The following is a 55,980-nucleotide window of genomic DNA, read 5'->3' on the forward strand; positions in this document are numbered from 1 at the left end:
GACAGGCACATGCGAACGGGCACCTGGCATAATCGTGGCCGTTTGGTGATGGACGGGTGCGGCGCCGTCCTCGAGCAGCCGCAGAGCCGTGCGATAGCCATTGAACGTGCCGACATCGACATAGGCGGACCCAGCCTTGACGCCGGAGGCTTGACCTCCGGCCGCAAGGTAGGCGTTGACCAACGTGCCGATATATTCGTCACGGCATTCCCGCTCGCGCCAGAGTGCCGCAAGCTGATGCAGGATCTGGCCCGGCATCTTGAACGCACCCCAAACCCAGTTCGTGCCGGCATCCTGTTGCTTGACCTGGATTTCGATCACGCGTTCGTGGTCATCGACAATGACGGCGTCGAAGAATTCCGGACGATCCACCGGGAAGAGCAGAAATGAAAGCTGATCGTCAGGCAAATGACAGAAGCCGTCCTCGGGAAACCAGATCGTGTCGGGAAGGCCGACCAGGACGACCTCATCGGGCGCGACGAGAGGAGCTGCCCGAAAAATCGCATCGCAAAGCCCAACCGGATTGGGCTGCACCACGAAGAGAGCCGCGGCGTCACCATAGCCGGCGGCGTAATATTCGAGGATGTCGGATTTGCCCGATCCAATGATGAAGCAGATCTTGTCGACGCCGGCGCGCACCATCCGCCGCACCAGATACTCGCTGACCGCGCAGGGACGCTCGGTCTGCCCATCGATCCGACTGCCGACCGGCAGCAGCTCTTTGGAGAAGCCGAGCGGCTGAATGCGGCTGCCGCGCCCGGCAGCGGGCACGATGCCCAACATCAGACTGCTTCCATCATCGGTTCGCCGGGAGATCTTTGAAAGGCGTCGTTTAGAATGTGGTCCAGCTCCGCCGCGCGCCGGGCAGAGGTGTGTTCGTCGAGAACCCGTTCGCGCGCTCGGGTTTTGATGGCATCGAGTTCTCCTGCGGGTAAGGCGAGCGCCGCGACGACGTCATCGGTGTCGTGGGCCAGCAGGATCTCGCTGCCGGGTTCGAAGAAGCTGCTTAGGCCCGGCCATGTGTCGGTTACGATAGGCACTCCACATGCCGCTGCTTCGAACAACCGGCCCGAAGGGCACCAGCCCTTTTGCGCCATCGCCTCGCGGGTCACATTCAGTGTCAGACGAGAGGATGAGAAAAACGCCGGGTGATCGGCCGGCGGAAGGTGCCTGACGAAGAAGATGTTGTCGCTCCACGGGAATTCCTGCGGATATTGTGCGCCGCCGATGATGAAGCGCTGGTCCGGCAAGCGCGCAGCTGGGCGAACCAGCAGATTCTCGACGGCCGCCTGGCGATCGGGCGCGTAGGTTCCGAGATAAGAGAGATCGGCCTTGAACTCGGCCCGCGGCGTAGCCGGCCGGTGTTGATCCGGATCGACATGCCCATAGAGCGGCACCACGTGACGCGCGCCCAGAACCGCCTTCAGCGCGTCGATCGCCGGGCCGCCTGTGTAGCTCAGGACGAGGTCGAAATCGGCAAGACCCTCGGGGCCGAAATAGGGTGGACGCTCACCTTGTTCGATGCGGGCAAGCGTGACCGGAGTGTCCAGATCGTAGAAGACCCGCAGTCCGGGCCCTGCCTGCTGCGCCAGCCGCGAGGCGTCCACGGCATCTGGACAATAAGAGGTGACGATAACGACATCCGATCGTTTGATCGTTTGCTCCGCGACCCGGCGGATATCCTCCCAGTCCGGGTAGAGCACGATGTTGCCGCCGTCCAGATGATCAAGATCGCGCGTTCCGGCATAGTAGGGTGTGTCGCGTTCGAAGAAGGTGATGGACCAGCCGCGCCGGGCGAGGGCTCTGATCAGTCCCCTCCATAAGGTGGCATGGCCGTTACCCCATGAAGACGTGACGGTAAGACCGAAAATGACCATCTGCATCCGGCAAATCCTCGTCAGGCAACTTCGTTCAATCGGATCAGCTTCGCCCCCCAGTCGCCCGACACGATCGTGGTGATCGAGGCGGGATCGATGTCGAAGCGAAAGCAGTCGCCGGCCGGCAAGCCAAGGACTTTGCAGACAGCGGCCTTGATTACATCGGCGTGGCTGACCAGGGCGACACACTGATTCTGATGCTGCTCGTGGGCAGCGTTCATCACCGCGACGACGCGCTGTTGGACATCCAGCATGGTTTCGCCGTTTGGTGTCCTGGCCTCCTGCCGCTGGTCGTTCCAGGCTCGCCAGCCGGCGTTGCCGCTCAACTCATCGAAGGTCTTTCCCGACCAGTCGCCGAAGTCGATCTCGTCGAGTTCGGCACAGATCGCGATTTCCCCGACGCCGCAGGCGAGCGCGATTGGCAGGGCCGTCTCCCGGGTCCGCTCGCGCGGGCTGCACAAGATCGCTGCAATCGGCTCCCGGGCCATGCGGCAGCCAAGCTGCGTTGCCTGCGCCTTACCAGCATCCCCGAGGCAAACGCCGTCCATACGGCCTGCCAGATAGGAGCCGACATTGTCGTGTGCCGCATGGCGGATCAGAAAGAAGGTCGTCGTCATTCCGCGGCATCGAGCAAAGGCTCGTCCTTGCCTGCGATAAAAGCGAGCGTGCGCTGCCGCGCTTCGGCGTCGGTGAACTGTTCGGGAGGCGACTTCATGAAATAACTGCAGGGACCGGTCAGGGCACCGGCTATGCCGCGATCGAGCGCCAGCTTGGCGCAGCGTACCGCATCGATCACCACGCCGGCCGAGTTTGGAGAATCCCAGACTTCCAGCTTGAGCTCGGCGTTGAGGGGCACGCCGCCGAAAGTCGTGCCTTCCACCCTTATATAGGCCCATTTGCGATCGGTCAGCCACGGTACGTGGTCGCTGGGCCCAACGTGGATATTGCCTGGCTCCAGCGGAACGTCGAACTGGCTGGCCACGGACTGCGTCTTGGAGATTTTCTTCGATTCCAGCCGCTCGCGTTCCAGCATGTTGAGAAAATCGGTGTTGCCGCCGAAATTCAGCTGATAGGTGCGGTCGATGCGTACGCCGCGTTCGCGAAAGAGGTTGGCCAGCAGCCGGTGCACGATGGTCGCGCCGACCTGGCTCTTGATATCGTCGCCGACCAGCGGCAGTCCTCGCTGCTCAAAGCGCCGGCGCCATTCCGGGCGTGAGGCGATGAAAACTGGTATGCAATTGACGAAGGCGCAGCCGGCCTCGAGTGCGCATTCGGCATAGAAGCAAGTTGCCTCCTCAGAACCCACCGGCAGGTAGGAAACCAGCACGTCAGCGTTGCTGTCGCGCAGGATCTCGCTGACATTGGCAACCGGCTCCGGAGCTTCTTCAATCTCGTCGCGCAGATATTTGCCGATCCCGTCCAACGTCGGCCCGCGCTCGACGCGAACGCCGGTTGTCAGCGCGTCGGCGAAGCGGAACGTGTTGTTCGGGGCGGCGTAGATCGCTTCCGCGACGTCGCGGCCAACCTTGCTCCTGGCGACATCGAATGCGCAGACAATCTCGATGTCGTCGACATGGTAGCCGCCAAGGTCGGCATGCATCAGCCCAGGGATTGGTTCGTTGCTTTTCGCGTTACGATAAAACGAGAGGCCCTGCACCAGGGAGGATGCGCAGTTGCCGACCCCAACGATACCAACACGAACCTTTTTCGATCCCACGAAACCGCCACCCTATGTTGTTCAAAGGTAAGTTCCTGGCGCCGAACCATCAGCGTGCCGGAATGTTCCTCCGCCCATCGAAAAATTGCGCGAGACTGCATGGATCGAAGCTGCATTCGATGCGTTGCCGCACGGCAACATTGGAAAACCGATCGATGATCGTCTACGGCGACCACAGGCAGACCGAGAGCGCAGAGCAGCTTCGGGAAGCAGCAAACGAAATGGCCGAAAGCCTGGATCGGATGTCTCATGGCGTCCAACGCCATGCTGCATTGGTCGGACTATTCATCAGCGTGTCGGAGCTGGTTCAGGCGCTTGCCGATGTCGATTTCCAAACCAGCGGCATCGACATCTTTTCGCCGCGACAACAGCAAGGCGCCAAGTTGTTGGTCGGACTTGCGGCAGAGGTGGCGAAGTCGTGGCAAAGCGGTTTCGGCGTCGGCGGTGGCATCGATCCGGGACTTCTCAAACAGCTGGCCGGGCTCGACTGCAAGGCCGAGGTTGTGACCGGCTCTGCCGAGGGTTATGCGCACTATGCGCTTTATCCCGAAAGCTATTTGGACGCGGCGCAGAAGTCGGGTCTCGATGCGAACACATGTGTGATCGGCGTCCGCAGCATCGGCCTCGGGCTGGCAGCTATGGTGGCGGCCTCGATTGGTGCGCCGGCACCATTCAGCGTTCGCCCGATCGGCCATCCCTTCCGCAGGTATATCAACGCCGATCCGCAGTCGATCGCCACCTGGATGAACAATCCATCGGCGCGTTTCGCCGTTGTCGACGAGGGTCCTGGCCTGTCCGGCAGTTCGATGCATGCCGTTATCGTGTGGCTGCGTGAACTGGGTATCGATACGGACCGCATTCACCTGTTTCCCAGCCATTCAGGCGGCCCGGGCATCGAAGCGTCGCGGGAGGCTCGGGAGACATGGTCGCGCTGTCCGAAGCATGTGGCGACGGCGTTTGAATGCACCTTCTCCGAAAGCTCGAAAATTCCCACGTTGCGCGATTGGGTGGCCGAGGCGGTCGGCAGGCCGGAATTAGGCCTGACCGAGCTATCTGGCGGCGAGTGGCGGGCCGCCCACTACGCCGACGAAGGGCGCTGGCCGCCGAGCCCTCGCGGTACCGAGCGGCGTAAATTCCTGGCGTCCGCCGGGCGTGACCGCTGGCTCGTCAAATTCGCGGGCCTCGGCGAAACCGGACGGCGCAAGAAACGAACCGCGACGATGTTGCATGAAGCCGAGTTCGGATCGCAAGTTGTCGCGCTTTGCCATGGCTTTCTGGTTGAACGGTGGATTGACGGCACCACGATGGATCAGGCGCCGCTACCCAGGGAAAGACTGATCGCGGAGTTCACAAATTACCTGGCCTGGCGTGCGCTCAATCTTCGAACTTGCGAACCGGGTGCATCATTGCTTGCACTCGCGGAGATGGCTGTTTCCAATACGTCGGAAGCCCTGGGCGAAAAACGCGCGGCAGCCTTGCGCGGTTGGCTCTCGAAACAGGCCCCCGCGAGCGGGCTGCAGCGCGTTGAAATCGATGGAAAGCTCCAACCATGGGAGTTTCTCGTTCGTGCCGACGGCAGGGTGCTCAAGACAGATGCCGTCGACCATTGCCGGGCACACGATTTGATCGGCTGCCAGCCAATAGAGTGGGACATTGCCGGCGCCCGTGTCGAGTACGGGCTATCCGACAGCTATGTGAGGACCCTGGTCCAAGGAATGAAGCTTGCCATCGACACCGGCCACATCGGCTTTTTCGAACCGTGCTATTTGGCATTCCAGCTCGGGCTCTGGAGCACGGCTGCGCAATCCGAAAATGGTCGGGAAGAAGCAAGGCTGGCCGCGACGGCAGACCGATATAGGATGCGACTGATACGGTTCCTGGACGAATGCCTGATATGATCGTTCCGATCAATCCAGTCTTCGCAGCATGTCTGCTTCCTGCTCGAGAATAGTGGCCACTTCCTCGCGCTGCAGATGCGTCATCATCAAGCTGACGCAGCACTCGAGATAGGTGATCGAGGCGCGCCGCAGATAGGCAGCCGTCTCGCGTTCGGCCATCTGGTCGATATCCCTCGCAGGTCGCTTGGGTTGCATGAGGATGATCCTCCGTATCCGGTCCTCCCGCCAAACCACAAGCTTGGGCGGATGTTCCGCGCGATCTCGGGAAAGATTCGGCGGCCGTCTCGCATCACGCCGGAAGGTTCTGCAGCCCGCCGGATGCCGGCCTCGCTCTTTTAGCAAAGCCTGTCATCTGATCGCCGATGCGACTGCCTTCGAGCGCCGCGAAATAATCGATCGTCAGCTTGAGCCCTTCATTGAGGGGCACCTTCGGCGTCCAGCCGAGCAGCGCTTTTGCACGCGAAATATCGGGCTGCCTGCGCCGAGGATCGTCTTGCGGCAGCGGCAGAAATCTCAAATCCGATTTGGTGCCGGTCATCGCCTTCACCAGTGCCGCCAGTCGCACGATGGTGAATTCTCCGGGATTGCCCAGATTGACCGGCTTGCCCGGATTGGGATCGATATCCATCAGTCGCCTCAATCCATCGATCTGATCGGAGACATAGCAGAAGGACCGCGTTTGCAAGCCGTCGCCGAAGATCGTCAGAGGACGTTTTTCTAACGCCTGCATGATCAGGTTTGAGACGATGCGGCCGTCCGCCGGATCCATTCTCGGACCGTAGGTGTTGAAGATGCGCGCGACGCGCACGTCGGCTTTGCCGGCTCTAAGATAGTCGAAGCAAAGCGTTTCGGCGGTGCGCTTGCCCTCGTCGTAGCAGGCGCGTGGGCCGGTGCAGTTCACATGGCCAACATAGTCCTCCCTCTGGGGATGTTGCTCCGGATCGCCATACACTTCGCTCGTCGAGGCCTGTAGCAGCCGCGCGCCATATCGGACAGCGAGTTCGAGCAGGTTGAGCGTGCCGATCACGCAGGTTCGCGTGGTGTGTATCGGGTCGGCCTGGTAACGCGGCGGCGAGGCAGCGCATGCCAGGTTGTAGATGCGATCCACGGGCTCGCCGAGATCCAATGGCCGGCAGATGTCCTGCTCGATCAATCGGAAACCCGGCTGATCCATGATCGAGATGATGTTTTCCATGCGCCCTGTCAGGAAATTGTCGGCGCAGATCACGCGCCAGCCGTCGCGGAGCAATGCTTCGCAAAGATGCGAACCGAGGAATCCCGCACCGCCGGCAACAAGCACTGCCTTTGCCCTTTGCGCGTTTCTTTTTTGTCGCATCGTCGTTTTCTCCTGTATGCCGGTCATGCTGCGCTTCCGATGTCGAAATCGAGGGCCGCCGCCCTTGGCTGTGTCAACGCCGTCACGAATTCGCGGGCCCTGGCCGCACCGGTGTGGGATGCGAGGACGCGTTCGCGGGCCCGGCCGGCCATGGCGAGGCGTGTGCGCTCGGACTCGCCGAAGAGGATCTCGATGACATCGTCCGTTTCCCCGGCGGTGTGGATCGCCGATGCGGGAAAGAAGCTGTCGAGCCCTGGCCAGCGATCGCTGATGATGGGCGTGCCGCAAGCAGCCGCTTCGAACAGGCGCACACTGGGCGACCATCCGGCAGCGATCATGGAACTGCGTGTGACGTTCAGCGTGTAACGCTGACGGCTGTAGAACGCGGCATGATCGGCCGGCGGCAAATGTTCGATGCGTTCGACATTGTCCGGCCAGATGATGTCGGATGGGTATTGCGAGCCGGCTACGACGAAACGGCGGTCCGGCATATGCCGTGCTGGTTCGAGCAGCAGCGCGTTCAGCGTTGCCTGCCGGTCGGCACTGTAGGTGCCGAGATAGCCGAGATCCCAGCGGATCGGATCGCCGGTCCGGTAGTGCCGTTCCGGGTCGACCGAGCAGTAGAGCGGTTCGGCGCGGCGCGCGCCGAACTCCTCCACCAGACGGCCAAGCATCGGCCCACCGGTGAACGAGAAGTAGACGTCGAAATACGGAATCTGCCGCCAGCTCAGATAATCGCAATCATCGGCTGAAAGCTGCGCCACGGTTACCGGCGTGTCGATGTCGTAGAAGCAGAAGCGCCCCTTGCAAAATGAAGCGACGATGTCGATGACCACGCGCCCTTCCGGCACGAAGGAGCCGATGACGACGATGTCGGCCTGCTCCAGGCACCGGGCGTAGTCGCGTTGCAATTCCGCTGTGGTTTCGTAGTAGCGCAAGGCGCAGAAATCCGGATCGCGCAGATCGCGGTGGTTGGCGTACCACGGCACGTCGCGCTCCAGAAAGGTCACGCGGTGGCCGAGTTCGTGCAGACCTTTCAGCAGGCCTCGAAACGTCGTGGCGTGGCCGTTTCCCCAGGACGAGGACAGCGACAGGCCGAGAAAGACGATGTCCAATTGCTTGGTCATTCCGCTGCCTCCACGGTCCCCTGCTCGAAATGACGTTTGAAGACGGCATCGGCCACGTCCGCCCGCAGCGCGTAGGTATGGTCGGCCAGCACGCGGCAAAGTGCGGCCTGGCCGATTGCTTTTGCGCGACTGGAGGTCAGCGAGCGCATGATCTCAGCGACATCGCCGCCGTCCCGTGCCACCAGGATCTCCTCGTCTGGTTTCAGGAACAGTTCCACGCCCAGCCATGCGTCGGTGATGAGGCAGGCACCGGCGCCGGCCGCCTCGAAGACACGCGTGGCCGGTGAAAAACCGTTTACGGCCATGCTGTCGCGACTGATGTTCAGCACGGCCTTGGGAGTGACGTTGAAGGCATTATGATCGCGGGTGCCAACGTGACCGAGCCAGCCGACATTGGCGGGAAGCGGCTTGTCCCCCCAGCCCGATCCGCCGAGCAGAAAGCGCTGTTTCGGCAGCTGGCTTGCGGGATCGAGGAAGAATGCTTCGACACGCGCCTCACGATCCGGCAGCCGGTTGCCGAGGAACGCCAGATCGCAAGCGAAACGCGCATTGCTGGCGACCGGGTGATGCGTTTGGGGATCGAGCGCATTGTAAATCGGCACGCATTCGTTCGCCCCCATGGCACGGTAGGCCCAGACGACGGGGTCGCCGCCGCCATAGGTCAGCACAAGGTCGATTTCTTGCAGGGCGCCATGGAGCGGATGGTCCGGTTCGTCGCGCAGTTGGGCAAGGGTTGCCGGAGCGTCCACGTCCCAGAATACCACCAGCGCGTCGCTGCGGGCATGGTCGAGAACGGCGCGCAGCAGCGCCTCGTCCTCGAAACCGACGCCACTCGCCTTGACGACGATGTCGGCGCTGGCGGCGCGTGCCGCGACCTGCATCAACGCGTGCTGGGTCGCTTCATAAACGACCACAGTGCACCAGTCAGGGGCCTCGATGTCGCGGTTCTTCTGCCGGTCGTAGACGTCGGGCTCATAGAAGGTGATTTCGTAGCCCAATTGGGCAAGCGCCTTCAGCAAGCCGCGATAGTAGGTCGCGGCACCGTTCCAGTAGGACGACAAGAGGCTCGATCCATAGAATGCCATCTTCATGCGGCGGCTTCCTTTGCGGTGGTCTTGTTGATGGTATGTTCGGTTGTGCATTCCATGAGCACGCCGAACAACTCGTCGACGCGGTGCTGGCAGGTGTGCCGCGAGCGGATGGTCTCGAGCCCCGAAGTCACCAGGGAAGCCGCGAAATCCGCATCGGCCAACAACGCCCGCAGGTGTTGCCGCATTTGCGAGCCATTGTGGGCGAACAGGAAGTCGACGCCGGGCCTGAACAGCTGCTCGACATCGGACCATGGTGCTGAAATCAGCGGAATGCCGCAGGCGAGTGCCTCGAACATGCGGATCGTCGGAATTCCAGGCAAACCCTCACGATAGGGGCGCCGCGGGATGTGGATGGTGACACGATGCGCGGCGAACGCCTTCGGCACGTCGGCATTGGCGATCCATCCGTCATAGCGCAGTCCGGCGGTGGCCAGATCCGCAAGTGCGGGCTTGGGGTAGCGTACGCCGTGCACGGTGGCATCGAGACCGAGATCGCGCACCGGCTTGATCAGAAACTCCTTGAGTTCGGCGGTTCGCTCATCGTCGCCCCAGTTTCCAATCCAGACCAGATCGGACGTGGGGTGGATCTCCGGGTGTGGCTTGAACAGGCGATCGTCCGCGGCTTCATGCCAAGTGAAGACGCGCTTGCCCCAGCCGGCGCGCAGATAGCTTTCGCGCAAGGCCTCGCCAAAGGCGAGAACGCCGTCATAGTGCTCCAACCGCAGCGCCGAGATTGCCTCGGTCGCCGATACCGCCCGGTGGTGGGTGTCATGAAACAGAAGGATGAAGTTGCCGCCAGCGGCCCTGGCACGGCCGATGCGTGCGACAAGCTCCGGATCCGTCCACTCATGAACGATCACAACGTCGGCCTCAGCGATCCAGGCCTCGTGATCGAACCCGGCATCGTAGGTCACCGGCATCAGTTCTGGGAAATCCTTGCGGAAGCGTTCGATGGCGAAGGATCCCTTCTCAGCCAGCAGGTTCGAACGGCTCCAGCCGTCGGACGGCTCCAGCGCGACCGCCTGGTGCCGGCGCGCGACCAGTTCCCGCATGATACCGCGCAGGAAATGGGCATTGCCGTGGTTCCAGTCGGAAACGACCGAGTGGGTGTAGAACAGAAAGCGCATGGTCAGCGCCCCACCATGGCCAGGGCCGCCTTGTCGTAGACGCCTCGCATGGCCGCCGCTTGCCTGGCCAGTGTAAACCGGCGGCTTCGTCGCAGGGCTGCCTGACCGAGCTCTCGCCTGAGCTCGGCATCGCTGGAGAGACGATTGAGGCAGGCAGCGAGGTCGTGGGAATTGCGCGCGTCAAAGAACATCGCGGCCCCGTCCCATAGTTCGCGATAGGTTGCGATGTCGGAAAGCACCAGGGGCGTCGCCGACATGGCAGCTTCCAGCGCGGCCAGACCGAATGGCTCATAGATTGATGGCGACACGAAAATGCCGGCGCGCGCCATCAAGGAGCGCACCTCGTGAGACGGCAGTGCTCCCAGAGGAACAGCATAACTGAAGCTGGTACGCCCGCCGTTGGGACCGTGCATCGAACCGGCGGCAAAAACGGGCCATTGCGTCAGCGACGCGGCCTGGTCGATCACCGCCGCATTTTTGCCCTCGTCCCACCAGCGGGCAGCGGCGAAGACGAGCGGTTGGCGCTTTTCGGTCTTCGGCACCGGACTGGCACTATTTCCGACCACACTGAGACGCGCGATCGGGCCATAGCAGGTCTCAAGCATGTCGGCATGGCTGCGGCTCGGCACGATGACTGCGTCGGCCCGATCCAAGCCGCGCCTGTTGCGCTCCTTCTGCCAGGCCCATGCGCCATCCACTGCCTGTTTCCTGACGGCGTGGAACCATGTCGTCACGCAGGAATGCGAGACCACCACGGCTGGGCACGGCGCATCGAATCCCGCCGCCTGCGTTGGCGCGTTGAAATGAACAAGGTCGATGGCGTGGTCGCGCATGGGCGCAAGCAATTCCCGCGGCAGCGCGTCGAGGTCGCCGCCGTTGCGGGTCATCCAATCCGGCGGCGTACTCAACCAGATCAGCGTCGTGAAAGCCTCCGCCTCCGCAGCTTGCTGCCTCGACGGTTGTGGACCGAGGCCGGCAAGCACCACGCTGTCGCCGCCGTTCACAAGTTCCCGTGCCAGATCAAGGGCATAGCGCCATACGCCGCCCACGGCATCGACGGTCATCAGGATGCGCCGCGAGCGCGGCGTCAGTGTCCGCAACATGTCGCCTCCAGTTCCGCCAGCGGTCGCGGCCGCCTCTCCTGGATGTCACTGAATTTCTGGAAAGATGCGAGGTAGTGGTCATGGGCGCGTTCCCAGGCAAGGTCGTCGGGTTCGCCCCAAAGCTCGCGGTAGCTGGGCGAACTCGGATACGGGTAAAGCGGCACAGGTTCGTTGGCCCATACGCCGTGGTCGATCAGGTGGGTTCGCCAGTGCTCGACCAGGGCGGGATCATCCTCGACCACGCCGATCAGATTGGCCTGAACGAATGGAACGTGACGTCTGGCATCGACGAGCAGCGCGGCGAGTTCCTCGGTACCCAGCCGGCAGCGCTTGGCCAGCATTGCCCGACCTTCGACGGTCAGGCTTTCGAGACCGGCCTCGATGGAGACGCAGCCCGCGGCGCCCAGCAATTCCAGCAGCTCGGGCTTCCACAGATCGATGCGGGTCTGTACGCCGAATTTCACGTCGCGATCGACCAAGGCTTCCAGCAACGCTTTTTGCGGCAGGAAGATCTCGTCGATGAAGTAGATGTAGCCGACACCTTGGGCAATCAGCCGATCGATCTCCGCTACCACCGCTTCGTGGTTTCGACGGCGATAGGCATCACGGAAATCGATCTTGGCGCAGAAACTGCAGTTATAGGGACAGCCGCGCGATGCCTCGACTTCCGCACCGAACCCCACCTGATTGTCATCGAACCTGTGATGGTGATGCGAATGGGCTGCGATCCAGTCCACTGGCCATTCGAGTGGCGGATGATCGGCAAACGAGCTGGCGTGGACGCCGCCGTTCGAAACCACCCTGGCATCCCGCAGATAAGCGGTTGAGGGCACCGCGCTCCAATCGTCGCACCGGGCAAGTTGCTCGACGACTTCTTCGCATTCGCCGCGCACGACGATGTCGACGCCGAGCTTGCGCAAGGTTGGCGCCGGCGTCGCAGAGCCATGCGGCCCGACCGCGACCGTGCGTCCACCGCGCCCGGCGAGACGGTTGAGGAAATCGGCCGGCACACGCAATTCCGGCGGTGCGCAGCGCCAGAACAGATAGGTCGGGGCGGTACTGACGACGGTCATCGCCGGGGCGAAATCAGCCACCCGCTCGCAGAGACCGGAATTGTCGAGCTTCTGCAACTGCCCATCCAGCATCAGCACCTCATGTCCGGCGACTTCGAGCAGGGCCTTCGAATAGCCGAGTTCCAGCGGCAGATGTGGTTGGCGGCAGCCGAAATAGATGCTGTCGTCGTAGGTCCAAAATGGGTTTACCAAAGCGATTTTCATGCGACGTACCTCACGGCTTCAGGGCGAGGCTCGAGCCGATGGCGCTGCAGCCAGTCGGCGAGGTCGCGGACGCCTTCGCGCCATGAAACATGGGCCATCCAGCCAAGCGCGGTTTTGATCTTGCGGGTGTCGGCGACGAAGAAGGGCTGGTCGCCGGTGCGTTCCCCATCATGGCGGATTGAAAGCTCATGGCCGGTCAGGCTATGAATCTCGCTCAACAGCCTGCGCAGGCTGACCGCATTTTCCGGGCCGCCGCCAAGATTGAATGCTTGGCCTTTGATGGTCTCGATGCGATCGAGCACGGCCCTGTAGGCGGCAACGGCATCGGAGACATGCAGGATATCGCGCACTTGCCTGCCGTCGCCGTAAATGGTGATTGGGCGTCCCGTCAGCGCGCTGAGCAGGAAGTGTGCGACCCAGCCCTGGTCCTCGGTTCCGAACTGGCGCGGTCCATAGATGCAGCTCATCCGCAGCACCGCCGTCGGCATGCCGTAGGATTTGGCATAGTCGAGCACATACTGATCCGCCGCGCCTTTGGAGCAACCGTAGGGCGTGCAGAAGTCCAGGCCCCGAGCCTCATCGATGCCGTTCGCCTGGATGACGCTGTCGCAAGGCACATAGCGATCGCCGTCCTCGCGGACCGCGACGTCGGGCAGGCTGCCATAGACCTTGTTGGTGCTGGCGAAGATCACCGGGATACGCTCACCGCTCAGTCGCGCCGCCTCCAGAACGTTGAACGTTCCCCGAAGGTTGATGTCGAAATCCTCGCCCGGCTGGACCAGGCTTGTGGTGACGGCGGTTTGCGCGGCTAGATGGAAAATTGCCTTTGAACTCATCAGAGCCGTCGCCAGGGCGTTGGCGTCCCGCACGTCGATGGTTTCAATCGTGAGGCGACCGCCGTGTTTTTGCGCCAGCCATTCAAGGTTCTGCTGGACGCCCGGACGGCTGAGATTGTCGATCACCAGTACCGGCTCGCCATCCGACAACAGGCTGTCGGCGAGGTTCGATCCTATGAAGCCGCTGCCGCCGATGATGGCGACCGGCGCGTCGCGTCGATTGCGTGTGTTCATGAGACCAACCCGCGTTCTTCGAGCTCGCGCTTCATGTCGGCGCCGCGGTCGACGGCGGACGTGTTACGCACCCAGGAAACGAACTCGCCGAGCGAATTCTCCAATTGCCGCACCGGCTCGAAACCGAGCAGCTCACGGGCCTTGGAAATATCGGCGAAGCAGTTGCGGATATCGCCGGAGCGGGCTTTGCCGAGCAGTTCCGGCGAGCGATTCGGTGTCCCCATGGCCTCGGCCAGCAATCGCGCGACTTCGCTGATCGCGTAGGCGCGGCCGCTGCCGATGTTGATGACATGACCCTTTGCCTGGCGTTGCTGCAGAGCAAGGCGAAAGGCGCGGGCGACGTCCTGCACATGGACGAAATCGCGCTTCTGTTCGCCATCCTCGAAGATCATTGGCCGTTGGCCGTTGGCGAGACGCGAAGCGAAGTTGGCCAGCACGCCGGTATAGGGATTCGACAACGCCTGGCCGGCGCCGAAGACATTGAACAGGCGCAGCGCGACCGCATCGATGCCATAGGCCTCGCCGAAGATCAGCACGGCGCGTTCCTGGGCGTATTTTGTCAGCGCATAGATGGAGGCGAGATCGACCGGCTTTTCTTCGTCCGTCGGCAGCGGCGAGAGGGCGTCTCCACCTGGCGACAGCGGGTTCCATTGCCCGCTCCTGATGTCGCTCGCCTTGCGCCGAGCATTGTCGATACGCCGGCCGTCTGGCGTTGCATACAGCCCTTCGCCATAGACGCTCATCGACGAGGCGACGACGATCCGTTCGACCGGGTGTTTGATCAGCGCATCGAGCAGCGTTGCGGTGCCGAGATCGTTGGCGCCGACATAGCGCGCGATCTCATACATCGATTGCCCGACGCCGACTTCCGCCGCCAGATGAATGACCGCGTCAACGCCTTCCAGCGCATTGGCGACCGCCTCCCGGTCCCGGACATCGCCCTTGATCAGCTCGGTCCCGGCGGGAAGCGCGACGGCTTCGCCCGCATGCACCTGCTCCAGCAAGGCATCGAGGATGCGAACCGAATAATCCTGCTCGACGAGTTCCTGTGCGACATGCCGGCCGATGAAGCCGCAGCCTCCTGTAACCAATATGCGTTTCACGACGACTCCTCAGACAAGTAACCTCGGCGCCCCGAACTTTTCGGCAAAAGGTTTGTTCCCTTTGCTTCAACAAAGTTCCTTTGGCCGGCTTCGTTGGGAGCCGGCGCCGCGATCACCGCGCTGTGCTGGAACATTGACGCCCTTGTGCTGTTAGGACGCCCGACAGCCCGCGCGTCCCATGTGGCAACGCCGATCAAAGGAGATTTCAATGTCTCAGTCGCAAACGACCACCAACCATGACGAAATTCGCAAATGGGCCGAGGAGCGGGACGGCCGGCCGGCGGTGGTGCGCACCAAAGGCGAGGGCGGTATACTGCGGATCGACTTCGGCGAGCCCGAGGAAGCATTCGAGCCCATCGAATGGGACGAGTTCTTCCGGATATTCGACGAGAATGATCTGGCCTTTCTGTATCAGGCCAAGACCGGTGAGGGGAAAGCCAGCCGGTTCAACAAATTCGTCGAGCGCAATCAGAAGGGCTGATGACGCCGGTCAAGCGGCCTATCTGTACGGCCAAGTTTTCGAGATGTGGTGAACAATGACGGCCCCGCGGCTTGGAACTTCAGCCTGAGAGGCCTTGGAAGGTAAAATTAATGCATCAGTTTTGCGCCGCGGGTTTTCGCCATCTCTCGCATGATGCCGTTGAGCCAGTTTTCAGTGGATTGACCAAGCTGTCTGCGGTCGACATCCAGGATCGCTTGCTCGAGCGTCCTCTCGACGAGCCGATCCGATGCGTCGACGTCTCCCAGCAAAAGGCGCGCCGCAAGTCGCAGTTTGGGCAAAAGCGCGAAGACGTCGTCGGACGGGTCCGGTCCGGGGGTCGCCCGTCCCGATGCCGGCGGGGGAAAGAGTGCGTTGAACACCGCCTGGCTGCCCGAGGATTTCCGCAAATTGCTGGCGTAGCGGAGATGATCGGGAATGGCGATGTCGTCATCGCCACTGAAGAACACGAAGGGGACACCGCGGCGCATCAACTCATCGGCGATTGGAAACACGCGTCGGCCATTGAGATTGACGTCGAGGATTGCAGCTTCGGCCGTCCCGGTGTGTTTGGAAGCCTGTTCGACGGTTGCAGCGGGACCAAGGATTATGGCGCCCATATTGCTGAAAAACCGCGCAAGATCTCCCGCCATCGTCCATTCGTCTTCGACTATCAGAATATGCAGCCCCCGCAGGTCGCGCACGTCGTCATCCTTTCTTGGAACGGAGGTTAGAATGCAGCGGATTTGCTTTCCGAATTCTGTCATCCAAGGCCGCCTGCAACCGTTTCGCAAGCGTCAGCATGCGATCCGGGACGGGCCCCGCATGGGAACCTTCGAGCGATCCAGGCGCTCCTGATACCACCGGCGTCGGGAGTTTTATGTCAGCAGATCGTTTTGCCATTGAACCACCATTGATATCGGGTTCAACGTCATCCCTGACGTCTTGTTCCATCCGTCTTGCGCGCTATATGGTTGTGTCCTGTTCGATCCGGCCTTGAGGAGACTTCATGTCGGGTCGGCGAAAGGGGGACATGCCGTGACTGCCCGATCGACTAGATTTCCCATCGTGGGCATAGGCGCGTCCGCGGGCGGCATTCCCGCGATGGAGGGCCTTTTCAAGGGCGTGACCGGCCAGCCCGGCATGGCGTTCGTCATCATCACGCATCTCAGCCCCAACAGGGAGAGTCTGTTGCATGAGGTTGTCAGCCGCTACACCGAGATGCCTGTTTCGGTGGTCGAGGATGGCACGGTGGTTCAACCTGACCACGTCTATGTGATGCCGCAAAACGTGACATTGGCCATTGAATCGGGGGTGCTGCACCTGCGTCGGCCCAATGGGCTTACCCAGGAGCGCAAGCCCATCGATATCTTCTTCAGCGCACTGGGTGAAGACCAGGGCGAATATGCCGTCGGCGTTATCCTGTCGGGCGGTGATTCCGATGGAACCCTGGGCGCCAAGGCCATCAAGGAGCGGGGCGGGTTTATCGTCGCGCAAGCGCCGGACGGCTACGGGCCGCGCAATCCCGACATGCCGCAGAGCGCTATTGCCAGTGGGCTCGTCGATGTCGCAGTGACTGCCGAGGAGATCGGGGCGAAGCTGGAGGCTTTCGCCCGCGGCTTCGACACGCTGGACGGGTTGGCGGAAGACGATGGCGATGAAACGCCCGACATCGACAAGGTGCGAGAACAAATCTACGCCATTCTGCGCAGCCACTCCGGCCATGACTTCTCGGGCTATAAGACCAAGACGTTCCTGCGCCGCGTGAAGCGACGCATGCAGATCGCCCAGGTCCATTCCATCAGCGGCTATATAGACTGGCTGAAGAAGGATGCTCGCGAGGTGATGAACCTTTTTCGCGATCTGCTGATCAACGTCACCAACTTCTTTCGCGACCCCGATGCCTTCGAGTTGCTCGGGCGAAAGATCATACCGCAGCTGTTCGAGGGCAAGACCGCCAGCGACACCGTCAGGGTCTGGGTTCCGGGATGCGCCACGGGCGAGGAGGTGTTCTCCATCGGCATCCTGCTGCGCGAACACATGGAGACGCTTACGGTCGTTCCGCGCGTCCAGATATTCGCCACCGACATAGACGAGCCGGCGCTGGCGGTGGCGCGGGCGGCACGCTATCCGGAAGCCTTGCTGCAAGGTCTTTCTCCTAAACGCAAGCAGCGATTTTTCAACGGTGATGGCGAGAGCTATGTCCTCAGCAATGAGGTGCGCGAACTGTGCATCTTCTCGCCGCACAGTGTCATTCGCGATCCACCCTTCTCGCGCATGGATCTGGTCTCCTGCCGCAATCTGCTGATCTATTTCGGCCCGACCATCCAAAATCGCGTCATCCCTGTCTTCCATTATGCGCTGAAGCCCGGCGGATACCTTTTCCTCGGCACCTCCGAAAGCGTCGGGCAGCACGACGATCTGTTCGCCACCGTCGACAAGAAGCATCGCATCTTCCAGGCGCGGGAGCATGCCTCACCGCACATCAGACTGCCGGCCCTGATCGGAGAAAGCCATTCCAGCGTCTTCCCATCCGAAAGTGCCGGCTCGAAGAAGGGACTTGTCGGCTATCCCCTGCGGCAGGCGGTCGAGGCGCAGGTGCTGGAACGGTTCGCGCCGCCGCATGTCCTGGTCAACGCCGAGGGCGATGTCGTCTATTATTCGGCCAGGACCGGCAGATATCTCGAAGCGCCACAAGGGATTCCCAGCCGGCAGTTGCTGACGATGGCAAGGCGTGGGTTGCGGCTGGACCTCCGCGCCGCACTGCGCGAAGCGACGACCACGCGCCGCACAGTGGTGCGGGAAAACCTCACCGTGGAGGAAGACGACGAGCGGGTCCAGCCGATCAGGCTGACGATCGAGCCGCTCGCCGAACGCGGCAATGGCGAGCCGCTCTACCTTGTCCTTTTCGAGCCGTCGGGGCCGACCCAGGCCCGGTCCAACGAAGATGGCGGCAGTCGTGACAGTGACAGCACCGCCGATCTCGAGCGGGAACTGCGCGATACCAGAGAGCGCCTGCAATCGACGATCGAGGAGTACGAGACCGCGCTGGAGGAGGTGAAATCGTCGAACGAGGAACTCGTCTCCGTCAATGAGGAGGCGCAATCCACCAACGAGGAACTCGAAGCCTCGAAGGAAGAGATGCAGTCGCTCAACGAGGAGCTCAACACGATCAATGCCGAGTTGACGGCCAAGATAGAAGAGCTCGACCACGCCAACGGCGATCTGCGCAACCTGTTCGAAAGCACCGACATCGCGACTATTTTCCTCGACCGCAGCCTTGTGGTCCGCACTTTCACGCCGGCGGCGTCATCCTTCTTCAGCCTGCGCCCCTCCGATGTCGGCCGGCCGCTGACGGATCTGTCGAGCCAACTCGACTATCCCGAGTTGAAGCAGCACATCGACAAGGTGTTCGAGACGGGCGAGATCCTGAATCACCATCTGGCACGCGATGCCAGGGGCCTGTTCCACATGGTCCGCATCAATCCCTATCGCGACAAGGGCAACAGGATCCAGGGCGTGGTGGTGACACTTGTCGATGTCACCACGCTGGCACAGGCGGAAGAGCATCAACAGGTGCTCATCTCGGAACTCAACCACCGGGTCAAGAACATGCTTGCGGTGATTGCCAGCATTGCAAGCCGCACGCGGGAAAGTTCTGATACGAAGGAGGAGTTCGCGGATGCGCTGATCGGTCGCCTGCATGCCATGTCGCGGGCCTACGGCCTGCTTACCCGGGAGAGATGGAAGGAAGCCTCGGTCAGGGAATTGCTCCAGCAGGAGCTCGAACCATTCGGCATCGAGCGGATCGAACTCGATGGCGAGGATGTCAAACTAGGTCCGCAACAGGGGCTTTCCCTGAGTATGGCCATTCATGAACTGGCCACCAACGCGGCCAAATACGGCGCTTTGTCAAAAACCGATGGCAAGGTCAGTGTGCAATGGTCGATCGAGGACGACAGTTTCACATTTGGCTGGCGAGAAAAGGACGGCCCTCTTGTAAAGGCGCCGTTGGACAACGGCTTTGGCCTGACCCTATTGCAGGGAGAAATCGGTTACAGGCTCGGCGGCCACGTCGAAACCGCGTTCCACAAGGACGGCCTCAGCGTCCAGATCGCGTTTCCGGCAAACCACAAGGAGGCGCCGTGAGCGACGACAAGCCGCGCGTTCTGGTGGTCGAGGACGAATGGCTGATCGCCGAAGACATCGCGTCACGCCTGCGTGCGGCGGGTTATCCGGTGATCGGCCCGGTCTCGTCGGCCGCCGCGGCTCGTCAGCTTATCGATGCAGGCAAAGCCGACGTGGCGCTGCTGGACATTCAATTGAACGGTGAAACAAGTCTGCCCGTGGCCGAAACATTGCTGGCTCGCGGCATCCCCTTCGCCTTCATGACCGGATTTGGGCCGCGCGACGTTCCCACACCCTTCCGAAACTGCAAATTCGTGCCGAAGCCGGCAGGCGACGCTGCACTTCTCAACACCCTGGCCGACCTGGCATCGCTTCGTCCCGACAAACACTCGTTATGAATTCAAGAGGCCGGTTTCGATCAGTCCAGGGGCTTGTCCGTCGGCCTAGGCGTGGTGCTCGCCTGACGCGGCCGCCCCGCGTTTCGATTGGCAACCGGATTGTCCAGCGGCGGAGCCGATGGCCGGGACGTGCCGGCGGTTTTCGGCGTCAGCGGCTTGGCACCGGCATCCGTGTCACTGGCGTCCCGTCTCGGGTGCGGCAGAGCATCGGGGTTTGGCGACCGGACGCTGGGTTTTGATGTGGAATTCTCATTGCTCATGGCGATAGCTTCCTTCGCAGCGGGCGGGCACGACAGTCTCGTCGCCCTGAGTTTATTCTGCGGGTCAACCGCCGCCACGGTCGAAAGTTCCAGGTTCCTCGGCGTCGGTGCTATCCTTGTCGGGGAATCCGCGCAAGGTGGACCCCGTGCAAGATGCCGACATCTCAGCCATGCGGTCGCATTACCACCTTGATGCAGCCATCCTGCTTGTCACGGAACGTCTTGTAGAGGTCCGGTCCCGCTTCGAGGTCTGCCCGGTGCGTGATCACGAAGGAGGGATCAATGTCGCCCTTCTGCACCATGGCGAGGAGCGGTTCGAGATAGCGTTGCGTGTGCGTCTGACCCATCCGGAAGGTCAGTCCTTTGTTCATGGCGGCGCCGAACGGAATATGATCGACGAGGCCGATATAGACGCCGGGCACCGAGATGGTGCCGCCTTTGCGGCAGGAGTAGATTGCTTCGCGCAATACATGCGGCCTATCGGTGCCGAGATAGACGGCAGCCTTGACCTTGTCGAGCATGGAGTCGGCACTGGCGCCGGGATCCGACTCGGTCCCGACACAGTCTATGCAGCGATCCGGACCGCGGCCATCGGTCATCGCCATCAAAGCGTCGTAAATATCGGAATTGCTGAAGTCGAGCGTCTCGGCCTTGCCGTGCTCTCGAGCCATCGCCAGCCGCTCCGGCACCTTGTCTATGGCAATGACGCGGCCGGCGCCGAGCATCCATGCGCTCTGGATGGCGAACTGACCAACCGGACCGCAACCCCAGATGGCGACGGTTTCGCCTGGCTCGATGCCGGCGTTTTCAGCTGCCATATAGCCGGTTGGAAAGATGTCGGAGAGGAACAGCACCTGTTCGTCGTCCATTCCCTCGGGCACCTTTATCGGACCGACGTCGGCGAAAGGAACGCGCAGATATTCGGCTTGCCCTCCCCAATAGCCGCCCACCAGATGCGAATAGCCGAATAGGCCAGCCGGGGATTGTCCCATCACTTCGGCAGCCTGTTTGGCATTGGGATTGGACCTGTCGCAAAGCGAGAACAGCCCCTTCTGGCAAAACCAGCACTCGCCGCATGAGATGTTGAAAGGCACCACGATGCGGTCGCCCTTTCTGAACTTCGAATGGCCGCTGCCGACTTCCACGACCTCGCCCATCGTCTCGTGTCCGAGCACATCGCCCGATTTCATCGTCGGCATATATCCGTTCATCAGATGCAAGTCCGAGCCGCATATGGCGCAACAGGTGACTTTGATGATGACGTCGCGATCATCCTCGATGGCCGGATCAGCCACCTGATCGCATCGAATGTCGCCTTTGCCGTGCCATGTGAGCGCTTTCATGATGGTGCTCCTGCTTGGAGATTTTTTGGTTTGCTTGAAGGCCGAAGGTCAGTCTTTGGACGCTGAACCCGGCTCGGCCATCTTGCGATGCTGTTCGGCCAGCGTGCCTGCCGGCGTCACATGCGCTGCGGCGACCTGCAGCTTGTTCTTCCAACCGCTGATGATTTGTTCCTCACCGTCCATCATCGCCTCGTAGCCTGCTTTGGCGACATCGGCGGGATTGTCCTTCTCATCGGTGCCGACCTTGGTATCCATCATTTCGGCGCGTTCGAAGAACCGCGTCTGCGTTGCCCCGGGCATCAGCACGGTGACTGTGACCCCTGTGTCCTGCAACTCATGACGCAGTGCGATCGAGAAGGAATCGATGAATGCCTTGGTGCCGTTGTAGACCGCCTGGAAAGTGCCGGGCATGAAACCAGCGATCGATCCTGTGAAGAGGATGCGGCCTCGGCCGCGGCGTGCCATCCTGGCTCCGAGTTGATGCGCGAGATAGACGGTCCCGGTGATGTTGGTGTCGATGATGCGGCGGATTTTTTTCCAATCCTGATCGACGAAACCACGGCCGAGTCCACGTCCGGCGTTCAGGAACAACAGGTCGACATCGCGATCGCCGATCCCGGCGATCAAACGATCGACACCCTCCTCGGTCGCCAGATCGGCCTCGATGGCTTCGACGGTCACATCATGCGAACCGAGCGCCGCGGCAGCCTGCTGGATCGCGGGCTCGTCGGCGGCTATGATCAGGTGGTAGCCGTCCTTGGCGCACAGTTTGGCGAGTTCCTTGCCGATGCCGCTTGAGGCGCCCGTCACCACGGCCAACTTTTCATTCGTCATCACGTCCTCCGAACTTCGCTTCGGCCGAACCACTGTCGGGGCTGATTGTTCCGTGCGGGATGATGCGCGGCTGTATGCGGGCCGTGACAACGATTTGTCCTTGAGTTCATCCAAGCCATGAACAGCGGCGCGTGGAGAGGTGGAACAACTTAGGTCTACTTAGGTCTACGCGAGTTCGACATCCGTGCAGCGTCGTTGCTCCCCTTGTTTGATGCTGCACGATCGGGTCCCCCTCAGCCTGATCCAGCCCGCGCGTCCCTGCTCGGGAAGCGCGGGCTTTCCCGTGAGTTCGGCTGCCATGTTTTTAAGTTCTGGTGGGAACAATGTACCCGTTTGGCAGTTCGGCGCGCAGGAGGAACAGAATGCAATACGCCGAAGAAATCGCGCTCAGGCGCGTAAAGATGCTGGTCGAACAATATGTCGTCGCCAGGAGCAGGAGATATGATTTCGTCTCGACGGAACTTGCCTGCAAGGCCATTCGCCAGGTCGTACGAAGCCCGATCGAAGACGCCGAACTGGACCATTTGCTGGCTAGAAGCGCGGTCAAACAAGGGCTCTCGGTGCGGTTCGACCGGATAGGTCATTGGCAGGCGGCTTCGCCCGGACTCAGCCAGGAGAAATCAGCATGAGGGCAGTGCTTTTGATGTCGGCGGCATTGCTCGCCTTGGCGGGGTGCAACGACAATGCCGATCCAGCCAAGTCCAAGACGGATACTACGAACAGCCAGCCGGTCGACAAGAATCCCACGACGGACACCAACCCAACACCGCAGACCAGCACCGGCGGCGACCAGCAAGGTACGCAGCCAACCCAGCCGGCATCTCCCAAGCCAAGTGGTGGCTAGGCCTATGGAGCGACGCAACGCAATAATCTCGCTGGTGATAGCGGCGGTCATCATTGTTGGTTTCGTCGTGGGCTTTTTCTACGTCGATATGGGCTGGCAGACCTCGCCGCTGAAACGCGCGCCGGAGCAGAACCAGGGCGGCAATGCCCCCGCGGATACCGCCCCGGCTGCCGGCGTCCAGAAAAATCCTAGGGAAAACACGGAAATGCCGGGGCAGCAGTGATCGACGGCCGGCAGCAACAGGCGAGGCGACGTCGCGGTGACGGTGCCGAAGTGAGTTCGATACAGCACGGATCTGGAGTGTGGATGATGGGCATCCTTTCCGACCTCGACAAGAAACTGACGGACAATATGTACGAGCATGGCAGCGAATTCACCGATGCGGTTTCGGATCTGCCCGAAGCAGTCGTTGAAGCGGTCGAACGGCTGATGTTTTTCATCCAGTCCGACGCGCGCGACACAGTCAGAACTCAGGTTCTCGGCCTCATTCACGAATACAGAATCCAAGACGCTCCGAACGGGGATCGCCCCGCCTGACCTTCAGCTTACGCTGATGCGGCAATTGAAACCGATCGGGACCTGGCTCGCCGCCGCGTGCTCCGGATCGGCGGGCGCGGTCGTTGACGGACCCGACGAGTGCTCTAGATCAGATTTACGCCGGCCACGGTTTTGTTGGGTCGGGGGAGACTATTCGGTGGCGCACGAGACGCCTGATTTGATCGTTAGACGCCGCTATCTCAGGCTCGAGTGCTTGTGCTTGCTGTTGATGATGTTGTCGGCATGCTCATCTTCCGATCAGATCGAGCAGCAATCACGAACAGCGGCCTCCGCATCGCAGACTGTATTGATGGCGCTGGACGCCTGGGCGGCAGGGGCGGCGCCGACCGCATACACGGCGGGTACGCTGCAATCGATCGGCAAGACGCTTGCCGATGCCGGGGAGCAAATCCGGTCCGCCGAAACCAGTGAACCCGCCGAGCAAGCTTCGCTGACGAAGGCAGTCAACGATTTGTCGGTCGCGGTGGCGCGTGCAGAGGCCGGATTGCAGGCGGGCGACCGGCCGGAAGTCCAAGATGCGCAACAGGATATACGGCTGGCGTCGCGTTCGCTCGCTACCGCCTACGCCAAATACTTCGCGCCAAAGCCATGAAGAAGCTCATGGAAATATCCCTCGGCGTCGTCACCAGCGTCGGCGGCTTCCTCGAAGTTGGGTCCATGGCGACAGCGGCGCAGGCAGGCGCGATGTTTGGCTTCCAGTTGATCTGGGCGGTGGTGCTCGGCACCATCTGCATCATCTTCCTTGTCGAAATGTCCGGCCGGTTCGCGGCCGTGAGCCATCACACGATCTCCGACGGCATCCGCGAGAGATTCGGCTTCAACGTCTTTCTATGGCCGTTGCTTGCCGCCCTGCTGGTCAATTTCCTGGTGCTGTCCGCCGAGATCGGCGGCGTCGCCATTGCACTCGAATTTGCCACCGGCATAGGCTTCCAGTGGTGGGCACTGCCGGTGGCTTTGCTGGCGTGGCTGCTGCTTTGGAAAGGCACGTTCGGCTTCATCGAGAAGGGCGTATCTATTCTCGGTCTGGTGACGCTGTGTTTCGTCGTCGGAGCGGTGATGCTGAGACCCGATTGGACGGCAGTCGCAAGGGGCGCCGTGCCTTCGCTGCCGGTCCACGATGCCGCCAATTACTGGTTCATGGCGGTCAGCATTCTCGGCGCCTCGATATCGCCCTACCTCTTCATGTTCTATTCCTCGGGGGCCATCGAGGACCGGTGGGACAAAAGCTATCTCGGAGCCAACCGGGCCATAGCGGGGTTGGGCATGACTTTCGGGGGGACCATCTCGATCGGCGTGTTGATCGTGGCCGCTCTCGTGCTCGCCACGCATGGCGTCACCCAAGTGGATGACTATCACCAGTTGCCGTTGATGCTGATACCTATATTCGGCTTCTGGGGCTTCGTGCTGTTTGTTGCCTCCCTCGCCATTGCCTGCTTCGGCGCCGCACTAGAGGTCGGGTTGCAACAGGCCTATCTTGTGGCCCAGGGTTTCGGCTGGAATTGGGGCGAGGATCGCAAGCCGCGCGACGATCCGGGTTTCAGCGCCACCTACACGATATCATTGCTTTTGGCGGCTATTCCCATCGCGCTTGGTCTCGATCCGCTGAGGCTCACCATCTTCTCCATGGCGCTGACGGCAGCCAGCCTGCCGCTGACGGTCGTCCCATTTCTGTTTCTGCTGAACGACAAACGTTATGTCGGCGAGCATCGCAATGGCATTTTGTCGAATGCCGCCGTCATCTTCATCATCGCGCTCGGCTTCGTACTGGCGGTGGTGACCATCCCGCTGCAGATATTCGGAGGCACATGATGAAGTTGCTGCGTGATCTCCTCGACAAGCAGGTGGTCGACCGCGAGCAGATCAAGATCGGCAAGGTCGACGGGCTGGTGGCGGAGTTACGGCCTGGCAAGCCGCCCCGGATCATTGCGGTCGAACTCGGCTCCATCACCCTGGCACGTCGCCTCGGCGCACGGCCTGGGCGGTGGATGGCGCGGCTCGCGGTCAAGCTGGGTGGCAAGCAGCATGGCGAGCCCCATCGGATCGCCTGGCACAAGGTAAAAGATATCGGCATCGATATCGAGTTCGACATCGATGTGCGAGAAACGTCGATCTTCGCCTGGCAGGACTGGTTGCGCGACCATGTCATCGGGCGCATTCCGGGAGCTTGATGATGACCACCGTCAATCTTGAGCATCTGGCTGGGCGACGCGTACTCTCGCAGCGCGGCAAGAATGTCGGCTATATCGAGGAGATCCACGCCGAACGGGATGGTGACGATTTCGTCGTCACCGAATTCCATGTCGGGGTCTACGCCGCTTTCGAGCGCCTCTCGGCCTCGGCCATAGGCGTGGCAGTGCTGGATCTTTTCCGATTGCGCCGCCGCGACGGTCTATATCGCATCCCTTGGAACAAGCTCGACATTTCCGATCCCGCGCGACCGCGGCTGCTGTGCCCAATGACCGAACTCTCGGGCATGAAGGGCGCACCAGACCTCCAGGAATAGGTCGTGGTGCCGCATCGTCGGGATCATTCTCAGCGCAGCATGCCTGCCGTCAGGAAAACCACGGCTGCTATCAAAACGACAGCTGCAATTACCAACACCGGCCTGTTGCCGCCGGGCCGCAGTTCCGGTTCGCCTTCGACCGGGCGCATGGCATTGGCAAAGCTGGCATCGTTTTCGAATTTTGGGCGAGTGCGCGGCGGACTTGTCCCAGCGACCGGATTTTGCGTGTCCGCAGCCTCGGCGTCTGTCTCAAGCGGGGCAATGGCGGGATCGAACCCCGGCGTTTTGTCCTGCGTTGCTCCTGCCTGAACTTCGCTTCTGGCCGCGGCAGGCGCGGGACTTGAAACCTTAATCATGATTTCTCCCTTTCGAACCAATCTCGGCAGAGTCGCACTTGCAGGCACCGGCGAGGCGACCCACCACGGTCAGACTTGCTCGCTCAGCAGAATCTTGGCGTCCTTGGCCGCAACGATGAACGCCTGTCGTGCGGTCCTTGTAGGCTTTTCGCCTCGCATGACGGCAAGGCACGCTCTGATCGCGGCAAGACGCCTCTCGGATGTCGGCTTTGGCCAGTCCCGCAGCAGCACTTCGGCTGCGTCCGACACCGAAACCACAACCCTGTCGCGGTCTATCCGGCCAGGTTGAATGATAATCGGCTTTCTGAAATGTCCAGTACGCACATGCCTCTCCGGCGGGATGCACTCTATTCGACACGTCGCTGCAAGACTGCGCGTCGCGACGCGTTTAACTCCGCACTCGTCGATTTGTTCCAGAGCATCTGGCGTTTGAAACAACTAGCCGATGGCCATCCGTGCGCCCTGTCCCAAGACTTACAGCAGATCTTTCCGAAGGAAGACTCGGGCATGTCCAGGGATCCCGAATTCGACTTTGCCGAATTCCTCGAACCCGTGCTGCATGTAGAATAGCGGCGCCTGGAAACTGCTCGTCTCCACGACGGCCTTCTTGCAGCCCCGCCGGATGGCTTCTTCCTCGATTGTCGTGAGAAGTTGTGAGCCAAAGGATTGGCCACGCAACTGCTCAGGCAGGAAGAACATGTCGAGAAACAGGAGCCCAAGCTCCGTCCTGCCCCAAAGCCCGCCCCAGGTCTTTCCTGACTGGTCGCGAAGCTCCGCTCCGATATCAGCTCGGTCGTCGATCCCGGTCTGTGCGATGTTGTATTGATAGAGCGCTGCGGCGGCCTGCGCTCTTTCATCGTCGCTATAGGTCAAAGTGGTTGTAAATCTCTCGGATCGGAATGACATGCATTTTTCCTCCTGGTGGGCACAGGCATGAGATCCGCCGGCAACGTCGGTCACGGCCAAGATGAACTCGTTGCCAACGCCAGAAATAAATCCGGCATCCATCTCGGGCGCCTTCGAACGCCGTGGGCTTTGTCTGATGGTCTTCACAAAATATTACGTGAGGGAACGTTCGCGCCTGACTCGTCTTAGGCAATCGAGGCGGTTGTCGCCTCGCGGATTGTGAAGGAGAAGAACAATGCCTAATCAAGGTGGTAGCCACGAACAGCACGTGAAGGCAGGCCAGCAGAGCCACAAGAACGCCGACAACAAAAACCGTCAGCAACAGCAGGCCTCTGGTGGTGGTCAACGGCAGCAGGGCGATGGATCCGGCATGCGTGGTGGAACCCACGAACAGCATGTGAAAGCTGGCGAACAAAGCCACAAAAACCGCTGATCGCGTGTGATTTCATCAGACCCACCCCGAAGTATCGGGGTGGGTCTGATTGCATCTGAAGGGTACCGACGAAGAGGGCGCGAGGCCGGGTCGCGAAGTCGCCCGGCGGCTTGGCGCCGGGGCGACGACGCCCAGTCAGGCAGCTTGCTGCAGGGCGCGCTCATTGACACCGCCTTCGCCCAGCCCGGAAAGCGCTTCGTCCGTCGCGACCTCCTCTTTCAATGTCTCGTTGAGGAGCTTGACCACGTCGCTCTTGCCAAGCTGTTCAGCCCACGCGACCAACGTGCCATAGCGCGCGATTTCATAGTGCTCGACGGCCTGTGCCGCGCCGACCAGTCCTGCATCCAGCGCCGGGTCACCCTTGTATTCGTCGAGAATTTCCGACCCTTCCTCAAGAATACCGTCGATCGCCGGACAGGTCTTGCCGCGGGCCGGTTTGTCCATAAGTTCGAACACTTGCTCGAGCCGATCGACCTGGCCTTCGGTTTCCATGCGATGTTTCTCAAAGGCCGCGGCCACCTCCTCGGATTCGGCGCCCTTTGCCATCTTCGGCAAGGCTTTGAGTATCTTCTTTTCAGCGTAGTAAATGTCCTTCAGCCCATCGAGGAACAAAGCCTCCAGTCCTTTTGTCGTCGCTCTTTTTGCAGTCGCCATGATTTGTCTCCCTTGGATTGTCATGAAAGCTCACCGGCGGTGTAGCCATGGACTAACTTTCCATGGAAGCAGTTGTTCCCTGGGCGCGACTCGGAAGGGGCAGCACGCCAAATACCGCTTTTGTCGAGAGCCGATCGCTATCAAAAAGCGATGGACGATGACGGTGTGAGAATCGCCGGCAGTGACGGAGAGCACCGGGGTTCGTCGCGCCATATGGAGTAGATGGGAGTTCATATACGAAATCATATTTACATATAAAACAAATCATGATGATCTTGGCAGTCGTGCAGCGCGGCTAAGGTGGTTGGTTCCGGCGTACATCGCTGAGCCTGAATGCCAGCAGATGATCGTGCGCAAATGAAATCAACATGATGTCGCGGTCGAGTCAGCCGTGCATTGATCGGATGTAGGGAGTGCGGCATGCCCTTTGATGTCATCGTTATCGGAGCCGGCGCAGCCGGAGCTGTTCTTGCTGCCCGGCTAACCGAAGATGCTGCCACGAACGTGCTTTTGCTGGAAGCGGGGCCGGACTACCGGAGCGGCGAGCAACCTGCCGAGATGGCGAGCCCAAATCCCTTCAACCTGCTTCTTCCCGACCATTTTCAGCAACAATACATGTATCCCGACCTGATGGCTCGTCGCACGAAGCGGCAGGAACACCGGGTCTACTGGCGCGGCAAGGGGCTTGGCGGTTCGACGGCCGTCAATGGGCAGATTGCCATTCGCGGTGTGCTCCATGCATTCGACCGCTGGGAGGAAATCGGATGCAAGGGCTGGTCGGGAGCCGACGTGCTGCCCTTCTTCTGCCGCCTGGAGGATGACCCGATCGCGGCCAATTTTCACGGCAGCGGCGGCCCGATTCCGATCTACCGCGCGCCTGTCGAAAGCTGGGGCAGCGTCGATAAGGCCATGCGCCAAAGCGCGATGGCTCTCGGCCATCCCTGGCATGACGATCTCAATGCTCCGGATGCCGAAGGGGCTTGCACCTATCCCATCAACAGTCGAGCCGGCAAGCGCGTGTCGGTCAATGACGGCTATCTGGAAGCTGCCCGCGACCGGCCGAACCTTACCATCATCGGGCAGGCGACGGTGGACAAGGTGCTTTTCGATGGCAGGAAAGCGATCGGCGTTTTGGCCATCGTGGCCGGGCAGGTTCGCAAATTCGAGGCGCCGCTGGTCATCGTCTCGGCCGGCGCCATCCACTCTCCGGTCATCCTGCAGCGCTCGGGCATCGGTCCTGCGGCTCTCTTGAAACGAAAGGACATCGAGGTGCTTGCCGACCTGCCGGTCGGCGAAGGTTTCTTCGACCATCCTTATTGCCGCATCGAACTGAAGCTGAAGCCGGGATTCAAGGCGACCGATGTCGACGCGCGGCATACCAACTGCTGTGTGCGGATGAGTTCGGGCGTGCCGGGCGCTGAGCGCGACGACATTCTCTACGTCGCCATGAACCATGGCGGCATCGGCGTGGAGTCCGACAGCGCCCAGTTCGGCGAGGCCATGGTCAATCTGATCCTGATGGAGGCCAAGAGCCGCGGCACCGTGCAACTGCGTTCCGCCAACCCTTTCGACCAGCCGCTCGTGGAAGAGAACATGCTGGACGATCCAATGGATCTCCAGCGCATGCGTATCGCCTATCGCCACCTTGGCGAGATTGCCCGGCAGGCGCCGATCCAGGCGATCGCCGAGCGCGTCCTGCTGGGGGATTCCGATCTGCCTTTGTCATGGCTCGAAACGGCAAGCGACGAGGAGGTCGACAATTTCCTGCTGGCGCAGTCTTCCGATGCGCAGCATGGGATCGGAGGCTGTTGCATGGGAAGGCCCGGCGAGGCCGTGGTCGATCCGGAATGCCGGGTCTACGGTTTGGAAGGACTGCGGGTTATCGATGCGTCGATCATGCCGCTCGATTGCCAGGCAAACACCAATCTCACCTCGATCATGATTGGCGAGAAAATGGCCGACAGCCTGCGCCGGTCCATCTGACAGCTCAAGGGCAAGCCCGCGCACAAGGCGCGGGCCTTGGATGTCAGCGGGTGATATCCACGGTAATCGTCTTCAGGTCACACATTTCCATCAGCGTGTGCCGCCCACCGGTGCGACCGAGGCCGCTCTGCGTCCCGGCGGCGCCGCCGGCAGGAATATGCGGCTCCCAATAGCAGCTCATCTCGTTGATGTTGACGATGCCGACCTTCAGGCTTTCAGCAAAGGCAAAGGCGTTCTTGATGGTGCTGGTGAAGACCGCGGCCGACAGGCCGTAGGGGCTGGACGCCGCAAGTTCCATCGCCTCCTCATCGGTCTCGAAGATCAGCACGGGTGCGATCGGCCCGAAGGATTCCTCGACATTGAGCAGGCTTTCCCGGGTCAGTCCTGTGACGATCGACGGCTCGAAATAGAGATTGGTGGCAAAACCCGACGCCACATTGCCGCCGGTAACGATCTCGGCGCCACGCGCGCGAGCGTCCGCGATGTGGCTGAGCACCTTGTCGACGGCCACCGCATTGTTGATCGGACCCATCGTCGTCGCGGGATCGAAAGGGTCACCCATTTTCACCTGCGCGGCCGCTTTCACGAGACCTTCGATGAAACGGTCATGGACGGATTTATGCACCAGCACGCGTTCGGTGGCCGTGCAGATCTGCCCGGCATTGGCAAAGCAGCCGGCCCCGACCTGGGCGGCGGCCATGTCGATATCGGCATCGGCCAGCACGATGGTCGGACCGTTGCCGCCCATTTCGAGCAGAAGCGGCTTGCCCGCTCCACGCCGGGCGATCGTCGCGCCTGTGACAGAACTGCCGGTGAAGCCGATGGCATGGGTGCCCGGATGAACGACCGCCTCGTCGCCCACCTCCGCACCGTCACCCAGAACGAGATTGATGGCGCCGTCCGGCAGGCCCGCCTCGATGAAGCATTCGACAAGTGCCGTGGCAATCAGCGACGTCGTCGGCGCCGGCACCCAGACGACGGTGTTGCCCGTTGCGATGGCCGGTCCGAGATAATAGAGGCAGGGCAGGGCGAGCGGGAAATTCCAAGGTGTGATGATGGCAAAGACACCCTTCGGCTGCAGGAAGCTGAAGGCGCGCTTGTTGGCATCGGCAAGCGGAAACGCCGCCGTCTCCAGCCACTTCATCTGCTCTGCCGCATTGCGGAAACCGAGAGCTGCCGCCGATGCTTCGGCCTTTGCCTCGCTGTGGAAGGGTTTACCCTGTTCCAGGCAGAGCAGGCGCGCGAGTTCCTCGGCGCGCCTGTCGATCGCGTCGGCGATGCGTATGCACAGTTGAGCGCGTGCGAAGGTTCCCATCTTGCGCATGGCCTCGCGTGCGCCTTCGGCGGCTTTCACCGCGCGGCCGACATCGGCGCGGGTGGAAAGTGAGAGATAGCCGAGGTGCTCGCCCGTCGACGGACTGTCGATTTTCAGGAACTTGCCGGAGCTGCCGGCAATCCACTCGCCGCCGATTCGGTTGATGCCGATGCGGGCGGCTGCTTCCGGCTCCGAGACGATCGCCATGCCGCGCAGGTTGGGGCCTTCGAGAGAAGATTTGAAATGGACTGTCATCATGCGTTCCTTTGGCCGAATTCGGATTGGATGTTCAAAATGGCGGCGCGGCTGCGTTCCACGGCTGCGATGAAAAGTCTGCTGCCGGCCTCCGCGCTCGCCTCCGACGGCGTACCGATGACGCCGTTGCCGCGGATGGCTTCGAAACGGCGCCAGACGGTGACGGCCGGCGCGGCGTAAAGGTGAGGATCCGGCCAGGATGGCGGAGTGCCGCCCGGCGGGATGAGATCGCGGCGAACGCTGTCGCCAAGCACATGCATCATCAACGACGTTTCAAGCGCGCAAGCGTGACCGGTGCCCGTGGCGATGTCGGGCAGGGCCTGCGCCGCCACGTCGGCGATGAGATCGAAATACGAGAAACCCGCGGTGACGATGCCACGCTGGCCAAGGGTGGTGATCGCCACCTGGATCGCGGCGCGGTTTCCGCCATGGCCGTTCAGCATGACCGGCAGGAAGCCGTCTTCGGCAAGGCAGGTGCAGAGATCGACGAGAACGGCGATGAAGGTCTGCGGGCTGAGGCTCATCGTGCCGGAGAAGGAGCGATGATGTTCGGACGAGCCATAGGCGAAAGGTTCGGCGACACGGATGGAGGCCTGTCCTTCCGCCGCGGCGAGCGCAACCGCTTCCGCAAGCCAGCAATCGACGCCGAGCGGCAGATGCGGGCCATGTTGCTCGACAGCGCCGAGCGGTAGAATGACGACGGGTTTATGCATGCCGGCTGTCGCGTGTCTTTCCGTATCCGGCGAGGTCATCGCCGCAAAGCTGGATCCATGCGGGATCGGCAAGGCCGGAGCTGGCTCGTTCATCGTGCTGCCTCGACAAGCCGGGCCTTGGCGTAGGTCATGCCGGAATCGGCCAGGAGAGCGACCATGATGATTGCCCCCTTGTAGAGTTCGAGGCTGGACGGGTCCGTGCCGAACACCCGAAGCGCCGTCGTCAGCAGGCTGACGATCAGGGCGCCGACGACCGCGCCCCACACCGTTCCCCGTCCGCCAAAAATACTGGTGCCGCCGAGCACGGCAGCGGCGATCGCGTCCAGAAGCAGCGAGGTACCCCCGATATTGGGCGTCACGACAGGCACCCGGCTGATCATGATCACAGCCGTCAGGAAGACGAAGATACTGGAGGCGCAATAGACGAGGATCGTGTGTTTCGTCACCGGGATGCCGGCAAGTTCCGCGGCTCCGGCATCCGACCCGAGCGCATAGGTACGCAGCCCGAAACGGCTGTGCCGCATCAGGATTGCTGCTACGGCGACGATCAGGAGTGTTGCGAAGATGACATTGGGAATGCCGAAGCTGCGCTCGATGCCGACCGCGCGAAGCGTCGGATCCTTCAGCATCAGGACGCCTTTGGAGGCAACGGCAAGCGTTGCGCCCTGCAGCGCGACCATTGTGGCCAGCGTCGTCACGAAGGGCGGTATCTTCAACAGTGCGATAACGGCGCCGTTCGCGAGGCCGATCACCACCATCACGGCAAAGCCGACGAGCAGGGCAAGCGGCAGGCTGGCGCCGCCGTCGATCAGGCTGGCGATGAAGACGGCGCAGAAGGCGACGCCGACGCCGGCGGACAGGTCGATGCCCGCCGTCAGCAGAACGATCAGAGCCCCAAGCGCCAGGATGGCGATCGGGGTCGCCTGGGCGACGATGTTGATGAGGCTGGCGGTTGAAACGATGCGGGCGTCGATGAGCGCGAAGATCGCCAGCAGGATGACCAGCAGGATCAACGGCGAGAGGTCGAGAAAGCGCCTGCACCAGATGTTCTGTTGGCGGGTCATGAGGATCCTCTCATCGGATGTGCCAATCTTCGACCGGTTCGCGCAGGCCTGATTTGACGCTGCGCAGGATGGCATCATTGACGGCGACGGCGCGCAGGGCGTCGCCGACCGGCATCACGAAAGGGGTGTCGTCGCGAACCGCCGAAATGAAATGGTGGACCTCCTCGAAGAGATCCCCGGTGACACGGCCATTGACGGTCGGCCAGTGCAGGGCGTCGGGTTGCGACCACTGTCCACGCGACAGGATGCGTAGACCGTGGTCGCGCACGTCGAGGTCGATCATGCCTTCCGTGCCGATGATTTCCGTGCGTGCCCAGATGCCGGTCGGAACGGTCGGTGGCAGCGTCCAGCCGAAATAGAGCTGTCCGCTCATTCCGTTCGACAGCTCGACGGTGGAGAAGATCGCGTCTTCGGATCGAACTCCGAGCGAAGGCATGAGCTTGGCGACGGGCCGAGAGTAGACGGCGATGATGTCCGAACCTGAGATCCATTGCAGCGCATCGACGTCGTGCACGCCGAGGTAGAAGCAGACGCTCGAGTTTCCGTTCATGCGAAGACCGACTTCGCGATTGGTGAAACGGCCGCTGCTGCCGTGGATCGGCTCGCCGATCCGCCCGGATTTCACCGCTGCCGCGGCCTCGCAATAGCGCGGGTCGAACCGCAGGATGTGGCCGACCAACAGGCGCGCGCCGTTTTTCTCCGCCGCTCTAGCAATCGCCTTGGCAGCGGAAAGATCGTGAGCCATCGGTTTTTCGAGCAGCACCGGCTTGCCGGCATCGAGCAGCGTGCGGCAGACGTCTTCATGCAGCGTGTCGGGTGCCGCCACTATGTAGGCGTCGGCGGCATTGGCGGCCAGCGCGGTGGCGGCATCGCGGAAATGCCGGGCACCGAAATCGGACGCGGCCTTGCTTCCCGAGGCAGGATTCGGATCAACGAATGCCGACAGTTCCGCGACAGGGCTAGCGGCAACCACCTTCGCATGCAGGAGGCCCATGTAGCCGGCACCGACGATGGCGATCTTCAGCTTGCTCAAAGGGTTCTCCTCACGGGCATGGTGCAAGGTTGGATGCTGGCCGGGGTGCGCAGGCTGGTGGTGTGATCGTGCGATCACCGAAAGCCAGCGTCATCACGTCTTCTTCCGTCGCCCCACGAGCCAGCGTGCCGACAGAGTGGCCTTCGCGCATGACGACGATGCGGTCGGCAACGCCGAGAACCTCGGGCAACTCGCTCGACACCATGAGGATCGCCGCGCCTTCGGCCTTCAATCTTGCGATCAGGTGATGGAGTTCGGACTTCGCGCCGACGTCGACGCCGCGTGTCGGCTCGTCGAGCAGGATTATCTTCGGCTTGGTGGCAAGCCATTTGCCGATGACTACCTTCTGCTGATTGCCGCCCGAAAGCTCGATGGTCATCTTGTCGGGCTGGGCAGGCCGCACACCGAGTGAGCCGATGAGATCGCGGGCGAGTGCCAGGATGCGGCGAGGTCTCAGCAGGCCGAATTGACTGTTGTCGCGAATCCAGGCGAGGGACAGGTTATCCCTGATCGACATCGTGCCGACGAAGCCTTCCAGGTGCCGATCTTCCGGTATGTAGACGATGCCGGCGCGATTGGCGGCCTTGGTGTCGCCGCCGGTCTGCTGCCCGCCGAAAATTCTGAGCGTGCCGCCATGCATGGTCTCGAGGCCGGCAATCAGCCTGAGCACCTCGGAGCGGCCGCTTCCCATCAGGCCGGCGAGCGCGACGATTTCGCCCCTGCACACGCTGAGCGTGGCCGACTTCAAGAGCTTGCCATCGGAGATGTTGCTGATTTCGATCGCGGTTTCGCCGACTTGCGCTTCGAGATAGGGGAAGATGTCGCCGACATCGCGCCCGACCATCATCGAGACGATCTCGGCCTCGCTGGTCTGGCGGGTCTGGCGCTCGCCGATGAAGCGCCCGTCACGCAGAACGACGACGCGGTCGCACTGGCTGAAGATCTCTTCCATCTTGTGGGAGATGTAGAGGATGCCGGCGCCGCGAGCTCTCAGCCTGTCGATCAGGTCGTAGAGCTGATCGCGCTCGCGGTTGGAGAGCGCGCTGGTCGGCTCGTCCATGATGAAGAACCAGGCATCGGACAGAACGGCACGGGCAATTTCCACCATCTGCCGGTGCCCGACGGAAAGCGTTCGCAGCTCCGCGCCAATGTCGATATCGAGCGACAGCTCGTCCATGATGGATTTCGCATCGCGCCGCATCCGGGCCCGGTCGAGAAATCCCAGGCGGGTATGCGGTTCGCGGCCGATGAAGAGATTCTCGGCCACCGTCAGGTCCGGCGAAAGGCTGAAATGCTGATGGATGACGCTGATGCCCTTGGCGTCGCTGGGGGAGTGGAACTGGACGGCGTTGCCGTCGATCATGATCTCACCCTCGTCCGGGCGATGCAGACCGGAAATGCACTTCACCAGCGTCGATTTCCCGGCCCCGTTCTCGCCGGCAAGTCCCACCACCTCACCGGCCGAGACGGCAAAGCTGACACCGTCGAGTGCTTTGACGCCCGGAAAAGACTTGCCAAGCCCGCGCAAGGCGATGCTGTGTTTGCCGACCGGTGTTGCGGCGGTGTTGCGGGGCGACGGGGTGGACTTGCGGCCACCGGTCTTGAACAGGGCGGCGACACTCTGCGGCTGGCTGGTGAGAACGGCCACCAGAATGAGGCTCGCGGTGACGAAATAGATCAGGATCTGCGGTACCTGCAGGAAGGACAGGCCGGTGTTGATGACGCCCAGCAGCAGCGCCCCGATCGCCGTTCCCCAGATGGAGCCCTGGCCGCCGGACAGTTTCGTGCCGCCGATGATGGCGGCTGTGATGGCTGTAAATTCGAGGCCGGTGCCGGCAAGCGGCTGTGCCGAACCAAGGCGGCCGATGGTGAGTATCGCGCCGAGCCCGGCCGTCGCACCGGCAATCAGGTAGACGGAGATGCGCACGAGGTCGACGGGAACCAGTGAGGCCCGCGCCGCGCCCGCATTGCCGCCGACCGCATAGATCCAGCGTCCGTAGACCGTACGATTGAGCACGAACCACCAGAGGCCCAGGCAGATGGCGGCGATGATGACGGAGACCGGCAGGAGGCCGATCGTCTCGCGTCCCGCGAAAAGCAGGACCGGATCGGCGACCGCGATGCTGGATGCGCCGGAGAGGCTGAGCGCCAGGCCGCGCGCAAACGCCATGGTGGCGAGCGTTGCGATGAATGGGGAGATGCCGGCAAAGCCGATCAACGTTCCATTGAGCAGACCGATTGCGGCACCGCCACCGATCGCGGCGAGAAGGCTCAAGCTCGCCGAGCCGGTTGCCGTGTAGGCAAGACCCGCGGCGATGCCGGAACAGGCAAGATTGCTGCCGACGGAAATATCAATGCCGCGCGCGATGATCACGGCCGTCATGGCAAAAGAGATGAGGGCGATGACCGCACTCTGCTGCGCGATGCTGACAAGATTGCCGGTCGACAGAAAACGCGGATCGATCCAGCCGAAGACGGCGATGGCGACCAGCAGCACCGCGATGAGAACCGGTTCGTTGCGCCGCAGTAACGGAGAGGTCCAGGACTGGAACATGGGTCGGTCCTCTTATCGAGCATCATGCGCGGTCACCACGGAGCGGCGACGGCCATCGTCAGGAAAAGGGGACGCCGGATGATACGTCATCCGGCGCTTGAGCCGCTTTTAGGCTGTTACTTTGCCAGGGTCATGGCGGTCGCCGGAACCTTGGGACCGAGTTGCTCGGTATAGTTCTTGGCTTCCACCGCCTCTTTGTCGGTGTTGATGTATTCGAAGGTGAGGCCATCCGCCTTGAGCTTCGCGGCCGTCGCATCCGAGGTCACGAAATAGGTCGGCATGTAGAGATCCTGCGGCAGCTTTTCGCCGTTGGCCAGGCGAGCGGCAACGGCGATGTTCCAGTAGCCGACACGATAGGCGCCGGTCAGCACGTCCATCACCATCTTGCCGTCGTCGATCAGCGGCTTCATCTCGGCGTCGCCGTCATAGCCGCCGTAGAGCAACTGGGTTCCCATCGAGCTGGCAACGGAATCGGCGGCCAGGCAAAGGCTGTCGGAGATGCAGCCGATGGCCTTCAGATCCGGATAGGTGGTGAGCCAGGTCTGGGCGGCATTGGTTGCCTTGGCTGCGTCCCAGCCGGTCGGCTCGATGCCGACAACCTTGATGTCCGGAAACTCCTTTTTTAGGGTTTCGACAAACCCTTTTTCGCGCGTGTCGGACACGAAGTTGCCACGCGAACCGACAAGCAGGGCGACTTCGCCCTTGCCGCCAAGCGACTTGCCGAGCGCGCGGGCAACCATCGACATGTTGTCGTAGTCCGGATAGAGCGTCGAGTAGTTCGAGCCGGCCTCGACCTTGTTGCCCATGGTGATCACCGGAATGCCGGCGGCGGTGGCTTTCTGTATGACCGGAATGACCGCGTTCTTGTCGATCGGATCGATCAGGATCGCGCTGACGCCCTGATTGATGAAATTCTCGATGATGCTGACCTGTTTTTCCAGGCTGCCCTCGGCGCTCTGCCAGGTGGATTTCACCCCATAGTCGGCGGCAGCCACGTCGCCCGCTTCCTTCATGCGGACGAAGAAGGAGTTCTGCAGGTCGATTGCCGCAAGCCCCAAAACCTTTTCCGCGGCAAGCGAGGGCGTCGCGATGGCGAGTGCGAGCAGAGCAATGGATGCTTTCAGGGAAATGCGCATGTTTCAGTTCTCCTCTTGTTGCGACAGGACGATTCTTCGCCTCTTTTTCATGTCCCGCACGACGACCGTCCCAGTGACAGGCATTCCGGCGGTATTTCGCGGCACTCGTGCCGTATCCATGTCAGGGCCGCGTCTGCGTGGACCGGCCTTGCTCAACCTCAGCCATTCAGGCCCTCGACACCGGCGCCACAGATAAGCCCGGCGATGCGAGCGCCGCGCGGTGGCTTGAAAGCGCCGCTCATCAAGGCGGCCAGCGATGCCGCGCCGCTGAGGTCGGCGGCGATGCCGAATTCGAACCAGAGCAATTCAGCGGCCTTCTGCATGTCCGCATCCTCGACAAGGACGATGTCGTCGACGTGCTTGGCGACGATCTCGTAGATGCTTTCGTCCGTGCGGCCGCAGGCCATGGTCGCCACCTTCGTCGTTATCTCGGGCAAGCGAACGACACGGCCGGCAGCCACGGAGGCGTGAAGGGTCGGTGAACCGGTCGGCTCGACACCGATGATCCTGGCTTCGGGTTTGACGTGCTTCAGGACTTCGGACATGCCGCTGATGAGCCCGCCACCGCCGATCGCGACGATATAGATGTCGGCATCGGGAATCTGATCGACCATCTCCAGCGCCACGGTTCCCTGACCGGACACGATCTGCGCATCGGCGAAGGGATGCATGTAGAAGGCGCCGCACGCCTTTGCCTCGGCCGATGCAGCCTCATGCGCTTCATCCCAGACATTGCCTTCGAAGCGAACGTCAGCCCCCCATTTGCGAAGCTTTTCCGCCTTCAGCGGGCTTGCATTGTTCGGCAGGTAAATGGTGGCGGGAACGCCGGCCCGGGCAGCCACATAGGCGGTGGCCAGGCCGTGATTGCCGCCGGATGCGGCGACCAGTCCGTTTTCGATCCGGCTTGGCTCGAGCGTTTTCACCCGGTTCGTGGCGCCCCTGATCTTGAAGGAGCCGCTCACCTGGAGGCATTCTAGTTTCAAATAGACATCATTTTGAAGGTTTGCCCCCGTGGCATGGTCGAGCTTGACGACCGGGGTGCGCCGTATGAAGGGGGCAATGCGCCGGGCAGCCGCTTCGATGTCCTTATGGCCCATCGGTCAGTGCCTCCGGATATTCGTTGGCAAGCACGAAGCAGCAATTCCCCGGACGCACGCGGCCGGGCTGACGCTTGGCGAAAACGATGCCGTCGATGGGGTGAAGGAGATCGATGGGCGCGCGTGACGGCGTGTGGAGGAAGTGAATGCGTCCGGCAAGGTCGCCTTTGCTGACGGCACTGCCGAGCGAGCTCAAGGGTTCGAAGACACCGTCCTCCTCGGAAAGCAGATAGCCTTCGCTTCCGGGAACCTTGAGCACGCGCGCGTTGGCGCCAGGGGCGATGTCAGGCGCGCCTTTCAGGACACCTGCATGTTTCAGCACATTGCGGATGCCCCTGCGGCAGATGGCCAGCGCATCCTGACTGACAAGGCCGCCGCCGGCCATCTCGCTGCCGATGACGATCAGCCCCTGGTGGTTGGCGGACGCGGTCGAGGTCCGGGTTTCACCGAGATTGTCGACCATGACAACGGTCGGTGCCCCGAAGGCGAGCGTCGCCTTGATGTTCTTGCGATGCCCCTGCGCGGTCGGGGAGGGCTCGATGATCGCGCTCGGCAGGATCATCAGGGACGAACCGCCGGAATGGAGATCCAGGAAGTAGTCGGCCTTCGGAAACAGGATGTCATGCACATAGGCCGCGATCTGGCTTGTCAGCGTGCCGTTGAAATCGCCCGGAAAACTGCGGTTGAAATTCAACCCGTCGACCGGGGAGGTGCGGGTGCCGGCCTCGACGGCCCGAATGTTGATGGCCGGAATCGCAATGATGCGTCCGGCAATATCCCGTGGATCGATCTCGCGCAGAAGCTCGCCGAGCGCGATCGGCCCCTCATATTCGTCGCCGTGGTTGCCACCCTCGATCAGGACCGTCGGACCGTCACCGTTCTTGATGACGGCGAGCGGAACGCGGACCGTGCCCCAGGCATCGTCGTGCGGCGATTGAGGCACATGGAAGAAACCGATCTGCTTGCCCTCGCGATCGAAATCGACCGACGTGTAAACACTGTTGTTCCGGGGAATGATGGTCGCGCGGACAGTGTTTGCAGGTCTCTGGACGGTCATCGGGTCGGCCTCGAAATTCATTGTCCCCGTCATCATGTCAGTTTTATATATGGTGTCAAGTTTGGATATAAAACCAATGGCAATTCCGATTTCTTGTCTCTATCGTGCGGGACCACCGGGGATTCTTCGAATGGCAGATGACGCAAAAGAGAGTGGCAAACCGACCTATTCGGCCCCGGCGCTGACCAAGGGGCTGGATGTCCTGGAACTGCTGGCGGAGGCGCGGGCGCCCTTGACGATGAAGGAGATCGCGGAAGGCCTCGGCCGTTCGAAGAATGAGATTTTCCGGATGCTGATCGCGCTGCAGGAGCGTCAATATATCGAGCGCAACGCCGAGACCGACGCCTATTCGTTGACCGACAAGCTTTTCAAGCTGGGGCTGCACACGCCGAGCGCTCAGGATCTCATGTCCGCCGCCATGCCCGAGCTGACGCAGATTGCCGGGGACTCAAATCAGTCGCCGCACCTGGTCGTCTTCAATCATGGCTTGACCGTCGTGACCGCGGCCGCTCCCGGCGGCGAGGACATGGCGTTCACGCTGCGCCTCGGTTACGGCCGCCTGGCCACCGACGCGACTTCCGGCCATGTGATACTTGCCTTCCAGTCACCAAAGGTCGCAGCGCGGATGATCGATGAATGTGCGGCGCATTCACCGGCGCCGCTGGATCGTGACGCGCTGGAAAAACAGCTCCGTACCATCCGCGCGGACGGCTACTGGATGCGCGAGAGCCGTGACTTCGTCGGCATCACCGATATCTGCTGTCCGGTCATCGGGCCGGACGGCAGTGCCGTCGCCTCCATCATCGTCGCCTATATCAATCGCCATACGCGTGAAAGCCGCCATGCCTATACTCTGGAGGTCCTGCGGGCTGCCTGCGATCGCATCTCCATGAAGCTGTCACCGAGGGTTCGCTAAGGGATCGTGATGCGCTGAGGGCGCGGCGAAGCACCGTCCGCTGGCCCTTTGCACCGGATTGATAATACCAGTATAGGTCCAGTCAGGAATGTTTTGATCCTGGGTGCTTCTCGCGCGGGAGGAAGGGCAATGACAACCGTGAACCTGATCGGGCTTGTCAGTCGGGAAATGGAAGCGACAGCGTCCGATGTGCCGCTTTACAGACGGTTGAAATCGGCGATCGAGGCGGCGATCCGCTCCAATGCGTTGAAAGCCGGCGCGGTTCTGCCAGGCGAGCGGGTTCTGGCGGAAGCCCTGTCGATCTCGCGAGTCACTGTGAGAAAAGCTCTGGCGCTGCTCGAAGAGGAAGGGCAGCTCAATCGCCGGCACGGTTCCAAAACCGAGATCGGGTCGCGGGTCGAGAAATCGCTTTCGACGCTGACGAGCTTTTCGGAGGACATTCTGGCGCGCGGCCTGAAGCCTGGATGTCTATGGCTTTCCAAGCAGATAAGCCGTCCATCCCCGGCCGAAATGATGGCCCTGGGTATTGCGGGCAATACCAATGTGGTTCGCATGCGTCGTGTGCGGACAGCCGATGGCGCGCCGATCGCCGTCGAGGTCTCGGCCGTGCCGGTTCGCTTCCTTCCTTCGCCCGGGATGGTTCAGGATTCCCTTTATGAAGCGCTTGATGCACGCGGCTTCCTGCCTCAGAGGGCAATCCAGCGCATGCGCTCGCGCGGCGCGTCGCTGGAGGATGCAAAGCACCTTCATTGTGACGCGGGCGCACCGCTGCTGATGACCGAGCGCCGCTGCTTTCTCGCCGACGGACAGATCGTGGAATACTGCGAGACACGCTACAAAGGAGACGTCTACGATTTCGTCTTCGAGCTGCAAAGATAATACCAGTTATGAACTGGTTGTAATCTGGTATTTTCCATTTATCGTGATGGCGACAAGGGAGTGCCGACGTGCAGCGGGAAGACATCGCCAACAGTCTCATCGTGTCCTGCCAGCCGGTTCCCGGCGGCCCGATGGACAGTGCGCAGTTCGTGACGGGCTTTGCCAGGGCCGCTGTTGAAGCCGGAGCCAAGGCCCTGCGCATCGAATCCGTGCCCTATGTCGCGGCCGCCCGCCTGGCCGTCCGCGTGCCGATCATCGGTATCGTCAAGCGCGATCTCACCGACAGTCCCGTGCGCATCACACCCTATCTGGCCGATGTCGAGGCCCTGGCAGAGGCGGGCGCCGATATCATCGCTTTCGATGCGACGGAGCGTGTCCGTCCCGTTCCTGTCGAAGCGCTTGTGAAAGCCGTCAAGGCCAAGAACAAGCTGACCATGGCCGATTGCTCTTGCCTTGACGATGCGCGCCGGGCCCTTGCCGCGGGTGTCGATTTCGTCGGCACGACGCTTTCCGGCTATGTCGGCGGGCCGGAGCCGCAGGATCCGGATATCGCCCTCATCGCTGAAATGCGAACCCTGACCCCCTACGTCATTGCCGAAGGGCGTATCCGGTCGCCTGAGCAGGCGGCTGCCGCCGCGCGCGCCGGCGCCTGTGCCGTGGTTGTCGGCTCGGCGATCACCCGTACCGAGCACGTCACCTCATGGTTCCACCAGGCGCTTTCCGATGCCTATGCGGCGAGGGGCGCGCAAACCGCCCTTGGCACAAGTGTCCTGGGCCCAACCGTTCTGGGCCCATCCGTCCTGGGCCCATCCGTCCTGGGCATCGACATCGGGGGAACCAAGACGATGGCCGCGCTGGTCAGCGATGGCACGGTGATCGAGGACAAGATCGTGCGGACCGCGCGAGAGGCTGGACCCGACGCCTGGCTGGCATCCCTCGCGCAAAGCACGTCAGCCTGGTCGAGCCGCTTCAGCCGCATCGGCATTGCGGTGACCGGACTGGTGCAGGATGGACGCTGGTCGGCATTGAATCCGGCAACCCTTGGCATTCCCGACGGCTACCCGCTGGTCGAAAGGGCATCCGCTGTTTTCGGCAAGCCGGTCTGTGCGTTCAACGATGCCCAGGCGGCTGCCTGGGGCGAATACAAATTCGGCGCCGGGCAAGGTCGCGACATCGTCTTTCTGACCATCTCGACCGGAATTGGCGGCGGCATCGTTTGCAACGGCCGATTGCTGTCCGGTCTAGCCGGTCACTTCGGTCTGATCCGTGGCCTGTCTGAAGACCGGGCTCCGCTCGAAGACAGCACCTCCGGCCGCTGGATCGCTTCGGAGGCCCTCAAGGCCGGTTTCAAGGCCGACGCCGCCGATGTGTTCGGACACGCGCTGAAGGGCGAGGACTGGGCCGGCGCCATCGTCTCGCGGAGCGCCTCGCGGGTCGCGGCGCTATGCCGGGACATTCAGATGATGTTCGATCCGACATTGATCGTCATCGGCGGCAGCATAGGTCTTGCAGAAGGCTATCTCGACCGGGTGCGCGCACATCTGAGCGAGGTCCCGCCGCGCCTTTCCCCCGATCTCGTGGCGGCGAAGCTCGGAGGCCACGCCGGCGTCATCGGTGTTGCCGATCTCGCCGAATGGGCAAGGTAACGGCGCCCGGTCATGCCATGCAAAAATCATCAAAAAGAAGGGAACGATCATGAAATTGAGCAGGACATCTTTTGCGCTTATGGCCACCCTCCTTGCGGGGACGGCTTTGCCGACCTTTGCCAACGCAACCGTGACCGTGCTCGGCTGGCCTGGCGGCTCCGAGGAAACCGCACTGCGGGCAACCGTGGAAACCTACAACAAGCAGGCCAGTGATGCCGACAAGGTGGAGTTGCGGTTCTTCAACCGGGAAGGCTTTTACGACAAGCTGCAGGCTGACATGGCGGCCGGATCCAGTGCCTTCGACGTGAACCTCGTCGCCACCTACTCGCTCGGTCGCTACGCGCCCTATATGGAGCCGGTCGATCTTGGCGCGGGCGCGGCCAAGGTTTTCGGCGAATCCGTTCTCAAGACGATGCAGTTCGACGGCAAGCAATACGGCGTGCCGACAGACCTTTCGTTGCACTTCATGTACTACCGCAAGGATCTCATCGACGCCTTGATCGGGGATGACGCCGCCAAGAAGACCTATGGTGAAATCGCCCGGAAATATCTCGGCAAGCCGCTGCAGCCGAAAGACCCGGACAGCTGGACCTGGGACGACTGGGCGGCCACCGCCCTCTATTTCACCAAGCAGGTGAACCCCGACAGCCCGGTGCGTTATGGCACGGTCCTGCAGATGAAGAACCTGCTGTTCAACATGATGGTCTTCCAGTCCCTGCCGCGTTCCTACGGCGGCGACTGGATGGACAAGGACGGCAATGTCACGGTGGATTCCGATGCCTACAAGACCGGCCTCGAACTCTACAAGAAGCTCTATGATGCCGGTTCTTCGCCCAAGGATTCGCTGAGCTACGAATATGCGGAAACCAACGCGGCCTTCGCATCCGGCCAGGCCGCGACGGCGCTGCAGTGGAATGCCGCGGCGGCGGATCTGACCAGCACCGAAAAATCCCCGGCCGTCGCCGAGGTGACCGGGATCGTCGCACCGCCGGCAGGTCCCGACGGACGCGCCGATCACATCCACGGCCTTGGTTTGGGCCTCAACAAGAACGCCAAGAACAAGGAAGGCGCCGTCAAGTTCCTGAAGTGGCTCGCCACCGAGGATGCGGCCTTGCTCTATGCGCGCAGCGGCGGTTCGCCGGCATTGTCTCCCGATGTCGTCGCCAAGGTTGCGAAGGAACGTCCCGACCTCGTCAAGCTCGGCGAATTCGCCAGCAAGTACGGCTATGTCATGACCGGAGCGACGTCCGCGAGTGCGCTCCCGGTCTATGAACTGCAGGCAAAGGAGTTCACCGGCTACTGGTCCGGCCAGCAGAGCCTCGAGGACGCGCTCGCCCACACCAAGGCGGGCATGCAGGACCTTCTCAAGAAATGAACCATTTGCCGGACGCCGGGCCGAGGCCCGGTGTCCGGCGCGTTTGAGAAATGAACCATTTGCCGGACGCCGGGCCGAGGCCCGGTGTCCGGCGCGTTTGGCGGATCGACATGGCCCTTGTGACACGTGCCGAAGGCAGGATGTATCTGACGCCACTGGTCGGCTTCCTGCTTCTGTTTCTCGGCTTTCCGGCGATCGTCAATCTGATCTATTCCGTTTCGACCGTTAAATTCGAGACCTTGCGCAGTCCGGTGTTGAGCGGTTTCGGTAACTATGTCGCGGTGTTGAACGACCGCGAATTCTGGAGCTCGGCCTGGTTCTCTCTGCGCTTCGGTATTCTTACCGCATCGGCGGAATGTCTGATCGGCCTTTTCCTTGCCATCTTCCTGGCGCCGCTTCTGAGCAAGCGTCCAGTTCTGATGGCGCCGTTGATGCTGCCGCTGATGGTCGCGCCGGCCATGGTCGGTCTCATGTACCGGCTGGTGCTGCATGAATTCGCGGGCCCCGTCCCCTACTATCTCTTCGAATGGTTCGGCGACAGCCCGGCCTTCCTCGACATCGACAATGCCTTCCGCACCCTTGTCGTCGTGGAGACGCTACAATGGACGCCTTTCGCCTTCCTGCTCTTCTACATGGCCTATTCGGCCATACCGCTCGACGTGCGCGAAGCCTCCTCGCTCGATGGCGCATCACCGTTTGAGATCGTTCGGTGGATCGACCTGCCGTTGATGAAGCCGACGCTGGTCATCGCGTTTTTCATCCGTTTCATCGACGGTTTCCGGGTGTTCGACAATGTCTACGCACTGACCGGCAGTGGCGCTGGCGGTTCAACGACGTCCTTGTCGATCTACATCTACCAGGCCTTCTTCAAGGAAGGGGCTATCGGCAAGGCGGTCGCCGCTTCGGTTGTCTTGTTCCTGGCGTCGTTCATCGTTCTCCACGGCCTTAACCGGCTTGCCGGCCGCAGGAAGCGTTGACGATGGTCAGGGCACTGCGCTGGATCGTTTTTGCCATCGCCGTGCTGGCGATGAATTTCCCCATTATCGTGACGCTGATCACATCGCTCAAAAGCCAGCGCGAGCTTTCGACGAACCCCGGTTTGTGGATCAGCCAGCCGACGCTCGACAATTATCTGGAGGTCCTGACGCAGACCAGCCGCTTCAACATCTATGCCTATCTGCTGAACAGCACCGTGGCGGCGCTGATCGGAACCGGCCTTGCGATCGTGCTCGCGTTCCCGGCTGCCTATGCGATCGCGCGTAGCGAGGCGGGAAAGCGCTTGGTCCTGCCGATCGTCATCAACCTTCGCGCCGTACCGCTGATCATCTTCGCGATCCCGCTTTACATGATGTACCAGTGGCTGGGCCTGCTCGATACGCAGATCGGGCTCGGGCTCATCCTGACCATCGTCAACGCGCCGCTTGCGCTCGTCATCCTGGTGAACGCGATTTCAGATGTACCGGTCGAACTCGACGAGGCGGCGAAAGTCGATGGCGCAAGTTCCTTGCAGGTGATGATGATGATCGTCCGGCCCGTCATCCGACCGGCGCTGGTCACAACCTTCATTTTCGGCTTCATCACTGCCTGGAACGAGTTCCTCTTCGGTCTCATGCTGACAACCAGCCGTGCCGTGCCGATGACGGTCGGCGCGTCCTTCTTCTTCGCCGCAAGCGGCGGCGGCGTAAAATGGGGAACCGCTTCCGCGGTCATGATGCTGGGTGCCTTGCCGCCGGCCTTGCTGGGTCTTGTGATGTATCGGCAGATATCAGGATCCATGACCGCTGGAGCGATCAAAGGCTAAAGCAAGACGAGTTCGTCGTTCTGACTAGTTGGACAACCCTATCCGACAGGGCGAGCGCACTTGTCAGGCCAGGTGACTCGATTCCGAAAAGACTGATCAGCCGTCCGGACGGATCTGCCAGAATGTCGAAATCGCCGAACTGCAACCCGTTCGTTTTAGGCCGCAGCCCGCAATAGCTCGGCTCCAGTTCCCCGTCCCTCAGCCCCGGCCAATAGCGTCGGATGGCCGCGTAAAATGGTGTGGCCCGAGTTGGGTCGATCGCGTAGCCGACCTCATCGACGGGCTCGACGTCCGGCCCGAAACGAACCGATCCGGCCATATCCAGCGTCAGGTGAACTCCGAGGCCGCCTGGTTCCGGAACCGGATAAACAAGATGGTTGAAGGACGGGCGGCGTCCAAGCGCAAAATAATTGCCTTTGACGTAGGTGACATCTGGGATTTTGCCGCCATGCCCGCCCGCAAGGCTCCGGGCAACGAGATGGGCTGACAATCCGGCCGCATTGATGACCAGATTTGCGGCGATCCTATAGCCTTCCATATCGCCGCCAAACTGGAGCTCGCAGCCCGTTTTGTCGACGCTGCCGCCGAGAACCGGCGCGCGAAACGCAAAGGTGGCACCGGCATTCTCGGCATCGCCCTGTAGCCCCAGCATCAGCGCGCGGCTGTCGACGATCCCCGTGCTTGGGGACAAAAGCGCGCCGGCAACATCCAGTTCAGGCTCAAGGCGTTCCACATCCGCGCGGCTGAGCATCTCCAGGTCCGCAACACCATTGTCCGCAGCCTTGGTCCGGATCCCCTCCAGGATCGGCAATTCCGCGTCGCTGGTAGCGACGATCAGCTTGCCGATGCGTTGGTGCGGAATCCCGCGCGCTTCGCAATAGCGGTAAAGCGCGTTCTTTCCTTCGACGCATAGCTGCGCTTTCAGGCTGCCCTTCGGATAGTAGATGCCGGCATGGATGACCTCGCTGTTGCGGCTCGACGTGCCCAGCCCTGGGCTGTCCTCGGCCTCCACGACAAGAACTTCGCGTCCATCGAGCGCCAGCCGCCGCGCAATCGCCAGGCCGACGACGCCGGCGCCGATGACAATGCAATCGACTTTCTCGTCGGGGACCTCCATCGTCATTCGCCAGCCCCTGGGGCACAATGCAGGACGTGCAAGCAGGCCTCACCAGAATTCCGGCCCGCCGAAAGCACCACAAGCATGACATGTCACTCCATCGGCCGTTTCTGTCCGAGCGTGCAACGAAATAAAGCACCGCGATTGCGGCAAATACCATGATGTTGGTGATCGACGAAGCGCATAGAGCTCCGGCTTGACGCCATAGCGCAGTGCGCTCCAGGCGACCGATGGCATGGTAGGCGTGGCGCCGGGTAGAACGAGATATTCGGGCCATTGAGCGACAGCACGAAGGCTACGATCAGGCTGCCAAATAAGCCCGACCATGCAGGAATGCGTCATCGCCATCGATTATCGAGGCACGCCGGACAAGCTGGTCGCGGATTTCATTTCGGTGGTAAACCGCGTCTCCCAAGGCCACGATAGCCAAGTTGCGATGTAGTGGCGCGCCATGTTTGTCGTGTCCATGTCTTCGGAATACGCATGCGGTTCGGCTTCGATCCGGCTCGGCCCGGCGGCGCGCATGCAGGGTCAGTATGACCGCAGCCTCGCCGCTCCAGGAACGCATTCGCAATCAGCTTCGGGCTCAGTTCTTCGAGCGAATTCAAGTCGGTGAGCGGATCAACGAGGCGGAGATCGCGGCGACCCTTGGCGTCTCGCGTACACCTGTGCGTCACGCTCTGGTGCAATTGCAGGGCGAAGGGGTCGTAAGTTACGAGCCCAACCGCGGCTCGATTGCTCGAAGCGACGCAGCCGGGCGCTCGCCAAGATCAGGTGGGATCGCTTTCTCTCGACGAGAAAGTGATGCGCGACATGGCACTCGGTGTCCTGGATGGGATCATCAGCGAGCGGGCACTGCTGGCGCGCTACAATGCGACGCCGGGCGCGCTGACCTCGACGTTGCGCCGGCTGATGCGCGACCAACTCGCCGAACCGTCTCCCGAAGGCCGACATCGAAAGGCTGCTGCGCGAGATCAACGGCGAGGCGGATGAGCGGGACGATCAAGCCGCTTGAATTCGACGGCGCGTGCCCGCCGCAGCCCAGCTGCAAAAGCGCCGGTTCAATGTTTGATTCACTGAACCGCTCCAACTCATTGTTTTTGCGCGGCTACTGAAGGAAGGCCGCTGCACGCCTTTCCTGGAGTTGCGCTACAGAAATTATCCCCGGCCCAGGATCATCTCCGCTGCCCGGTGCCCGATCATCATGCTGGGGGCATTGGTGTTGCCGCCGATCAGCTTCGGCATCACGGACGCATCCGCGACCCGCAAGCCACCGATGCCGCGCACCTTGAGCGTTGCCGGGTCGACGACGGCCATCGCATCGGTCCCCATCTTGCACGTCCCCACCGGATGATAGACGGTGAGCGCTTCGGCACGCAGATAGGCGAGGATCTCGTCATCGCTGCGAACATCCTTGCCCGGCAGCATCTCCGTCCCCCTGATCGGGTCGAACTCGGATGCGGCAAAGATTTGACGCGCGATCTTGATGCCTTCGACCAACACCCTGGCATCCTCGTCGTTCGAGAAGAAGCGATGATCGATCAGCACATCCCGGTTCGATGCCTGGCCTGACAGTTTGAGTTCGCCGACGCTTTTGGGCCTGAGCACGCAGGTGTGGATTGCGTAGCCATGGCCGTACTCCACCAGCCTGCCGCGATGGCTGCGATAGCCGGGCACGAAATGGAACTGGATGTCGGGAATGCCGTTCGCATACTTCGTCCGGGCAAAGCCGCCGGCTTCGACGTAGTTGGTGGTGAGCATGCCCTTGCGGCCGGCAAAATACCGGAAGGGCGCAGCCAGCACGCGGGGCAGGTTGGGCAGCGACAGGCCGAGCGTCTTCGTACTCGAGGAGCGGACCGTGATCATGCCGTCGATATGGTCCTGAAGGTTCTTGCCCACGCCCGGCAGATCGACAACCGGCTTTATACCGATCGCCTGCAGCTCGGCGGCTGCGCCGATGCCGGACGCCAGCAAGATCTTCGGTGAATTGATCGCCCCGGCCGAAAGCACGATTTCGCGGCGGGCCGACAGCGTCTTCTGCTCGCCCTTGTACCGCACCCGTACCCCTGTCGCGCGTTCCTCGGCTATATCGAGGTCGATCACTTCGCATTCGCTGAGGATTGTGAGATTCTTGCGATCGAGCACCGGGCGCATGAAGGCGGTGAAACTGCTGAAGCGCTGGCCGCGATCCTGGGTGACATTGTAGATGCCGAGGCCGAACTGGCTTTCGGCATTGAAGTCGCTGTTGGCCGGAAGACCGGCATTGTTGCCGGCCTTGACGAACATCGACGACAGCACATTCGGATCGCGCGGCTTGTCGACCAGCAGTTCCCCGCCTGTACCGTGGTAGTGCGGGTCCTGGCCAAGCAGGTTGCGCTCGAGCTTCTTGAAGACGGGAAGCACGTCGCTGAATGCCCAGCCTGCGCAGCCGAGTCGCGACCACTCGTCATAGTCCTGCGCGGCGCCCCTGATGTAGACCATCGAGTTGATGGAACTGGAGCCGCCCAGCGCCTTGCCGCGATTGACCGGAATCCTGCGGCCGTTGAGGTTGGGCTGAGGCACGCCGACATAGCAGTAGTCATAGTTCGGATTGCCGTAGAGCGAGAGGATGCCGGCAGGCACCTTGACCCGCAGCCCGCTATCGCTGCCGCCGGCTTCGATCAGGCACACTTTGTGGGACGGGCTGGCGCTCAGGCGATTGGCAAGGACACAACCGGCCGAGCCTGCGCCGATGACGATGTAATCGTAGTCAAGATTTTCGGTCTGCATGGCCAGCCCCTTTGAGAATGGAGATGCCGGGGCGGCGCGCGCCCCGGCTGAGCGGCTCATTGCAGAAGCTGCGTCCAGACCTTGGTGACGAGTTCCTGCGCCGCCGGCGAGCAGGCCTGGCCCATCTTGACGGGAACGGTCGGGAACAGCTCCGGAGCGTTCTCCTTGTTGTAGAGCGCCTTGCTCTCGTCGATCTTCACCGGCGAAGAGTGGCCGTAATAATTGTACTGCGCCGTCGCGTTGTCGATCTGGGTCATGAAATCGATGAACTTCTTGGCGTTCTCGATATTGGCCGCGCCCTTCGGCACGACATAGGAATCCAGCCAGCCGACCAGACCTTCTTTCGGCATCGCGTATTCGACATTGGCCTTGTCGTTGCGGCGAAGCCTCATGGTGTTGCCGTCCCACCAGAAATGGGCGGCAACCTCGCCGCTGCCGATGCGGTTTTCGATGTTGTCGCTGGAATAGGCCGCCACGAATGGCTTCTGCGCCAGCAAGAGGTCGAGCACGCGCTTCATCTCCTGCGGGTCTTCGCTGCAATATTTGATGCCGAGATAGTTTTCCGCTGCCGGAATGACTTCGTCGGGCTGCGCCAGGCTGGCGATCTTGCCGCGCAGCTCCGCCGGTGGCTCGAAATAGGTCTTCCAGCTGTCGACCGGGCCTTTGTAGAGGTCGCGGTTGACGGTGTAGCCGGCATTGCCGAAGGCGAGCGGGATCGAATGATTGCCTGTCGCATCCCACCACGGTTTCTGCCAGTCCGGCAGGACTTGGCTGTAGGCCGCCATCGAACTGGCGCCGAAATCCTCAAGCAGCCCGCTGTCGATCATGATCTTCACGAAGTGCTGCGAAGGCGTGACGATGTCGTAGCCCGACGAGCCGGCCTGCAGCTTGGTCAGCAGGTCCTCGTTGGATGAGAAGGCGTCGACCGTGACCTTTATGCCGGTTTCCTTCTCGAATTTCGTGACCATCTCGGGCGAGATGGAATCCGCCCACGCGTAGATGGCCAGGCTGCCCTCGGCGACAGCGGGCGCGCTAAAGGCGAGGCTCATGGCACCGGCCATGGCGAGCGCTGCAATTTTGGTCGTCATGTCATTCCCCTGTTTGTTGTTCTCCCAGGGGCGACGATAACAAACCGTCGGGTTCGATAAATTCGATTTGCCCGACGCCTTGATTAGGAAAAACTACGCCGCTGCTATTGCCGTCGCTGAAGCACGAAGGCCACGGTCGCCAGCACCACCGAAACAATCATGATCAAGGTCGAGATTGCGTTGAGCTGCGGCGACACGCCCTGCTTGATCAGTGAGAAAATGTAGACCGGCAGCGTGGTGGCGCCGCCGGAATTCAACAGGTTGCTGGTGATGAAATCATCCATCGAGATGACGAAGGCGAGCATGGCGCCGGCGAAAACACCCGGCAGGATGAGCGGCAGCGTGACGCGACGAAAGGCGACCCAACCGGTTGCATAGAGATCGCGGGCGGCTTCCTCCAGATCGAAGTCCATTCCCTGCAGGCGGGCGCGTATCGGCAGGAAGGCGAACGGGATGCAGAAGGTGGTGTGGGCGATCATCAGCTTCACCATTCCGTTGGCGAGCCCGATCTCGGAGAAGAGGATCAGGACGGCGACAGCAACGACGATTTCGGGCAGGAGCAGCGGCAGGTTCACCACCGCTTCGGAGATGCGGCGGAACCGGACATCGCGGCCGCGCACCAGCACCAATGCCGCCATCAACGCGACAAGGGTCGAGGCGACTGTGGCGACCGTGGCGACGAGCAGGGAGGTCTTCACCGCTGTCATCAGGTTCGCGTTGGACAAAGCGGTGGCGTACCAGTGCAATGAGAAGCCGCCCCAATTGGAGACGATCCGGTTCGCGTTGAAAGAGTAGAACACCACGACGGCGATGGGCAAATAGAGATAGGCGAAGAAGATCGCGCTGAAGAGACCGAAGCCCGGATAGCGCCTGACATCATCGTCCGCGTTCATGCCGCACGCTCCAGGCCTTCGGTGCGCATCGAGCGCAGACCCTGGAAAATCAGGAAGACCATGACCGCGGCCATCAGCACGATGGCGATGGCGGCGCCGAGCGGCCAGTTGCGGGCGCCACCGAACTGTAGCTGGATGAGATTGCCCATCATCATGGTCTTGCCGCCGCCGAGCAGGGTCGGCTCCAGGACCGCGCCGAGGCTTGGAACGAACACCAGGATCGCGCCGGCGATCATGCCGGGCCGGGTGAGGGGCAGGATAACGCGGCGCAATGTGGTGAGGCGGTTGCCATAGAGATCATGCGACGCCTCGATGAGCGCAGGGTCGAGCTTCTCGATCGAGGCGAAGATCGGCAGGATCATCAGCGGAATGTAGCTGTAGACGAGACCGAGCAGCATGGCGGTGTTGCCGAACAGCAGCGAGTCCATGTTGTCGACGAGGCCGAGACCGCGAAGGGTCTTTTCGACGACACCGTCCTTGCCCAGGATGATGATCCAGGAATAGACGCGCACGATCATCGAAACCCAGAATGGCAGCGTGACGAGATAGATCAGCAGCACTTTGATCGCCGGCCGCTGCAGCGCGATGAAATAGGCGACCGGGAAGCTCAGAAGCAGGCAGATCGATGTTGTCACGGCCGACAGGACCAGCGTTCTGGCAACAACGATGAGATATTGCGGATTGAACTCCATCTCGCCGGTCCAGCCTTCGTTGAACAAAAGCTGCTTGTACGGCGCGGTGGTGAACACGTATTCGAACCCGCCGTAAGGTCCACGCGTCGAGAACGACACCACGATGATGATACCGATCGGGATGATCAGCGTCAGCAGCATGATGAGATGGGCCGGCAGCAGGCCGAGGACATTCCCGCTAGGAACTTTGGGCCAGTCCGGATTCTTGTTGGATGGCTTCATGCGCCGAGGATCCGCACGGATTCGGCGGCAAAGCCGACTTTTACCGATTGCCCGATTTCGAACATCTGGCCGCGGCTGACGCTGTTGCGCTTGGAGATGCGCAGCTTGGTGCCGCCCGCTTCAATCAGATAGTATGTGTAGCCGCCGAGATAGTTGGTGCTCATGATCGTGCCGTCGACAGCGATCGGGTTGTCCTGCGCGGGCAGGCTAATTTTCTCCGGACGTATCGAGATGAAGGCCTTCTGGCCGGCGACCGCTTTCTTGTGAGAGGCCGTCAAGGTCATGCCGAGCTGCGTTTTCACGGTTGCCTGCTCGCCGTCCACGGCAATCACGTCAGCATCGAGGAAGTTGGTCTCGCCGATGAAATCGGCGACGAAGCGGTTCGACGGCTCCTCGTAGATCGCCGCGGGTGTGCCAAGCTGCTGGATCTCGCCATCGCCGAGAACGCAGATGCGATCCGACATGTCGAGCGCTTCTTCCTGGTCGTGGGTGACGAAGACGAAGGTGATGCCGGTCTTGCGCTGCAGGATGCGCAGCTCGTCGCGCATGGCCTGGCGCAGCTTCAGGTCGAGTGCCGAGAGCGGTTCGTCGAGCAGCAGCACTTCCGGTTCCGGCGCCAGGGCGCGGGCGAGCGCGACGCGCTGGCGCTGGCCGCCCGACAATTGCTGCGGCTTGCGCCCGGCAAAGGCCTCCATATGGACGAGACGAAGCATATCGGCGACGCGCGCATCGCGGCGGCCCTTTGACCAGCCGAGGTTTTCGAGCCCGAAGCCGATGTTCTGTTCGACGCTCATATGCGGAAACAGGGCGTCGCTCTGGAAGACGGTGTTGACCCGCCGCTTATGCGGGGGGAGTCCCTGTATGTCCGAGCCGTGCAGGAAAATCTGCCCCGCCGTCGGCTGCTCGAAACCGGCGATCATGCGCAGCAGGGTGGTCTTGCCGCAGCCGCTCGGGCCGAGCAGCGTGAAGAACTCGTTGTCGTAGATGTCGAAGGAAACAGGCTTCAGCGCCTGATAGGTGCCGAACACCTTGGAGACGCCCTTGATCTCGACGGCCTTTCGAGGTGCGCCGTGGCCAGCCTCGTCATTCATGGTCAGGCGCTCCGGTCAGGACTTTTGCGAGCTCGGCGATGAAGGTGATCAACGCCGCGCCACTGAGAACGGGCGCGGCGTCGATCAGGTAAGTTACATCTTCTCCCATTTGCCGCTGCGGACGACGAACATGTCGATGTCGATGGCCATGTTGGTCTGTCCGTTGGCATCGAACGAGACGTCTCCCAGAATGCCATCGTGGTGGATGTCACGAATGGCCTTGCTCAGCGCCTCCTTGTCGTCGAGGCCTTTTTCCTTGATGACCTGAAGCAGGATCTGCGTCGCCTCGTAGGCATATTTCGCATAGGAGCCGGCGGGATCGGGATAAGCCTTGGTTTCATAGGCCTTGTTGAATTCCTCGAGCTTGGGGTTCGACTGGACGGCCGGAGTTCCGGCGATGGTGCCCTCGGCGGCAGCTCCCGCGATCTCGATGAATTTCGGGTCGTAGATGCCTGAAATTCCGTACATCGGCAGATTGCCCATGCCGAGGTCGGCCATCTGGCTGCGCACCAGCGCTGCTTCGGTGACGACGCCGCCGAAATAGACCGCGTCGGGCGACGCTGCCTTCGCGGTAGTCAGCATGGCGCGGAAATCGGTCGTGCCGACAGCCGCGGCATCCGAAGAAACGACCTCGCCGCCGGCCGCCTTGAAGAAATCGCCGAACCATTTGGTGTTGGCCGCACCGTAGTCGGTGGTGTCGGAGATGATGGCGATTTTCTTGATCTTGCCTTGCTTGGCGATGGCTTCGGCCAGCGGCTTGTTCTCGTTGACCAGCGTCGGCGTGACGCGGGTCACGTTCGGGAAGTTCTGTTCGGTAATCTTCGGGCTGACCGCGCCCCAGACGATGAACGGCATCTGCGAGC

General features: G+C 61.7%; 56 protein-coding genes and 1 pseudogene (2 of these 57 running past the window's edge). 22 read left to right on the plus strand and 35 right to left on the minus strand.

Translation table 11 applies throughout. The annotated features are described in order from the left end of the window. The 4 genes in view from NKJ67_RS09000 to NKJ67_RS09015 are tightly spaced (at most 14 nt apart) and all read right to left on the minus strand, a layout consistent with a single transcriptional unit that may run on beyond the window. Window positions 1–783 carry the 5' portion of a sugar phosphate nucleotidyltransferase gene (locus NKJ67_RS09000; protein ID WP_352581126.1) on the minus strand. It extends 21 nt beyond the left edge of the window, so only the first 783 of its 804 coding nucleotides appear in the window; it begins with the start codon at window positions 781–783; the stop codon falls past the left edge of the window. Next, window positions 783–1,883 (minus strand): CgeB family protein, encoded by a 1,101-nt coding sequence (locus NKJ67_RS09005; protein ID WP_352581127.1) that lies wholly within the window; start codon window positions 1,881–1,883, stop codon window positions 783–785. The genes NKJ67_RS09000 and NKJ67_RS09005 overlap by 1 nt, the downstream gene beginning before the upstream one ends. A 14-nt stretch (window positions 1,884–1,897) precedes the next feature. Beyond that, window positions 1,898–2,494 (minus strand): histidine phosphatase family protein, encoded by a 597-nt coding sequence (locus tag NKJ67_RS09010; protein WP_352581128.1) that lies wholly within the window; start codon window positions 2,492–2,494, stop codon window positions 1,898–1,900. Beyond that, window positions 2,491–3,594: an inositol-3-phosphate synthase gene (locus tag NKJ67_RS09015; protein ID WP_256747927.1), complete on the minus strand. Its 1,104-nt coding sequence runs from the start codon at window positions 3,592–3,594 to the stop codon at window positions 2,491–2,493. Before NKJ67_RS09015 ends, NKJ67_RS09010 begins: the two co-directional genes overlap by 4 nt. A 155-nt stretch (window positions 3,595–3,749) precedes the next feature. Here NKJ67_RS09015 and NKJ67_RS09020 point away from each other — a divergent pair, with 155 nt between their 5' ends. Then, window positions 3,750–5,492: a hypothetical protein gene (locus NKJ67_RS09020; RefSeq protein ID WP_352581129.1), complete on the plus strand. Its 1,743-nt coding sequence runs from the start codon at window positions 3,750–3,752 to the stop codon at window positions 5,490–5,492. A gap of 9 nt (window positions 5,493–5,501) precedes the next feature. On the opposite strand, the gene NKJ67_RS09025 is transcribed toward NKJ67_RS09020, so the two are convergent. From NKJ67_RS09025 to NKJ67_RS09065, 9 genes are all read right to left on the minus strand, one after another. Then, entirely contained in the window at window positions 5,502–5,687 is a 186-nt protein-coding gene (locus tag NKJ67_RS09025; protein ID WP_032900517.1) for a hypothetical protein, read from the minus strand. A gap of 94 nt (window positions 5,688–5,781) precedes the next feature. Further along, window positions 5,782–6,828, minus strand: coding sequence for a UDP-glucuronic acid decarboxylase family protein (locus NKJ67_RS09030; RefSeq protein ID WP_127398875.1), 1,047 nt, complete (start codon window positions 6,826–6,828; stop codon window positions 5,782–5,784). Window positions 6,829–6,851: 23 nt separating this feature from the next. Next, the gene (locus NKJ67_RS09035) at window positions 6,852–7,955 is read right to left on the minus strand and encodes a CgeB family protein (RefSeq protein WP_352581130.1); all 1,104 of its coding nucleotides are present in this window, start codon (window positions 7,953–7,955) and stop codon (window positions 6,852–6,854) included. Next, window positions 7,952–9,046, minus strand: a complete 1,095-nt coding sequence (locus NKJ67_RS09040) for a CgeB family protein (RefSeq protein WP_127268454.1) — start codon at window positions 9,044–9,046, stop codon at window positions 7,952–7,954. Before NKJ67_RS09040 ends, NKJ67_RS09035 begins: the two co-directional genes overlap by 4 nt. Further along, the gene (locus NKJ67_RS09045) at window positions 9,043–10,173 is read right to left on the minus strand and encodes a CgeB family protein (protein ID WP_352581131.1); all 1,131 of its coding nucleotides are present in this window, start codon (window positions 10,171–10,173) and stop codon (window positions 9,043–9,045) included. The genes NKJ67_RS09040 and NKJ67_RS09045 overlap by 4 nt, the downstream gene beginning before the upstream one ends. 2 nt (window positions 10,174–10,175) lie before the next feature. Next, window positions 10,176–11,276: a glycosyltransferase family 4 protein gene (locus NKJ67_RS09050; RefSeq protein ID WP_352581132.1), complete on the minus strand. Its 1,101-nt coding sequence runs from the start codon at window positions 11,274–11,276 to the stop codon at window positions 10,176–10,178. Next, on the minus strand, window positions 11,261–12,553 hold the full coding sequence (locus NKJ67_RS09055) for a TIGR04295 family B12-binding domain-containing radical SAM protein (RefSeq protein ID WP_352581133.1): 1,293 nt from the start codon (window positions 12,551–12,553) through the stop codon (window positions 11,261–11,263). The genes NKJ67_RS09050 and NKJ67_RS09055 overlap by 16 nt, the downstream gene beginning before the upstream one ends. Then, on the minus strand, window positions 12,550–13,623 hold the full coding sequence (locus NKJ67_RS09060) for an NAD-dependent epimerase/dehydratase family protein (RefSeq protein ID WP_352581135.1): 1,074 nt from the start codon (window positions 13,621–13,623) through the stop codon (window positions 12,550–12,552). Before NKJ67_RS09060 ends, NKJ67_RS09055 begins: the two co-directional genes overlap by 4 nt. Beyond that, window positions 13,620–14,726 carry an NAD-dependent epimerase/dehydratase family protein gene (locus NKJ67_RS09065; protein ID WP_127326450.1) on the minus strand — a complete coding sequence of 369 codons (1,107 nt, stop codon included), beginning with the start codon at window positions 14,724–14,726 and terminating at the stop codon, window positions 13,620–13,622. Before NKJ67_RS09065 ends, NKJ67_RS09060 begins: the two co-directional genes overlap by 4 nt. Before the next feature lie 208 nt (window positions 14,727–14,934). Here NKJ67_RS09065 and NKJ67_RS09070 point away from each other — a divergent pair, with 208 nt between their 5' ends. Then, on the plus strand, window positions 14,935–15,207 hold the full coding sequence (locus NKJ67_RS09070; protein WP_023809470.1) for a hypothetical protein: 273 nt from the start codon (window positions 14,935–14,937) through the stop codon (window positions 15,205–15,207). A 107-nt stretch (window positions 15,208–15,314) separates the two neighbouring features. Here the strand turns inward: NKJ67_RS09070 and NKJ67_RS09075 are convergent, their stop codons facing one another. Next, window positions 15,315–15,908 (minus strand): response regulator, encoded by a 594-nt coding sequence (locus NKJ67_RS09075; RefSeq protein ID WP_164873962.1) that lies wholly within the window; start codon window positions 15,906–15,908, stop codon window positions 15,315–15,317. Window positions 15,909–16,242: 334 nt separating this feature from the next. Between NKJ67_RS09075 and NKJ67_RS09080 the strand changes: the two genes are divergently transcribed. Beyond that, window positions 16,243–19,353 carry a CheR family methyltransferase gene (locus NKJ67_RS09080; RefSeq protein ID WP_352581136.1) on the plus strand — a complete coding sequence of 1,037 codons (3,111 nt, stop codon included), beginning with the start codon at window positions 16,243–16,245 and terminating at the stop codon, window positions 19,351–19,353. After that, the gene (locus NKJ67_RS09085; RefSeq protein WP_127272254.1) at window positions 19,350–19,730 is read left to right on the plus strand and encodes a response regulator; all 381 of its coding nucleotides are present in this window, start codon (window positions 19,350–19,352) and stop codon (window positions 19,728–19,730) included. The genes NKJ67_RS09080 and NKJ67_RS09085 overlap by 4 nt, the downstream gene beginning before the upstream one ends. A gap of 424 nt (window positions 19,731–20,154) precedes the next feature. On the opposite strand, the gene NKJ67_RS09090 is transcribed toward NKJ67_RS09085, so the two are convergent. Continuing rightward, on the minus strand, window positions 20,155–21,333 hold the full coding sequence (locus NKJ67_RS09090; RefSeq protein ID WP_352581137.1) for a zinc-dependent alcohol dehydrogenase: 1,179 nt from the start codon (window positions 21,331–21,333) through the stop codon (window positions 20,155–20,157). A 48-nt stretch (window positions 21,334–21,381) separates the two neighbouring features. After that, window positions 21,382–22,167 (minus strand): SDR family NAD(P)-dependent oxidoreductase, encoded by a 786-nt coding sequence (locus NKJ67_RS09095; protein ID WP_127268249.1) that lies wholly within the window; start codon window positions 22,165–22,167, stop codon window positions 21,382–21,384. A gap of 362 nt (window positions 22,168–22,529) precedes the next feature. On the opposite strand from NKJ67_RS09095, the gene NKJ67_RS09100 reads away from it, so the two are divergent. From NKJ67_RS09100 to NKJ67_RS09135, 8 genes are all read left to right on the plus strand, one after another. Next, entirely contained in the window at window positions 22,530–22,796 is a 267-nt protein-coding gene (locus NKJ67_RS09100) for a hypothetical protein (RefSeq protein ID WP_027036323.1), read from the plus strand. Continuing rightward, on the plus strand, window positions 22,793–23,011 hold the full coding sequence (locus NKJ67_RS09105; protein ID WP_127255009.1) for a hypothetical protein: 219 nt from the start codon (window positions 22,793–22,795) through the stop codon (window positions 23,009–23,011). Before NKJ67_RS09100 ends, NKJ67_RS09105 begins: the two co-directional genes overlap by 4 nt. Before the next feature lie 4 nt (window positions 23,012–23,015). Continuing rightward, window positions 23,016–23,234 (plus strand): hypothetical protein, encoded by a 219-nt coding sequence (locus NKJ67_RS09110; protein WP_013533184.1) that lies wholly within the window; start codon window positions 23,016–23,018, stop codon window positions 23,232–23,234. An 83-nt stretch (window positions 23,235–23,317) separates the two neighbouring features. Next, entirely contained in the window at window positions 23,318–23,548 is a 231-nt protein-coding gene (locus NKJ67_RS09115) for a hypothetical protein (protein ID WP_352581138.1), read from the plus strand. 157 nt (window positions 23,549–23,705) lie between these two features. After that, on the plus strand, window positions 23,706–24,161 hold the full coding sequence (locus tag NKJ67_RS09120; protein WP_127268250.1) for a hypothetical protein: 456 nt from the start codon (window positions 23,706–23,708) through the stop codon (window positions 24,159–24,161). Next, window positions 24,158–25,378, plus strand: coding sequence for an NRAMP family divalent metal transporter (locus NKJ67_RS09125; protein ID WP_127268251.1), 1,221 nt, complete (start codon window positions 24,158–24,160; stop codon window positions 25,376–25,378). Before NKJ67_RS09120 ends, NKJ67_RS09125 begins: the two co-directional genes overlap by 4 nt. Continuing rightward, window positions 25,378–25,737 carry a hypothetical protein gene (locus NKJ67_RS09130; protein ID WP_352581139.1) on the plus strand — a complete coding sequence of 120 codons (360 nt, stop codon included), beginning with the start codon at window positions 25,378–25,380 and terminating at the stop codon, window positions 25,735–25,737. Before NKJ67_RS09125 ends, NKJ67_RS09130 begins: the two co-directional genes overlap by 1 nt. A gap of 2 nt (window positions 25,738–25,739) precedes the next feature. After that, window positions 25,740–26,072 (plus strand): hypothetical protein, encoded by a 333-nt coding sequence (locus tag NKJ67_RS09135; protein WP_127292269.1) that lies wholly within the window; start codon window positions 25,740–25,742, stop codon window positions 26,070–26,072. Window positions 26,073–26,101: 29 nt separating this feature from the next. On the opposite strand, the gene NKJ67_RS09140 is transcribed toward NKJ67_RS09135, so the two are convergent. From NKJ67_RS09140 to NKJ67_RS09150, 3 genes are all read right to left on the minus strand, one after another. Beyond that, window positions 26,102–26,428: a hypothetical protein gene (locus tag NKJ67_RS09140; protein WP_128307634.1), complete on the minus strand. Its 327-nt coding sequence runs from the start codon at window positions 26,426–26,428 to the stop codon at window positions 26,102–26,104. Between the two features lie 69 nt (window positions 26,429–26,497). Continuing rightward, window positions 26,498–26,752, minus strand: coding sequence for a DUF982 domain-containing protein (locus tag NKJ67_RS09145; protein WP_127268255.1), 255 nt, complete (start codon window positions 26,750–26,752; stop codon window positions 26,498–26,500). Between the two features lie 150 nt (window positions 26,753–26,902). Next, entirely contained in the window at window positions 26,903–27,436 is a 534-nt protein-coding gene (locus NKJ67_RS09150) for a GNAT family N-acetyltransferase (RefSeq protein ID WP_236382701.1), read from the minus strand. Between the two features lie 133 nt (window positions 27,437–27,569). Between NKJ67_RS09150 and NKJ67_RS09155 the strand changes: the two genes are divergently transcribed. Continuing rightward, window positions 27,570–27,767: a hypothetical protein gene (locus NKJ67_RS09155; RefSeq protein ID WP_127268256.1), complete on the plus strand. Its 198-nt coding sequence runs from the start codon at window positions 27,570–27,572 to the stop codon at window positions 27,765–27,767. 135 nt (window positions 27,768–27,902) lie between these two features. Here the strand turns inward: NKJ67_RS09155 and NKJ67_RS09160 are convergent, their stop codons facing one another. Continuing rightward, complete coding sequence (locus NKJ67_RS09160; RefSeq protein WP_127268257.1) at window positions 27,903–28,421, minus strand: YciE/YciF ferroxidase family protein; 519 nt, start codon at window positions 28,419–28,421, stop codon at window positions 27,903–27,905. Between the two features lie 420 nt (window positions 28,422–28,841). On the opposite strand from NKJ67_RS09160, the gene NKJ67_RS09165 reads away from it, so the two are divergent. Next, window positions 28,842–30,404 carry a GMC family oxidoreductase gene (locus tag NKJ67_RS09165; RefSeq protein WP_352581140.1) on the plus strand — a complete coding sequence of 521 codons (1,563 nt, stop codon included), beginning with the start codon at window positions 28,842–28,844 and terminating at the stop codon, window positions 30,402–30,404. Window positions 30,405–30,447: 43 nt separating this feature from the next. Here the strand turns inward: NKJ67_RS09165 and NKJ67_RS09170 are convergent, their stop codons facing one another. The 8 genes from NKJ67_RS09170 to NKJ67_RS09205 all read right to left on the minus strand — a co-directional run bounded on the left by NKJ67_RS09170 (window position 30,448) and on the right by NKJ67_RS09205 (window position 40,664). After that, entirely contained in the window at window positions 30,448–31,974 is a 1,527-nt protein-coding gene (locus NKJ67_RS09170) for an aldehyde dehydrogenase family protein (RefSeq protein WP_352581141.1), read from the minus strand. Next, entirely contained in the window at window positions 31,974–32,780 is an 807-nt protein-coding gene (locus tag NKJ67_RS09175) for a creatininase family protein (protein WP_352581142.1), read from the minus strand. Before NKJ67_RS09175 ends, NKJ67_RS09170 begins: the two co-directional genes overlap by 1 nt. Then, the gene (locus tag NKJ67_RS09180; protein WP_024503985.1) at window positions 32,777–33,751 is read right to left on the minus strand and encodes an ABC transporter permease; all 975 of its coding nucleotides are present in this window, start codon (window positions 33,749–33,751) and stop codon (window positions 32,777–32,779) included. Before NKJ67_RS09180 ends, NKJ67_RS09175 begins: the two co-directional genes overlap by 4 nt. A gap of 10 nt (window positions 33,752–33,761) precedes the next feature. Further along, window positions 33,762–34,784: a Gfo/Idh/MocA family protein gene (locus NKJ67_RS09185; protein ID WP_352581144.1), complete on the minus strand. Its 1,023-nt coding sequence runs from the start codon at window positions 34,782–34,784 to the stop codon at window positions 33,762–33,764. Between the two features lie 10 nt (window positions 34,785–34,794). Then, entirely contained in the window at window positions 34,795–37,338 is a 2,544-nt protein-coding gene (locus NKJ67_RS09190; protein ID WP_352581145.1) for an ATP-binding cassette domain-containing protein, read from the minus strand. Between the two features lie 116 nt (window positions 37,339–37,454). After that, on the minus strand, window positions 37,455–38,474 hold the full coding sequence (locus NKJ67_RS09195) for a sugar ABC transporter substrate-binding protein (protein WP_013530435.1): 1,020 nt from the start codon (window positions 38,472–38,474) through the stop codon (window positions 37,455–37,457). Window positions 38,475–38,632: 158 nt separating this feature from the next. Continuing rightward, a complete protein-coding gene (locus NKJ67_RS09200) occupies window positions 38,633–39,571 on the minus strand; it encodes a threonine ammonia-lyase (protein ID WP_352581146.1) in 939 nt (312 codons plus the stop codon). After that, a complete protein-coding gene (locus NKJ67_RS09205) occupies window positions 39,561–40,664 on the minus strand; it encodes a succinylglutamate desuccinylase/aspartoacylase family protein (protein WP_352581147.1) in 1,104 nt (367 codons plus the stop codon). The genes NKJ67_RS09200 and NKJ67_RS09205 overlap by 11 nt, the downstream gene beginning before the upstream one ends. Before the next feature lie 94 nt (window positions 40,665–40,758). Between NKJ67_RS09205 and NKJ67_RS09210 the strand changes: the two genes are divergently transcribed. From NKJ67_RS09210 to NKJ67_RS09235, 6 genes are all read left to right on the plus strand, one after another. Beyond that, a complete protein-coding gene (locus NKJ67_RS09210; RefSeq protein WP_127267085.1) occupies window positions 40,759–41,544 on the plus strand; it encodes an IclR family transcriptional regulator in 786 nt (261 codons plus the stop codon). Window positions 41,545–41,673: 129 nt separating this feature from the next. Further along, a complete protein-coding gene (locus NKJ67_RS09215; RefSeq protein WP_127267075.1) occupies window positions 41,674–42,423 on the plus strand; it encodes a GntR family transcriptional regulator in 750 nt (249 codons plus the stop codon). Window positions 42,424–42,554: 131 nt separating this feature from the next. Then, window positions 42,555–44,069 carry a putative N-acetylmannosamine-6-phosphate 2-epimerase gene (locus NKJ67_RS09220; protein WP_502905191.1) on the plus strand — a complete coding sequence of 505 codons (1,515 nt, stop codon included), beginning with the start codon at window positions 42,555–42,557 and terminating at the stop codon, window positions 44,067–44,069. A 49-nt stretch (window positions 44,070–44,118) separates the two neighbouring features. Continuing rightward, entirely contained in the window at window positions 44,119–45,444 is a 1,326-nt protein-coding gene (locus NKJ67_RS09225; RefSeq protein WP_502905190.1) for an ABC transporter substrate-binding protein, read from the plus strand. Between the two features lie 110 nt (window positions 45,445–45,554). Continuing rightward, window positions 45,555–46,421, plus strand: a complete 867-nt coding sequence (locus NKJ67_RS09230) for a carbohydrate ABC transporter permease (protein ID WP_352581150.1) — start codon at window positions 45,555–45,557, stop codon at window positions 46,419–46,421. A gap of 2 nt (window positions 46,422–46,423) precedes the next feature. Beyond that, entirely contained in the window at window positions 46,424–47,245 is an 822-nt protein-coding gene (locus NKJ67_RS09235) for a carbohydrate ABC transporter permease (protein ID WP_352581151.1), read from the plus strand. Here NKJ67_RS09235 and NKJ67_RS09240 read toward each other — a convergent pair. Further along, window positions 47,235–48,368: an NAD(P)/FAD-dependent oxidoreductase gene (locus NKJ67_RS09240; RefSeq protein WP_352581152.1), complete on the minus strand. Its 1,134-nt coding sequence runs from the start codon at window positions 48,366–48,368 to the stop codon at window positions 47,235–47,237. The genes NKJ67_RS09235 and NKJ67_RS09240 overlap by 11 nt on opposite strands. Before the next feature lie 530 nt (window positions 48,369–48,898). On the opposite strand from NKJ67_RS09240, the pseudogene NKJ67_RS09245 reads away from it, so the two are divergent. Together NKJ67_RS09245 and NKJ67_RS09250 are read left to right on the plus strand one after the other, a co-directional pair. Beyond that, window positions 48,899–49,081: pseudogene (locus NKJ67_RS09245) on the plus strand (GntR family transcriptional regulator); the annotation flags it as partial. Between the two features lie 85 nt (window positions 49,082–49,166). After that, a complete protein-coding gene (locus NKJ67_RS09250) occupies window positions 49,167–49,355 on the plus strand; it encodes a hypothetical protein (RefSeq protein ID WP_127380980.1) in 189 nt (62 codons plus the stop codon). A 165-nt stretch (window positions 49,356–49,520) separates the two neighbouring features. On the opposite strand, the gene NKJ67_RS09255 is transcribed toward NKJ67_RS09250, so the two are convergent. The 6 genes from NKJ67_RS09255 to NKJ67_RS09280 all read right to left on the minus strand — a co-directional run. Further along, complete coding sequence (locus NKJ67_RS09255) at window positions 49,521–51,131, minus strand: GMC family oxidoreductase (protein ID WP_352581153.1); 1,611 nt, start codon at window positions 51,129–51,131, stop codon at window positions 49,521–49,523. 56 nt (window positions 51,132–51,187) lie between these two features. Continuing rightward, window positions 51,188–52,219, minus strand: a complete 1,032-nt coding sequence (locus NKJ67_RS09260; RefSeq protein ID WP_128364216.1) for an extracellular solute-binding protein — start codon at window positions 52,217–52,219, stop codon at window positions 51,188–51,190. Window positions 52,220–52,323: 104 nt separating this feature from the next. Continuing rightward, window positions 52,324–53,112 (minus strand): ABC transporter permease, encoded by a 789-nt coding sequence (locus NKJ67_RS09265; RefSeq protein ID WP_127326471.1) that lies wholly within the window; start codon window positions 53,110–53,112, stop codon window positions 52,324–52,326. Then, window positions 53,109–54,026: an ABC transporter permease gene (locus NKJ67_RS09270; RefSeq protein ID WP_352581154.1), complete on the minus strand. Its 918-nt coding sequence runs from the start codon at window positions 54,024–54,026 to the stop codon at window positions 53,109–53,111. The genes NKJ67_RS09265 and NKJ67_RS09270 overlap by 4 nt, the downstream gene beginning before the upstream one ends. Then, window positions 54,023–55,117 (minus strand): ABC transporter ATP-binding protein, encoded by a 1,095-nt coding sequence (locus tag NKJ67_RS09275; protein WP_352581155.1) that lies wholly within the window; start codon window positions 55,115–55,117, stop codon window positions 54,023–54,025. Before NKJ67_RS09275 ends, NKJ67_RS09270 begins: the two co-directional genes overlap by 4 nt. Window positions 55,118–55,210: 93 nt before the next feature. Next, window positions 55,211–55,980, minus strand: the 3' portion of a protein-coding gene (locus NKJ67_RS09280) for a branched-chain amino acid ABC transporter substrate-binding protein (protein WP_352581157.1). Its footprint extends 361 nt past the window's final position; the window shows 770 of its 1,131 coding nt (coding positions 362–1,131); its start codon lies beyond the right edge, outside the window — the gene reads right to left on this strand; it ends in the stop codon at window positions 55,211–55,213.

It is taken from the genome of Mesorhizobium sp. M0088 (genome assembly GCF_040322895.1).
In the GTDB taxonomy this organism is placed as follows: Bacteria; Pseudomonadota; Alphaproteobacteria; order Rhizobiales; family Rhizobiaceae; genus Mesorhizobium.

Coding starts and splice junctions, on each gene's coding strand:
- NKJ67_RS09135 (WP_127292269.1), top strand. CDS start 25,740: ATGACCACCGTCAATCTTGAGCATCTGGCTGGGCGACGCGTACTCTCG.
- NKJ67_RS09160 (WP_127268257.1), bottom strand. CDS start 28,421: ATGGCGACTGCAAAAAGAGCGACGACAAAAGGACTGGAGGCTTTGTTC.
- NKJ67_RS09090 (WP_352581137.1), bottom strand. CDS start 21,333: ATGAAAGCGCTCACATGGCACGGCAAAGGCGACATTCGATGCGATCAG.
- NKJ67_RS09260 (WP_128364216.1), bottom strand. CDS start 52,219: ATGACGACCAAAATTGCAGCGCTCGCCATGGCCGGTGCCATGAGCCTC.
- NKJ67_RS09210 (WP_127267085.1), top strand. CDS start 40,759: ATGGCAGATGACGCAAAAGAGAGTGGCAAACCGACCTATTCGGCCCCG.
- NKJ67_RS09125 (WP_127268251.1), top strand. CDS start 24,158: ATGAAGAAGCTCATGGAAATATCCCTCGGCGTCGTCACCAGCGTCGGC.
- NKJ67_RS09150 (WP_236382701.1), bottom strand. CDS start 27,436: ATGGATGCCGGATTTATTTCTGGCGTTGGCAACGAGTTCATCTTGGCC.
- NKJ67_RS09215 (WP_127267075.1), top strand. CDS start 41,674: ATGACAACCGTGAACCTGATCGGGCTTGTCAGTCGGGAAATGGAAGCG.
- NKJ67_RS09055 (WP_352581133.1), bottom strand. CDS start 12,553: ATGAAAATCGCTTTGGTAAACCCATTTTGGACCTACGACGACAGCATC.
- NKJ67_RS09040 (WP_127268454.1), bottom strand. CDS start 9,046: ATGAAGATGGCATTCTATGGATCGAGCCTCTTGTCGTCCTACTGGAAC.
- NKJ67_RS09255 (WP_352581153.1), bottom strand. CDS start 51,131: ATGCAGACCGAAAATCTTGACTACGATTACATCGTCATCGGCGCAGGC.
- NKJ67_RS09010 (WP_352581128.1), bottom strand. CDS start 2,494: ATGACGACGACCTTCTTTCTGATCCGCCATGCGGCACACGACAATGTC.
- NKJ67_RS09270 (WP_352581154.1), bottom strand. CDS start 54,026: ATGAAGCCATCCAACAAGAATCCGGACTGGCCCAAAGTTCCTAGCGGG.
- NKJ67_RS09100 (WP_027036323.1), top strand. CDS start 22,530: ATGCAATACGCCGAAGAAATCGCGCTCAGGCGCGTAAAGATGCTGGTC.
- NKJ67_RS09045 (WP_352581131.1), bottom strand. CDS start 10,173: ATGCGCTTTCTGTTCTACACCCACTCGGTCGTTTCCGACTGGAACCAC.
- NKJ67_RS09175 (WP_352581142.1), bottom strand. CDS start 32,780: ATGAACGAGCCAGCTCCGGCCTTGCCGATCCCGCATGGATCCAGCTTT.
- NKJ67_RS09250 (WP_127380980.1), top strand. CDS start 49,167: ATGCGCGACATGGCACTCGGTGTCCTGGATGGGATCATCAGCGAGCGG.
- NKJ67_RS09060 (WP_352581135.1), bottom strand. CDS start 13,623: ATGAACACACGCAATCGACGCGACGCGCCGGTCGCCATCATCGGCGGC.
- NKJ67_RS09240 (WP_352581152.1), bottom strand. CDS start 48,368: ATGACGATGGAGGTCCCCGACGAGAAAGTCGATTGCATTGTCATCGGC.
- NKJ67_RS09095 (WP_127268249.1), bottom strand. CDS start 22,167: ATGACGAATGAAAAGTTGGCCGTGGTGACGGGCGCCTCAAGCGGCATC.
- NKJ67_RS09275 (WP_352581155.1), bottom strand. CDS start 55,117: ATGAATGACGAGGCTGGCCACGGCGCACCTCGAAAGGCCGTCGAGATC.
- NKJ67_RS09155 (WP_127268256.1), top strand. CDS start 27,570: ATGCCTAATCAAGGTGGTAGCCACGAACAGCACGTGAAGGCAGGCCAG.
- NKJ67_RS09030 (WP_127398875.1), bottom strand. CDS start 6,828: ATGCGACAAAAAAGAAACGCGCAAAGGGCAAAGGCAGTGCTTGTTGCC.
- NKJ67_RS09195 (WP_013530435.1), bottom strand. CDS start 38,474: ATGCGCATTTCCCTGAAAGCATCCATTGCTCTGCTCGCACTCGCCATC.
- NKJ67_RS09180 (WP_024503985.1), bottom strand. CDS start 33,751: ATGACCCGCCAACAGAACATCTGGTGCAGGCGCTTTCTCGACCTCTCG.
- NKJ67_RS09020 (WP_352581129.1), top strand. CDS start 3,750: ATGATCGTCTACGGCGACCACAGGCAGACCGAGAGCGCAGAGCAGCTT.
- NKJ67_RS09140 (WP_128307634.1), bottom strand. CDS start 26,428: ATGATTAAGGTTTCAAGTCCCGCGCCTGCCGCGGCCAGAAGCGAAGTT.
- NKJ67_RS09170 (WP_352581141.1), bottom strand. CDS start 31,974: ATGACAGTCCATTTCAAATCTTCTCTCGAAGGCCCCAACCTGCGCGGC.
- NKJ67_RS09190 (WP_352581145.1), bottom strand. CDS start 37,338: ATGTTCCAGTCCTGGACCTCTCCGTTACTGCGGCGCAACGAACCGGTT.
- NKJ67_RS09105 (WP_127255009.1), top strand. CDS start 22,793: ATGAGGGCAGTGCTTTTGATGTCGGCGGCATTGCTCGCCTTGGCGGGG.
- NKJ67_RS09200 (WP_352581146.1), bottom strand. CDS start 39,571: ATGGGCCATAAGGACATCGAAGCGGCTGCCCGGCGCATTGCCCCCTTC.
- NKJ67_RS09235 (WP_352581151.1), top strand. CDS start 46,424: ATGGTCAGGGCACTGCGCTGGATCGTTTTTGCCATCGCCGTGCTGGCG.
- NKJ67_RS09265 (WP_127326471.1), bottom strand. CDS start 53,112: ATGAACGCGGACGATGATGTCAGGCGCTATCCGGGCTTCGGTCTCTTC.
- NKJ67_RS09130 (WP_352581139.1), top strand. CDS start 25,378: ATGAAGTTGCTGCGTGATCTCCTCGACAAGCAGGTGGTCGACCGCGAG.
- NKJ67_RS09050 (WP_352581132.1), bottom strand. CDS start 11,276: ATGTTGCGGACACTGACGCCGCGCTCGCGGCGCATCCTGATGACCGTC.
- NKJ67_RS09005 (WP_352581127.1), bottom strand. CDS start 1,883: ATGCAGATGGTCATTTTCGGTCTTACCGTCACGTCTTCATGGGGTAAC.
- NKJ67_RS09025 (WP_032900517.1), bottom strand. CDS start 5,687: ATGCAACCCAAGCGACCTGCGAGGGATATCGACCAGATGGCCGAACGC.
- NKJ67_RS09070 (WP_023809470.1), top strand. CDS start 14,935: ATGTCTCAGTCGCAAACGACCACCAACCATGACGAAATTCGCAAATGG.
- NKJ67_RS09205 (WP_352581147.1), bottom strand. CDS start 40,664: ATGATGACGGGGACAATGAATTTCGAGGCCGACCCGATGACCGTCCAG.
- NKJ67_RS09165 (WP_352581140.1), top strand. CDS start 28,842: ATGCCCTTTGATGTCATCGTTATCGGAGCCGGCGCAGCCGGAGCTGTT.
- NKJ67_RS09220 (WP_502905191.1), top strand. CDS start 42,555: ATGGACAGTGCGCAGTTCGTGACGGGCTTTGCCAGGGCCGCTGTTGAA.
- NKJ67_RS09110 (WP_013533184.1), top strand. CDS start 23,016: ATGGAGCGACGCAACGCAATAATCTCGCTGGTGATAGCGGCGGTCATC.
- NKJ67_RS09225 (WP_502905190.1), top strand. CDS start 44,119: ATGAAATTGAGCAGGACATCTTTTGCGCTTATGGCCACCCTCCTTGCG.
- NKJ67_RS09115 (WP_352581138.1), top strand. CDS start 23,318: ATGATGGGCATCCTTTCCGACCTCGACAAGAAACTGACGGACAATATG.
- NKJ67_RS09230 (WP_352581150.1), top strand. CDS start 45,555: ATGGCCCTTGTGACACGTGCCGAAGGCAGGATGTATCTGACGCCACTG.
- NKJ67_RS09035 (WP_352581130.1), bottom strand. CDS start 7,955: ATGACCAAGCAATTGGACATCGTCTTTCTCGGCCTGTCGCTGTCCTCG.